Raw genomic sequence first — 57,379 nt, forward strand, 5'->3', positions numbered from 1 at the left:
CCCGCCGGGCCCCGGGGCGCCCCCCGGTCCGGCCCCGGGGCCGGGGGCCCCAACCCCCCAACCCGCGGGGGGGGCGGCCCCGTTTGGGCCCGGCCCCCCCCGGCGGCACGTTTCTGCTGACGCTGTGGAGCGGTCAGCTCTCCTCGTGGGAGGCCACCGCGCGGCGCGCGTCCGCGTCCAGCACGCCCCAGCTGATCAGCTGCTCGGTGAGGACCGAGGGCGACTGGTCGTAGATGACGGCGAGTGTGCGCAGGTCGTCCTGGCGGATCGAGAGCACCTTGCCGTTGTAGTCACCGCGCTGGGACTGGATCGTCGCCGCGTACCGCTGCAGCGGGCCCGCCTTCTCGGCCGGCACGGTGGCGAGCCGCTCCAGGTCCAGGACCAGCTTCGGCGGCGGCTCGGCGGCGCCGCCCGGGGTGGTGCCCGGGAGCAGCTCCTGCACGGGAACGCCGTAGAAATCCGCCAGCTCGGCAAGGCGCTGTACGGTCACGGCGCGGTCGCCGCGCTCGTAGGAACCGACCACCACGGCCTTCCAGCGGCCCTGGGACTTCTCCTCGACACCGTGGAGGGAAAGGCCCTGCTGGGTGCGGATGGCCCGGAGCTTGGCCCCGAGCTGTTTGGCGTATTCGCTGGACATATAGCTCCCCGGACACTGTGTCGACGCGGACTGGCGTGATTCCCGCCGCGCGGTTGGTAACTCACTGTGAGGTTACGCAGCGTGACTCTCCTGCGTCAAGCCGAATGGTCCACACCGACTCTTCCGTGGTATCGGCACCTGATTGGGCCGAGCGGGTGATCCTGGGGGTGATCGAGGAGGGTCTCCGGGGTGTCGCCGGGGCCTGATACTGTGGATGGCGCAATCCCGACGTCCTTTAAGGTCCGTCCCGTGAGGCGGAGAAGGAGGTCCGTTTCGTATGGACACGCACGCCCACGCGCAAGCGTCCGATGCGAGGCCCGTTCTCGAGGGCCCCGACATCGCGCGGGTACTGACCCGCATCGCCCACGAGATCGTCGAGCGCGCCAAGGGCGCCGACGACGTGGTGCTCCTCGGCATTCCGACCCGAGGCGTCTTCCTCGCCCAGCGGCTCGCCGCCAAGCTCGAGCAGATCACCGAGCGCAAGATCCCGTGCGGCTCGCTGGACATCACCATGTACCGCGACGACCTGCGCATGCACCCGCCGCGCGCGCTGGCCCGCACCGAGATCCCCGGTGACGGCATCGACGGCAAGCTGGTCGTCCTGGTCGACGACGTGCTCTTCTCCGGTCGCACCATCCGCGCCGCCCTCGACGCCCTGAACGACATCGGGCGCCCCCGCGCGGTCCAGCTCGCGGTCCTCGTCGACCGCGGCCACCGCGAACTGCCCATCCGCGCCGACTACGTCGGCAAGAACCTCCCCACGTCGCTGCGGGAGACGGTCAAGGTCCAGCTCGCCGAGGAGGACGGTCGCGACACCGTGCTGCTCGGTGCGAAGGCCGACCAGTAGCAGACCGGGCGTACGGCCCGCTTCGGCGTGCCCACGTAGGCACCCGCGCCCGACCGTGCACCGGCTTGCCCGAATCCTCCCGAATGAACTGCCTTACGGAGCCTGACAGATGCAGCGTCATCTCATCTCGGCCGCCGACCTCACCCGCGACGACGCCGTCCTGATCCTCGACACCGCCGAGGAGATGGCCCGGGTGGCCGACCGTCCGATCAAGAAGCTGCCGACCCTGCGCGGCCGCACGATCGTCAACCTCTTCTTCGAGGACTCCACCCGCACCCGGATCTCCTTCGAGGCCGCCGAGAAGCGGCTCTCCGCGGACGTCATCAACTTCTCCGCCAAGGGCTCCAGCGTGTCCAAGGGCGAGTCCCTGAAGGACACCGCCCAGACCCTGGAGGCCATGGGCGTCGACGCCGTCGTCATCCGGCACAGCGCCTCCGGCGCGCCGTACCGCCTCGCGAACTCCGGCTGGATCGACGCGGTCGTGATCAACGCCGGCGACGGCACCCACCAGCACCCCACCCAGGCCCTGCTCGACGCCTTCACCATGCGCCGCCGCCTGGTCGGCAAGGACGCCGGGCTCGGCCAGGACCTCGCCGGCAAGCGCGTCACCATCGTCGGCGACGTGCTGCACAGCCGTGTCGCCCGCTCCAACGTCGACCTGCTGCACACCCTCGGCGCCGAGGTCACCCTCGTCGCCCCGCCCACCCTGCTGCCGGTCGGCATCGAGACCTGGCCGTGCCAGGTGTCGTACGACCTCGACAGCACCCTGCCGAAGTCCGACGCGGTGATGATGCTGCGCGTGCAGCGCGAGCGGATGAACGCCGCGTTCTTCCCCACCGAGCGCGAGTACGCGCGCCGCTACGGCCTCGACGGCGACCGCATGGCGAAGATGCCCGAGCACGCCATCGTGATGCACCCCGGCCCCATGGTCCGCGGCATGGAGATCACCGCCGAGGTCGCCGACTCCGACCGCTGCACCGTCGTCGAGCAGGTCGCCAACGGCGTCTCCATCCGGATGGCCGTCCTCTACCTGCTGCTGGGCGGCAACGAACCCGCCGTCACCCACGCCCGTACCGCCGAGGAGAAGTAAGACAGATGAGCAAGATCCTGATCCGTGGTGCGAAGGTCCTCGGCGGCGAGGAGCGGGACGTCCTGATCGACGGCGAGACCATCGCCGAGGTGGGCACCGGGCTGTCCGCGGAGGGCGCCGAGGTCGTCGAGGCGGGCGGCAAGGTGCTGCTGCCGGGCCTGGTCGACCTGCACACCCACCTGCGCGAGCCCGGCCGCGAGGACTCCGAGACCGTCCTCACCGGCACCCGCGCCGCCGCCTCCGGCGGTTACACCAACGTGTTCGCCATGGCCAACACCTTCCCCGTCGCCGACACCGCCGGCGTCGTCGAGCAGGTGTGGCGGCTCGGCAAGGAGTCCGGCTACTGCGACGTACAGCCCATCGGCGCCGTCACCGTCGGCCTCGAGGGCAGCAAGCTCGCCGAGCTGGGCGCCATGCACGAGTCCGCGGCCGGGGTGACCGTCTTCTCCGACGACGGCAAGTGCGTGCACGACGCGCAGATCATGCGCCGCGCGCTGGAGTACGTGAAGGCCTTCGACGGCGTCATCGCCCAGCACGCGCAGGAGCCGCGGCTGACCGAGGGCGCCCAGATGAACGAGGGCGTCGTCTCCGCCGAGCTGGGCCTCGGCGGCTGGCCGGCCGTGGCCGAGGAGTCGATCATCGCCCGCGATGTGCTGCTCGCCGAGCACGTCGGCTCCCGCGTGCACATCTGCCACCTGTCGACCGCCGGATCCGTCGAGATCGTCCGCTGGGCCAAGTCCCGCGGCATCCAGGTGACCGCCGAGGTCACCCCGCACCACCTGCTCCTCACCGACGAGCTGGTGCGCACCTACAACCCCGTCTACAAGGTCAACCCGCCGCTGCGCACCGAGCGCGACGTGATGGCCCTGCGCGAGGCCCTGGCCGACGGCACGATCGACATCGTCGCCACCGACCACGCCCCCCACCCGCACGAGGACAAGGACTGCGAGTGGGCCGCCGCCGCCATGGGCATGGTCGGCCTGGAGACCGCGCTGTCAGTGGTCCAGGCGACCATGGTGGACACGGGCCTGCTGGACTGGGCCGGCGTCGCCGACCGCATGTCCTTCAAGCCCGCGCGGATCGGACAGGCCACCGGCCACGGCCGCCCCGTCTCGGCTGGTGAGCCCGCCAACCTCACCCTGGTCGACACGGAATACCGTGGCCTCGTGGACCCCGCGGGCTTCGCCTCGCGCAGCCGCAACACCCCCTACGAGGGGCGTGAGCTGCCGGGCCGTGTCACGCACACGTGGCTCCGGGGCAAGGCCACGCTCGTCGACGGGAAGCTCACGTGACACCTGTACTCCTGCTGGCCGCCGAGAAGGAATCGGCGGAAGTGACCGACTGGGCCGCCCGCCTCGGCTGGGTCGTCGGTCTCGCCCTGTTCGTCGCGCTCGTCTACTGGCTGATGCGCGAGGGCTGGAAGTGGCGCGGCACCCTCCAGGGCGACCTGCCCGAGCTGCCCAGCGCGCCGGACGAGCCCGGCGAGGCGAAACTGACGATGAGTGGCCGCTACCACGGCTCCACCACCGCCGGGCAGTGGCTGGACCGCATCGTGGCGCACGGCCTGGGCACCCGCAGCCGGGCCGAGCTGACGCTGACGGACGCGGGACTGGACGTCGTACGCCCCGGGGCGACCGACTTCTTCGTCCCCGCCGCCGCGCTGCGTGAGGCCCGGCTCGACAAGGGCATCGCCGGCAAGGTCCTCACCGAGGGCGGACTGCTCATCGTGACCTGGGCACACGGCGACAAGCTGATCGACTCCGGCTTCCGCTCCGACCGCGCGGCCGAGCACAACGAATGGGTCGACGTCCTCAACTCCATGATCGAAACGAACACCAGGGAAGGCGCCGAACGATGACGACCTCCACCAGGGGAGCCAGCAGGGTTCCCGCCGTACTCGTCCTGGAGGACGGCCGAATCTTCCGCGGCCGCGCCTACGGGGCCGTGGGGGAGACCTTCGGCGAGGCCGTCTTCTCCACCGGTATGACCGGCTACCAGGAGACCCTGACGGACCCGTCGTACCACCGGCAGGTCGTCGTCATGACGGCCCCGCACGTCGGCAACACCGGCGTGAACGACGAGGACCCCGAGTCGAAGCGCATCTGGGTCGCGGGCTACGTCGTGCGCGACCCCGCGCGCGTGCCGTCCAACTGGCGCTCCCGGCGCTCGCTGGACGAGGAGCTGGCCGCCCAGGGCGTCGTCGGCATCAGCGGCATCGACACCCGTGCGCTGACCCGCCATCTGCGCGAGCGCGGCGCCATGCGCGTCGGCATCTTCTCCGGCAACGCGCTGCCCGACGAGGGCACCATGCTCGCCCAGGTCCGCCAGGCCCCCGAGATGAAGGGCGCCGACCTCTCCGCCGAGGTCGCCACCAAGGAGCCGTACGTCGTCCCCGCGATCGGTGAGAAGAAGTTCACCGTCGCCGCCGTCGACCTCGGCATCAAGGGTATGACCCCGCACCGGATGGCCGAGCGCGGCATCGAGGTGCACGTGCTGCCCGCCACGGCGAGCGTCGAGGACGTGTACGCCGTGAACCCGGACGGCGTGTTCTTCTCCAACGGCCCGGGCGACCCGGCCACCGCCGACCACCCGGTCTCCGTCATGCAGGCCGTGCTGGAGCGGGGCACCCCGCTGTTCGGCATCTGCTTCGGCAACCAGATCCTCGGCCGCGCGCTCGGCTTCGGCACCTACAAGCTGAAGTACGGCCACCGCGGCATCAACCAGCCGGTGCAGGACCGTACGACCGGCAAGGTCGAGGTCACCGCGCACAACCACGGCTTCGCCGTCGACGCCCCGCTCGACAAGGTCTCCGAGACCCCCTACGGCCGCGCCGAGGTCTCCCACGTCTGCCTCAACGACAACGTGGTGGAGGGCCTCCAGCTTCTCGACAAGCCGGCCTTCAGCGTCCAGTACCACCCCGAAGCGGCAGCCGGCCCGCACGATGCCGCCTACCTGTTCGACCGCTTCGTGAAGCTCATGGAGGGCCAGCGTGCCTAAGCGCACCGATATCCAGTCCGTCCTGGTCATCGGCTCCGGCCCGATCGTCATCGGCCAGGCCGCCGAGTTCGACTACTCCGGCACCCAGGCATGCCGCGTCCTCAAGGCCGAGGGCCTGCGCGTCATCCTCGTCAACTCCAACCCGGCGACGATCATGACCGACCCGGAGATCGCCGACGCCACCTACGTCGAGCCGATCACCCCCGAGTTCGTCGAGAAGATCATCGCCAAGGAGCGGCCCGACGCGCTGCTGCCCACCCTGGGCGGCCAGACGGCCCTGAACACCGCGATCGCCCTGCACGAGAACGGGGTCCTCGAGAAGTACGGCGTCGAGCTGATCGGCGCCAACGTCGAGGCCATCCACAAGGGCGAGGACCGCGACCTGTTCAAGGAGGTCGTGGAGGAGGTCCGCAAGAAGATCGGCCACGGCGAGTCCGCCCGCTCGGTCATCTGCCACTCCATGGACGACGTCCTCGCGGGCGTCGAGCAGCTCGGCGGCTACCCGGTCGTCGTCCGCCCCTCCTTCACCATGGGCGGCGCCGGCTCCGGCTTCGCGCACGACGAGGAGGAGCTGCGCCGCATCGCCGGTCAGGGCCTCACGCTCTCCCCGACCACCGAGGTGCTCCTGGAGGAGTCCATCCTCGGCTGGAAGGAGTACGAGCTGGAGCTGATGCGCGACAAGAACGACAACGTCGTGGTCGTCTGTTCCATCGAGAACTTCGACCCCATGGGCGTGCACACCGGCGACTCGATCACCGTCGCGCCCGCGATGACGCTCACCGACCGCGAGTACCAGGTGCTGCGCGACGTCGGCATCGCGATCATCCGCGAGGTCGGTGTCGACACCGGCGGCTGCAACATCCAGTTCGCGGTCAACCCCGCCGACGGCCGGGTCATCGTCATCGAGATGAACCCGCGCGTGTCCCGCTCCTCCGCGCTCGCCTCCAAGGCGACCGGCTTCCCGATCGCCAAGATCGCCGCCAAGCTCGCCGTCGGCTACACGCTGGACGAGATCCCGAACGACATCACGCAGGAGACCCCGGCCTCCTTCGAGCCGACCCTCGACTACGTGGTCGTCAAGGCGCCCCGCTTCGCCTTCGAGAAGTTCCCGTCCGCCGACTCCACCCTCACGACCACCATGAAGTCGGTCGGCGAGGCCATGGCCATCGGCCGCAACTTCACCGAGGCCTTCCAGAAGGCGCTGCGCTCCCTGGAGAAGAAGGGCAGCCAGTTCACCTTCGTCGGCGACCCCGGCGACAAGGACGAGCTGCTCCGCGCGGCCGTCCGCCCGACCGACGGCCGGATCAACACGGTCATGCAGGCCATCCGCGCGGGCGCCACCCCGGAGGAGGTCTTCGAGTACACGAAGATCGACCCGTGGTTCGTCGACCAGCTCTTCCTCATCAAGGAGATCGCCGACGAGCTCGCCGAGGCGCCCGAGCTGACCCGTGAGCTGCTGGCCGAGGCCAAGCGGCACGGCTTCTCCGACCAGCAGGTCGCCGAGATCCGCGGCCTGCGCGAGGACGTCGTCCGCGAGGTCCGCCACGCGCTCGGTATCCGCCCCGTCTACAAGACGGTCGACACCTGCGCCGCCGAGTTCGCCGCCAAGACGCCGTACTTCTACTCCTCCTACGACGAGGAGACCGAGGTCGCGCCGCGCGAGAAGCCCGCGGTGATCATCCTGGGCTCCGGCCCGAACCGCATCGGCCAGGGCATCGAGTTCGACTACTCCTGTGTCCACGCCTCCTTCGCACTGAGCGAGGCGGGCTACGAGACGGTGATGGTCAACTGCAACCCGGAGACCGTCTCCACCGACTACGACACCTCCGACCGCCTGTACTTCGAGCCGCTGACGCTCGAGGACGTGCTGGAGATCGTCCACGCGGAGCAGGAGGCCGGCCCGATCGCCGGTGTCGTCGTCCAGCTCGGCGGGCAGACCCCGCTCGGCCTCGCCCAGGCGCTGAAGGACAACGGGGTGCCGATCGTCGGCACGTCCCCGGAGGCCATCCACGCCGCCGAGGACCGCGGCGCCTTCGGCCGCGTCCTGAAGGAGGCCGGCCTGCCGGCCCCCAAGCACGGCACCGCCACCACCTTCGCCGAGGCCAAGGCCATCGCAGACGAGATCGGCTACCCGGTCCTCGTCCGCCCGTCGTACGTCCTCGGCGGGCGCGGCATGGAGATCGTCTACGACGAGGCGCGCCTGGAGTCGTACATCGCCGAGTCGACCGAGATCAGCCCCACCCGGCCGGTCCTCGTCGACCGCTTCCTCGACGACGCGATCGAGATCGACGTCGACGCGCTCTACGACGGCGAGGAGCTGTACCTCGGCGGCGTCATGGAGCACATCGAGGAGGCCGGCATCCACTCCGGCGACTCGGCGTGCGCCCTGCCCCCCATCACCCTCGGCGGCTTCGACATCAAGCGCCTGCGCGCCTCCACCGAGGCCATCGCCAAGGGCGTCGGCGTGCGCGGCCTGATCAACATCCAGTTCGCGATGGCGGGCGACATCCTCTACGTCCTGGAGGCCAACCCGCGCGCCTCGCGCACGGTGCCCTTCACCTCCAAGGCGACCGCCGTTCCGCTGGCCAAGGCCGCCGCCCGGATCTCGCTGGGCGCGACCATCGCCGAGCTGCGCGCCGAGGGCCTGCTGCCCAAGCACGGCGACGGCGGCGAGCTGCCGCTCGACGCGCCGATCTCCGTCAAGGAGGCCGTCATGCCGTGGTCGCGCTTCCGCGACGTCCACGGTCGTGGCGTCGACACGGTCCTCGGCCCGGAGATGCGTTCCACCGGCGAGGTCATGGGAATCGACGCCGTCTTCGGCACGGCGTACGCCAAGTCGCAGGCCGGCGCCTACGGCCCGCTGCCCACCAAGGGCCGCGCGTTCATCTCGGTCGCCAACCGCGACAAGCGCTCGATGATCTTCCCGGCCCGCGAGCTGGTCGCCCACGGCTTCGAGCTGCTGGCCACCTCCGGCACCGCCGAGGTCCTCAAGCGCAACGGCATCAACGCCACCGTGGTGCGCAAGCAGTCCGAGGGCGTGGGCCCCAACGGCGAGAAGACCATCGTCCAGCTGATCCACGACGGCGAGGTCGACCTCATCGTCAACACCCCGTACGGCACCGGCGGCCGCCTCGACGGTTACGAGATCCGTACGGCGGCCGTGGCCCGGTCCGTGCCGTGCCTGACGACGGTCCAGGCGCTCGCCGCCGCCGTCCAGGGCATCGACGCCCTCAACCACGGCGACGTGGGCGTCCGATCGCTCCAGGAACACGCGGAATTCCTGACCGCGGCCCGCGACTAGCAGCCGACGAGGGGGACACCGGAAACGGTGTCCCCCTCGTCATGAGGACACCGATGTACAAGATCTTCTTCAACCTCGTCTTCAAGCGGATGGACCCGGAGCAGGCCCACCACCTGGCCTTCCGCTGGATCCGTCTGGCCGTGCGCGTCCCCGTGCTGCGCACCTTCGTCGCGGCCGCGCTCGCGCCCCGGTACAAGGAGCTGCGCACCGAGGCCTTCGGCCTGCGCATGCACGGCCCGTTCGGGCTCGCCGCGGGCTTCGACAAGAACGCCGTCGCCATCGACGGCATGGCGATGCTCGGCTTCGACCACGTCGAGATCGGCACCGTGACCGGCGAGCCGCAGCCCGGCAACCCCAGGAAGCGGCTGTTCCGGCTGGTGAAGGACCGGGCGCTGATCAACCGCATGGGGTTCAACAACGAGGGCTCGCTCGCGGTGGCCGCCCGCCTCGCCTCCCGTACGCCGGTCTTCAAGACCGTCGTGGGCGTGAACATCGGCAAGACCAAGGTCGTGCCGGAGGAGGAGGCCGTCCTCGACTACGTGAAGTCCGCCGAGCGGCTGGCGCCGTACGCCGACTACCTGGTCGTGAACGTGTCGTCGCCCAACACCCCCGGGCTGCGCAACCTCCAGGCCACCGAGGCGCTGCGCCCGCTGCTGACCGCCGTGCGCGAGGCCGCCGACCGGACCGTCACCACGCGGCGCGTCCCCCTGCTGGTGAAGATCGCGCCCGACCTCGCCGACGAGGACATCGACGCGGTCGCCGACCTCGCCGTGGAACTCGGCCTGGACGGCATCATCGCGACCAACACCACCATCGCCCGCGAGGGCCTGGGCCTGAAGTCCGAGCCCTCCCTGGTCAAGGAGACCGGCGGCCTGTCCGGGGCGCCGCTGAAGGCACGCTCCCTGGAGGTGCTGCGCCGCCTCTACGCGCGCGTGGGCGACCGGATCACCCTGGTGGGCGTCGGCGGTATCGAGAACGCCGAGGACGCCTGGCAGCGCATCCTGGCGGGCGCGACGCTCGTCCAGGGCTACAGCGCCTTCATCTACGAGGGGCCCTTCTGGGGCCGCGGCATCCACAAGGGCCTCGCCGCGCGGCTGCGCCAGAGCCCGTACGCCACCCTCGCCGACGCGGTCGGCGCCGACGTGAGGAAGCCCCGATGACCGGCACGAGCCCCCTGGAATCCTTCGGCGCCCGGTTGCGCCGCGCCATGGACGACCGGGGTCCGCTGTGCGTGGGCATCGACCCGCACGCCTCCCTGCTCGCCGAGTGGGGCCTGAACGACGACGTGGCGGGCCTGGAGCGGTTCAGCCGCACGGTCGTCGAGGCGATGGCCGACCGGGTCGCCGTGCTCAAGCCGCAGAGCGCGTTCTTCGAGCGCTTCGGCTCGCGCGGCGTCGCGGTTCTGGAGAAGGCCGTCGTGGAGGCCCGCGCGGCCGGCGCGCTGGTCGTCATGGACGCCAAGCGCGGCGACATCGGCTCCACCATGGCCGCCTACGCGGAGTCGTTCCTGCGGAAGGACGCCCCGTTGTTCTCCGACGCGCTGACCGTCTCGCCGTACCTCGGCTACGGCTCCCTGAAGCCCGCCGTCGAGCTGGCCCGGGAGAACGGCGCCGGGCTGTTCGTGCTGGCGCTGACGTCCAACCCGGAAGGCGGCGAGGTCCAGCACGCCGTCCGCGCGGACGGCCGGAACGTGGGCGCCACGATGCTGGCCCACCTCGCGGCCGAGAACGCCGGGGAGGAGCCCCTGGGGTCCTTCGGCGCGGTCGTCGGGGCGACGCTGGGCGACCTGTCCTCGTACGACCTGGCGATCAACGGTCCGCTCCTCGCGCCCGGCATCGGCGCCCAGGGGGCCACGCCGGCCGATCTGCCCCGGGTCTTCGGAGCCGCGGTGCGCAACGTCGTCCCGAACGTCAGCCGGGGTGTTCTGCGTCACGGTCCCGACGTGGGTGCCCTGCGGAGCGCCGCCGACCGCTTCGCGGAGGAGATCCGGGCCGCGGTGACGCCGGTCTGAGACCTCCGCCGGGTCCTTCGGGGACGGCTCGAGGCTGGATACATCCTCAAATCCAGGGCAGTATGTCTGAAATATCCGGTCCTGACAGAGGCTGACCAGGACTTTTCCTCTGTTCTCGCTGACTCTGGCGGACTTGACCGCTAGTCTCCGACGAGTGGGGCCACCTCCCACGCCCGCGAGGCAGTGGGGGAGAACGGGCAAGCGTGTTGCTCGTGGCTCCCCAGGTGTGGGGCGACTAGGTTCCTCACCGGTCCGTATCCGACAGTTCGACATCCGAGGTGACGTAGGCGTGGCTCTTCCGCCCCTTACCCCCGAACAGCGCGCAGCCGCGCTCGAAAAGGCCGCCGCGGCTCGCCGGGAGCGGGCCGAGGTCAAGAATCGACTCAAGCACTCCGGCGCCTCCCTTCACGAGGTCATCAAGCAGGGCCAGGAGAACGACGTCATCGGCAAGATGAAGGTCTCCGCCCTCCTCGAGTCCCTGCCGGGCGTGGGCAAGGTCCGCGCCAAGCAGATCATGGAGCGACTCGGCATCTCCGAGAGCCGCCGCGTGCGTGGTCTCGGTTCCAACCAGATCGCCTCCCTCGAGCGCGAATTCGGCAGCACCGGCTCCTGACCCCCGGTTCGCCCGGGCATGGTCCCGGGCACTCCGGGATTGCTGGAATAATCGCTGCATGAGTGAACGTCCGCGGCTGACCGTGCTCTCCGGACCCTCCGGGGTCGGCAAGAGCACGGTCGTCGCCCATATGCGCAAGGAACACCCCGAGGTCTGGCTCTCGGTGTCGGCGACGACCCGCAAGCCCCGCCCCGGCGAGAAGCACGGAGTCCACTACTTCTTCGTCACCGACGAGGAGATGGACAAGCTGATCGCCAACGGCGAGCTGCTGGAGTGGGCCGAGTTCGCCGGCAACCGCTACGGGACGCCGCGCGCGGCCGTGCTGGAGCGCCTGGAGGCGGGTGAGCCCGTCCTCCTGGAGATCGACCTCCAGGGTGCCCGGCAGGTCCGCGAGTCGATGCCCGAGGCCCAGCTGGTGTTCCTGGCTCCGCCCTCCTGGGAGGAGCTGGTGCGCAGGCTGACCGGCCGGGGCACCGAACCGCCCGAGGTGATCGAGCGCCGGCTGGACGCGGCCAAGGTCGAACTCGCGGCCGAGCCGGAGTTCGACGAGACGCTGGTCAACACCTCCGTCCAGGACGTCGCCCGTGAGCTGCTAGCCTTGATGAACGTCGTGTGACCGTCCGTGGTCCCGCAGGCCTGGCTCACAGACCTGGACCACAGCCGTGGATCACACGGACTGCATCTTTCCCATCCATCGGAAGGTAGAGCGTGTCCTCTTCCATCTCCGCGCCCGAGGGCATCATCAACCCGCCGATCGACGAGCTCCTCGAGGCCACCGACTCGAAGTACAGCCTCGTGATCTACGCGGCCAAGCGGGCCCGCCAGATCAACGCGTACTACTCGCAGCTCGGCGAGGGTCTCCTCGAGTACGTCGGTCCGCTCGTGGACACCCACGTCCACGAGAAGCCGCTCTCGATCGCCCTGCGCGAGATCAACGCGGGACTGCTGACCTCCGAGGCCGTCGAGGGCCCCGGTCAGTAAGTCATACGATCAGCCCACAGCTGACTTTTCCACAGGCCCGGTAGCACGTCTGCCGGGCCTGTGGTGTCTCATGGGGGTGGTTGCACGTTTCCGAGGTCCGGGGAGAGTCGACGGTGGACAAGCCGAAGGTCGTACTGGGGGTCAGCGGCGGCATCGCCGCGTACAAGGCCTGTGAGCTGCTGAGAAGGCTCACCGAGTCCGGGCACGACGTCCGGGTCGTCCCCACCGCCTCCGCCCTGCACTTCGTCGGCGCCGCCACCTGGTCCGCGCTCTCCGGCAACCCCGTCTCCACGGAGGTCTGGGACGACGTCCACGAGGTGCCGCACGTCCGCATCGGCCAGCAGGCCGACCTGGTCGTCGTCGCCCCCGCCACCGCCGACATGCTCGCCAAGGCCGCCCACGGCCTCGCCGACGACCTGCTGACCAACACCCTCCTCACCGCCCGCTGCCCGGTCGTCTTCGCGCCCGCGATGCACACGGAGATGTGGGAGCACCCGGCCACCCAGGAGAACGTGGCGACGCTGCGCCGCCGCGGCGCGGTCGTCATCGAGCCCGCCGTCGGCCGCCTCACCGGCGTCGACACCGGCAAGGGACGGCTGCCCGAGCCGGCCGAGATCTTCGAGGTCTGCCGCCGGGTGCTGGCCCGGGGCGTGCGCGAGCCCGACCTCACCGGCCGTCATGTCGTGGTCAGCGCCGGCGGCACCCGCGAGCCGCTGGACCCGGTGCGCTTCCTCGGCAACCGCTCCTCCGGCAAGCAGGGGTACGCCCTCGCCCGCACGGCCGCCGCGCGCGGCGCCCGGGTCACGCTGATCGCCGCCAACACCGCGCTCCCGGACCCGGCCGGGGTGGACGTGGTCCAGGTCGGCACCGCCGTCCAGCTGCGCGAGGCGGTGCTGAAGGCGGCCGCGGACGCCGACGCGGTCGTCATGGCCGCCGCGGTGGCCGATTTCCGCCCCGCGGCCTACGCGGCCGGGAAGATCAAGAAGAAGGACGGCCAGGAGCCCGACCCGATCGTCCTCGTCCGCAACCCCGACATCCTCGCCGAGATCTCCACCGAACGGGCTCGCCCCGGTCAGGTGATCGTGGGCTTCGCCGCGGAGACCGACGACGTCCTGGCCAACGGCCGCAGAAAGCTCGAGCGCAAGGGCTGCGACCTGCTCGTGGTGAACGAGGTGGGGGAGCGCAAGACCTTCGGCGCCGAGGAGAGCGAGGCCGTGGTGCTGGCCGCCGACGGCGCCGAGACCCCCGTCCCGCACGGCCCCAAGGAGCAGCTGGCCGAAACCGTGTGGGACCTGGTCACCGAGCGCCTGACCTGACCGTCCGGCCGGCGGTCACTCTTTCGTCCGTACGGCGCGCCGGTCCGGCCCCGTGCTCCGGCATTCGGGGTGTGGCGCCCCTGGCCAATGCCACGGAGGATTGGGCAGAATGCCCGTGCCGCAGGTCACAGCGCTCCCGAGAGGCGAGACGGGTGGTCCCGCGGACGAGTGCGACCGATAAACTGTTCCAGGACGACGCCGGGCGCAGCCCCGTCCCGTCCACCAATGATCAGCCAGCAGCCGCTGCAACCACAGGGAGCGTTGTGTCCCGTCGCCTGTTCACTTCGGAGTCCGTGACCGAGGGTCACCCCGACAAGATCGCTGACCAGATCAGCGACACCATTCTCGACGCGCTGCTGCGCGAGGACCCGACCTCCCGGGTCGCCGTCGAGACCCTGATCACGACCGGTCTGGTCCACGTGGCCGGTGAGGTCACGACCAAGGCTTACGCCCCGATCCCGCAGCTCGTCCGGGACAAGATCCTGGAGATCGGCTACGACTCCTCGAAGAAGGGCTTCGACGGCGCCTCCTGCGGTGTGTCGGTGTCCATCGGCTCCCAGTCCCCGGACATCGCGCAGGGCGTCGACACGGCGTACGAGACCCGCGTCGAGGGCGACGAGGACGAGCTGGACCGGCAGGGCGCCGGCGACCAGGGCCTGATGTTCGGCTACGCCACGGACGAGACGCCGACGCTGATGCCGCTGCCGATCTTCCTGGCGCACCGCCTGTCGAAGCGCCTGACGGACGTGCGCAAGAACGGCACGATCCCCTACCTGCGCCCGGACGGGAAGACCCAGGTCACCATCGAGTACGACGGCGACAAGGCGGTCCGCCTGGACACCGTCGTCGTGTCCTCGCAGCACGCTTCGGACATCGACCTGGACTCGCTGCTCGCGCCCGACATCCGTGAGTTCGTCGTCGAGCCGGAGCTGAAGGCCCTGCTGGACGAGGGCATCAAGCTGGACACCGAGGGCTACCGGCTGCTGGTGAACCCGACCGGCCGCTTCGAGATCGGCGGCCCCATGGGTGACGCGGGCCTCACCGGCCGCAAGATCATCATCGACACGTACGGCGGCATGGCCCGCCACGGTGGCGGTGCCTTCTCGGGCAAGGACCCGTCCAAGGTGGACCGCTCGGCGGCGTACGCGATGCGCTGGGTCGCGAAGAACGTGGTCGCCGCGGGCCTCGCCGCCCGCTGCGAGGTGCAGGTGGCGTACGCCATCGGCAAGGCGGAGCCGGTCGGTCTCTTCATCGAGACCTTCGGCACCCACAAGATCGAGCCCGAGAAGATCGAGAAGGCCATCGACGAGGTCTTCGACCTGCGTCCGGCCGCGATCATCCGCGACCTCGACCTGCTGCGCCCGATCTACGCCCAGACCGCGGCGTACGGTCACTTCGGCCGTGAGCTGCCCGACTTCACCTGGGAGCGCACGGACCGCGTGGACGCGCTGCGTGAGGCGGCGGGGCTCTAAGACCCACGGTGCTCACGAGGCCCGGTGTCCCTTCGGGGCGCCGGGCCTCGGCGTGTGCGGTTCGCGTGAACGCAAGAGGCGATCTCGGGCCGTGCGCCGGTGTCAGTGGCGTTTGGTAAGAATGCAAGCGTGAGCAGCGAGAACGGGCGGGGCGGCGAGGGCGCGGAAGGTGCGCCGCCGGAGCAGCTCGCGCTCATCCGGGAGAGCGTGCGCAAGGCGAGGGAGCCGCGGGCCAAGCCGCGGACCTGGCGGGGTGCCGCGCTCGCCAGGGAACTGCCGGTCGCGCGGGTGCTCGTGGACAAGGGCGTGCTGCACCTCGACCGGTACTTCGACTACGCCGTGCCGGAGGAGCTGGACGCCGACGCACAGCCCGGCGTGCGGGTGCGGGTGCGGTTCGGGGCCGGGCGGCACCGGGTGCGCGAGGGCCGCCGTGAGGGCGGGGGCCTGATCGACGGCTTCCTGATCGAGCGGCGCGCCGAGTCCGACTACTCCGGACCGCTGGCCGCGCTCGCCCAGGTCGTGTCACCGGAACCCGTGCTCAGCGAGGAGCTGCTGGGGCTGGCCCGAGCCGTAGCCGACCGGTACGCGGGCAGCCTCGCCGATGTGCTGCAACTCGCCGTGCCGCCGCGCAACGCGCGCGCCGAGCAGCGGCCGTCGCCCGCACCGCTGCCACCGCCGCCGGCGCCCGAGGCGGGGCCCTGGGAGCGCTACGCGCGCGGTTCGGCGTTCCTGGCGGCGCTGGCCTCCGGGGGCGCCCCACGGGCCGTGTGGAACGCGCTGCCCGGCCCGCACTGGAGCGAGGAGCTGGCCCGGGCCGTCGCCGCGACTCTCGCCTCGGGGCGCGGCGCGCTGGTGGTCGTACCGGACGGTCGGGCCGCCGCACGCGTCGACGCCGCGCTGACGGACCTGCTGGGGGAGGGGCGGCACGCGCTGCTGACGGCCGATGCCGGGCCCGAGAAGCGGTACCGCGAATGGCTGGCTGTGCGCAGAGGGTCCGTGCGAGCCGTCGTGGGGACGCGCGCCGCCATGTTCGCTCCGGTGCGCGATCTCGGGCTCGTCGCCCTCTGGGACGACGGCGACGACAGCCACAGCGAGCAGCACGCGCCGCAGCCCCACGCGCGGGAGGTGCTGCTGCTGCGCGCCGCGCAGGACAAGTGCGCCTTCCTGCTCGGCGGCTGGAGCTGCACCGTGGAGGCCGCTCAACTGGTGGAGAGCGGCTGGGCCCGGCCCCTGGTCGCCGGGCGGGAGCAGGTGCGGGCCGCCGCTCCGCTCGTGCGGACCGTCGGAGACCAGGACCTGGCGCGCGACGAGGCCGCGCGCGCGGCCCGGCTGCCCACCCTGGCCTGGCAGGCCGCCCGGGAGGGGCTGAAGCACGGACCGGTCCTCGTGCAGGTGCCCCGACGGGGGTACGTCCCGCGGATGGCCTGCGCCCGCTGCCGCGAACCCGCCCGCTGCCGGCACTGCGCCGGACCGCTGGAGGCCTTGGAGGCGCAGGACGCCCAGGGAACCGGGGCTCTGCGCTGCGGCTGGTGCGGACGGGGCGAGGAGTCCTGGCACTGCCCGGAGTGCGGCTCGTTCCGGCTGCGCGCGCAGGTCGTCGGGGCCCGGCGCACCGCGGAGGAGCTGGGGCGGGCGTTCCCGGCGGTCCCGGTGCGCACTTCGGGGCGCGAGCACGTGCTGGACACGGTGCCGGGGACGCCCGCCCTGGTGGTGAGCACACCGGGCGCCGAACCCGTCGCGGAGGGCGGGTACGCCGCCGCGCTGCTGCTCGACGGCTGGGCCATGCTCGGCCGGCCGGATCTGCGCGCGGGCGAGGACGCGCTGCGGCGGTGGATCGCGGTCGGCGCGCTGGTACGGCCACAGCGGGCCGGCGGGACGGTGGTGATCGTGGCCGAGCCGACACTGCGGCCCGTGCAGGCGCTGGTGCGGTGGGACCCCGTCGGCCACGCGGTGCGGGAACTCGCCGAGCGGGCCGAGCTGGGCTTCCCGCCGGTGTCGCGGATGGCGGCGGTCTCCGGGACGGCGGAGGCGGTCGCGGAGTTCCTGGCCATGGTGGAACTGCCGCCCGAGGCGGAGGTGCTGGGGCCCGTGCCGGTGCCCGTCGCCGCGCCCGGCCGGCCCCGACGACCTGGCGCACCCCCGCCGGGCGAGCACTGGGAGCGCGCGCTGATCCGGGTCCCGCCGGGGCGCGGCGCCGCCCTGGCGAGCGCCCTGAAGGCCACCCAGGCGGCGCGGATGGCGCGGGGGAGCGGGGCGGCGGTGCGGGTGCGGATCGATCCGCCGGACATCGGTTGAGCGGTGCGGGCGGGGTGCGGTGCACACAGGGCGCGGTGCGGGCTGGGCGCGGTGCGGGCAGAGTGCGACGACACCTGGACAGGACGACACCCGAACACGACGACATCTGAACGGGACGACACCCGAACACGACGACACCCGAACACACGGAACTGCCCTCCCGGCCCCGTGCCGGGAGGGCAGGCAGGAGGGCCCGTCAGCCGTTGCGCGGCGCGGGGAACGCCGTCGGCCTCGCCTCGTCGCGCAGGGCCGGGCTGCCCGCCGTCGGCTGGGTCGGCATGGAGCGGGCGGCCGGGACCGTGGGGACCGTCGGCAGCCCGGCGCCCACGTTGACCGTGCGGGTGCCCGACGGCTCGGTGGCGCGCTCGGTCTCGGCGGCGGCCTGGGCGGCGGCGCGGCGCGAGCCGTACCGGCGGTGGACGGCCTGCTTGGTGACCCCGAGGGCGGAGCCCACCGCGTCCCACGAGAAGCCGAGCGAGCGGTCGAAGTCGACCGCGGCCGTCACCAGGGTCTCGACACTGTCCCGCAGTTCCTGGGCGAGACGGACCGTCGGGGCGGGGGCGCGTCCGTAGACGACGAAGCCCGTGGAGGGGCCGGAGCGGCGCGGGCGGTAGACGTTGCCCAGCTGGGCGGTGAGCGTGCGCAGCGCGTCCACCTGCCGGCGGACCCGCTCGATGTCCCGCACCAGCAAGTGCAGGCTGGCCCGAGCCTGGGCGTCGTGGGTTGCGTGGTCGGCCATGAACAAGCCTCTCGAACCGGCGTTGAAGAGAAAGGATCGGGCCGCGATCGCGGCCCGTAGTGGTCAACTCTTTCTTGACCAACGCCGATTCGGGCCGCTGGTCACGCACGGGGGGCGTATGGGCATATGCGTGCGCCCCCGAGGGGGATGCGCGCGGTGCCCGCCTGGGGGTTTCCCACCGTCAACGGCTCTGCGCCCATGGTCACTAGACTGGTGCGCTGCCCGCACCAACCCCGTCCGAGAGGCCCGTGCCCACCCATGAAGCTCGTCTTCGCCGGTACCCCCGAGGTCGCCGTTCCCGCCCTGGACGCCCTGCTGGCCTCCGGCCGGCACGAGGTGGCCGCCGTCGTCACCCGGCCCGACGCGCCGGCCGGGCGGGGCCGCAGGCTGGTCGCCTCGCCGGTGGCCGAGCGGGCGGAGGAGGCCGGCATCGAGGTGCTGAAGCCCGCGAAGCCGCGGGACCCGGAGTTCCTGGACCGGCTGCGCGAGATCGCCCCGGACTGCTGCCCCGTCGTCGCGTACGGCGCGCTGCTGCCGCGGGTCGCCCTCGACATCCCCCGGCACGGCTGGGTCAACCTGCACTTCTCGCTGCTGCCCGCCTGGCGCGGCGCGGCGCCCGTGCAGCACTCGATCATGGCGGGCGACGAGATCACCGGGGCCTCCACCTTCCTCATCGAGGAGGGCCTGGACTCCGGCCCGGTCTACGGCACGGTCACCGAGGAGATCCGCCCCACCGACACCAGCGGCGACCTGCTGACCCGGCTCGCCTTCGCCGGAGCGGGGCTGCTGGCCGCGACCATGGACGGCATCGAGGACGGCACCCTCAAGGCCGTACCGCAGCCCGCCGAGGGCGTCAGCCTCGCGCCGAAGATCACCGTCGAGGACGCGCACGTCGACTGGGCGGCGCCCGCGCTGCGGGTCGACCGCGTGGTGCGCGGCTGCACTCCGGCGCCCGGCGCGTGGACCACCTTCCGCGGGGAGCGGCTGAAGCTCATCCAGGTCGCCCTGGTGCCCGAGCGGACCGACCTGGCGCCCGGCAGGCTGTCCGCCGGCAAGAACAACGTCTACGTCGGCACCGGTTCGCACGCTGTCGAGCTGCTGTGGGTGCAGGCGCAGGGCAAGAAGCCGATGCGGGCGGCGGACTGGGCGCGCGGGGTGCGGATCGCCGACGACGAGTCCGTCGGGTCCTGACGACTTGACGCGAACCGGGTGCGGGGCCCGACGAGGTCCGGGGTGAGGCCCGGCGCGAGGGGTTCGCGCCCGTCGTACGCTGGTCGCACACCGTAGACAGAAAACCGGAGCACCTTTTCGTGAGCGACACCTCCCGGCGGCCCCGCAAGCCCGGCAAGCCCTACCGCCGGCCCCAGAAGGACCCCGTCCGCGTCCTCGCCTTCGAGGCGCTGCGCGCCGTGGACGAGCGGGACGCCTACGCCAACCTCGTGCTGCCGCCGCTGCTGCGCAAGGCGCGCGAGAAGGAGGGGCCCGAGAAGTTCGACGGGCGGGACGCCGCGCTGGCCACCGAGCTGGTCTACGGGACCCTGCGCCGGCAGGGCACCTACGACGCGGTCATCGCGGCCTGCGTCGACCGGCCGCTGCGCGAGGTCGACCCGCCGGTGCTGGACGTGCTGAGCCTGGGCGCGCACCAGTTGCTCGGCACCCGCATCCCCACGCACGCCGCCGTGTCCGCCACCGTGGAACTGGCCCGCGTGGTACTCGGCGACGGGCGCGCCAAGTTCGTCAACGCCGTGCTGCGCAAGGTCGCCCAGCACGACCTGGACGGCTGGCTGGAGCGGGTCGCGCCGCCCTACGACGAGGACCCCGAGGACCACCTCTCCGTCGTCCACTCCCACCCGCGCTGGGTCGTCTCCGCGCTGTGGGACTCGCTCGGCGGTGGCCGGGACGGCATCGAGCGGCTGCTGGCGGCGGACAACGAGCGTCCCGAGGTGACCCTGGTCGCCCGCCCCGGCCGGGCCACGGCCGAGGAGTTGCTGGCCGAGGAAGCCGCGGTGCCGGGTCGCTGGTCGCCGTACGCGGTCCGGCTCACCGAGGGCGGCGAGCCCGGCGCGATCGCGGCCGTCCGGGAGGGCCGGGCCGGGGTGCAGGACGAGGGAAGCCAGCTCGTCGCGCTGGCACTGGCCAACGCCCCGCTGGACGGGCCGGACGAGAAGTGGCTGGACGGCTGTGCCGGACCCGGCGGCAAGGCGGCGCTGCTCGCCGCGCTCGCGGCGGAGCGGGGCGCCACACTGCTCGCCTCGGAGAAGCAGACCCACCGGGCGGGACTGGTCGCCAAGGCCCTGCACGGCAACCCCGGCCCCTACCAGGTCATCGCCGCCGACGGCACCCGCCCGCCGTGGCGGCCCGGCAGCTTCGACCGGGTCCTCATGGACGTGCCCTGCACCGGGCTCGGCGCCCTGCGCCGCCGCCCCGAGGCCCGCTGGCGCCGCCGCCCCGAGGACCTGGACGGCTTCGCACCGCTCCAGCGCGCCCTGCTGCGCACCGCCCTGGAGTCCGTGCGCGTCGGCGGCGTCGTCGGCTACGCCACCTGCTCCCCGCTGCTGCCCGAGACCCGGGCCGTCGTCGCCGACCTGCTCAAGCAGTTCCCGGACGCGGAGATGATCGACGCCCGTCCGCTGATGCCGGGCGTCCCGCACCTCGGCGACGGCCCCGACATCCAGCTCTGGCCCCACCTCCACGGCACGGACGCCATGTACCTGGCATTGATCCGCCGCACCGCTTGAGCGCGCCCCAAGGGGCGCGGGGAACTGCGCGACCAGCCCCCCACCGGCCCGCAGCCGAGAATCAACCGGGACCGATGCCGCTAACCCCCGGAGGGCATGGCAGGCTTGGGTCATGGCCGTGCAGATCAACCCCAGCATCCTGTCCGCCGACTTCGCCCGTCTCGCCGACGAGGCGAAGGCGGTCGAAGGGGCCGACTGGCTCCATGTCGACGTCATGGACAACCATTTCGTCCCGAACCTCACGCTCGGAGTGCCGGTCGTCGAGTCCCTGGCCCGTGCGACGGACACGCCGCTGGACTGCCATCTGATGATCGAGGCCCCCGACCGCTGGGCGCCTCAGTACGTGGAGGCGGGGGCTTCCTCCGTCACCTTCCATGTCGAGGCTGCCGCCGCCCCGGTGCGACTGGCGCGGGAGATCCGGGCCAAGGGCGCCCGCGCCTCCATGGCGCTGAAGCCCGCCACGCCGATCGAGCCGTACGAGGACCTGCTCCCCGAGCTGGACATGCTGCTCATCATGACGGTGGAGCCGGGCTTCGGCGGCCAGGCGTTCCTCGACATCATGCTGCCGAAGATCCGCCGCACCCGTGAGCTGATCAGCAAGCACGGTCTCGAGCTGTGGCTCCAGGTCGACGGCGGAGTCTCGGCTTCCACCATCGAGCGGTGCGCCGACGCCGGCGCCGACGTCTTCGTGGCCGGATCGGCGGTCTACGGGGCATCCGACCCGGCCGAGGCGGTACGTGCACTACGCACCCAGGCGGAGGCGGCCACCGCCAAGGCGTCGTGGGCGTGCGACCACTGAGCGTCAGGAACGTGAACGGCGCCCATCAGGGCTGATCAAGCGCGCCGGATCTGCAAGGATGAACGGCGAATCCAGAGTGTGAACAGCAGTGAGGAGATCGCCGTGTCGGGTATGTCGGCGGGCCGGTCAGCCATGCGGATGGGACCCGCTGAGCTGGTGCAGGCGGCGGCCATGGCCCGCCGCTTCTACCTCGAGGGCAAGTCCAAGATCCAGATCGCGGAGGAGTTCGGCGTCAGCCGCTTCAAGGTGGCCCGGGTCCTGGAGACCGCCCTCGAACGGGACCTCGTACGCATCGAGATCCGCGTCCCGGCCGAGCTGGACGCCGAGCGCTCCGACGCGCTGCGCGCCCGCTACGGCCTCAGGCACGCCGTCGTGGTGGAGTCCCCGCCCGAGTCCGAGGAGACCCCCGACCCCGAGAACCTGGGGGAGGTGGCCGCGGACCTGCTCGGCGAGCTGGTCAACGAGGGCGATGTGCTGGGCCTGGCCTGGGGCCGGTCCACCATCCACATGGCGGCGGCGCTCGACCGGCTGCCGCCGTGCACCGTGGTGCAGCTGACGGGGGTGTACGACGCCGGGACCGCCGAGCGCGGCTCGGTGGAGGCGGTGCGGCGCGCCGCCCAGGTCTCGGGCGGTGACGCCCACCCCATCTACGCGCCGATGCTGCTGCCGGACGCGGCCACCGCGGCGGCGCTGCGCAACCAGACCGGGATCGCCCGGGCCTTCGAGTACTTCGACAAGGTCACGGTCGCCTGTGTCTCCATCGGCTCCTGGGAGCCGGGCATCTCGACGGTGCACGACATGCTCAGCGACGAGGAGCGGGCACACTACGCCTCCCTCGGCGTCGCCGCCGAGATGTCCGCGCACCTCTTCGACGCGGAGGGCCGCCGGATCGGCCGGGACCTCGGCGAGCGGTGCATCACCGTCAAGGCCGACCAGCTGCGCCGTATCCCCGAGGTCGTGGCCATCGCGGGCGGGCAGCGCAAGGGGCCCGCGATCGACGCGGTGCTGCGCTCCGGGCTGGTCACCAGCCTGGTCACGGACACCTCGGCCGCGGACTACCTGATGACGGCCGGTCCGACGCCGAAGCCGGCGCTGAACCGAGCGGACCCGGACGGACACTGACCGGTCCGGATCGGCTTCCGACGGACACCGGTGGGCACCGGTGGGTTCTGGCGGTCAGCCGGTGGGTACCGGCGGGCACCGGTGGGTCCCGACGGATCGGCGGGCACTGCCGGCCCGGCCGGACACCGGCGGGTCCCGGCGCATCCCGACGGAGCCCGGCGGCCCCAACGGACACCGGCGGGTCGGGCGGGCACCGTCCGGGCACTCGCGGGTCCGGATGGACCCCGCCGGACACCGGCGGGTCGGACGGACACCGTCCGGACACTCGCGGGTCCGGCCGGATACCGGCGGACACCGACGGGCCCCGACGGCGGGCGTCCCGGGGGCGGTCGTGCCAGCATCGGCGGCATGCTGCTGCGGTTCGTCCCCCGGGTGCTGCTGTGTCTGCTCTGTCTGCTCGCGCTGCCGGTCGGGTGCTCCGGCACCGACGAGCCCTCCGCTCCGCCGTGGGCCGACGGCATGGCCACCGTGCGGGAGGCGGACCTGCCCGCCGAAGCCGGGACACCCTCGCCCTCATCGACCGGGGCGGGCCCTTCCCGTACGACCGGGACGGCGCGGTCTTCGGCAACTTCGAGCGGCTGCTGCCCGCGCGCGAGCGGGGCTACTACCGCGAGTACACCGTCAGGACGCCGGGCTCCCCCGACCGCGGGGCCCGGCGCATCGTCACCGGGCGGGGCGGCGAGACCTACTACACCGACGATCACTACGACTCGTTCAGGGCGGTACTGAGATGACGGAAGTCGTGGTCACGCTGGACCTCGACGGGGTCACCGACAAGGCGGGCCTGATGGACCGCTGCGCGCGGACCCTCGCTCTGCCCGACTGGTTCGGGCGTAACTGGGACGCGCTGGCGGACAGCCTCACCGACCACGGCCTGTGGCCCGGGGACTCGGTCGAAAGGGGGCTGCTGGTCGTCGTGCGGAACTGGCAGGCGTACGCCGAGGCCCGCCCCGACGAGTGGCGGACCGCACGCGAGGTGTTCTCCCAGGCGACGGACGAGGCGCCCGCGCTCACCGTGGCGCTCGCCCTTGGAGGAACCTCCTAACGCCTCCCTGACCAGCTCGGATGAACAGCCCGTACATCCGCGAGGGCGTGCCATGGGAGAATGAAGTACGTGCTCTTTCCCCCTGGCTGACCTGTCCGGGGGCCACCTCTGATCGACTGGGATGTGCAGCACGTGCGTTTCCTCAACGACATCCAGCCCTCGTACGACCTGACGTACGACGACGTGTTCATGGTGCCGAGCCGCAGCGCGGTCGGCTCCCGCCAGGGCGTGGACCTCAGCTCCCCGGACGGCACGGGCACCACGATCCCGCTCGTCGTCGCCAACATGACCGCCATCGCCGGCCGCCGTATGGCCGAGACCGTGGCCCGGCGCGGCGGCCTCGTGGTCATCCCGCAGGACATCCCGATCGAGGTCGTCACCGACGTCGTCTCCTGGGTCAAGAGCCGCCACCTCGTGCTGGACACCCCCATCGTGCTGGCCCCGCACCAGACCGTGGCCGACGCGCTGTCGCTGCTGCCCAAGCGGGCGCACAACGCCGGTGTGGTCGTCGACGAGAACGAGCGCCCGGTCGGTGTCGTCACCGACGCGGACCTGACCGGCGTCGACCGCTTCACCCAGCTCGAAGTGGTCATGTCCAAGGACCTGCTCCTGCTGGACGCCGACATCGACCCGCGCGAGGCCTTCAACACCCTCGACCACCACAACCGGCGCTACGCCCCGGCGGTCGACAAGGACGGCAAGCTCGCGGGCATCCTCACCCGCAAGGGCGCCCTGCGCGCCACCCTGTACACCCCGGCCGTGGACGCGCACGGCAAGCTGCGCATCGCCGCAGCCGTCGGCATCAACGGCGATGTGGCGGGCAAGGCCAAGCAGCTCCTCGACGCGGGCGTCGACACCCTCGTCATCGACACCGCGCACGGCCACCAGGAGTCGATGATCAGCGCGATCAGGACCGTGCGCGCGCTCGACCCGCAGGTGCCGATCGTCGCGGGCAACATCGTCTCCGCCGAGGGCGTCAAGGACCTGATCGACGCGGGCGCCGACATCATCAAGGTCGGTGTGGGCCCCGGCGCCATGTGCACCACCCGCATGATGACCGGCGTGGGCCGGCCGCAGTTCTCCGCGGTGCTGGAGTGCGCCGCCGAGGCGAAGAAGTACGGCAAGCACGTGTGGGCCGACGGCGGTGTCCGCCACCCGCGCGACGTGGCCATGGCCCTCGCCGCCGGCGCGTCCAACGTGATGATCGGCTCCTGGTTCGCGGGCACCTACGAGTCCCCGGGCGACCTCCAGCACGACGCCAACGGGCGTGCCTACAAGGAGTCGTTCGGCATGGCGTCCGCGCGTGCCGTGCGCAACCGCACCTCGGAGGAGTCGGCGTACGACCGCGCCCGCAAGGCGCTGTTCGAGGAGGGCATCTCCACCTCCCGGATGTTCCTCGACCCGGCCCGCCCGGGTGTCGAGGACCTGATCGACTCGATCATCGCGGGCGTCCGCTCGTCCTGCACCTACGCCGGTGCCGCCTCCCTGGAGGAGTTCGCCGAGAAGGCGATCGTGGGCATCCAGAGCGCGGCCGGCTACGCCGAGGGCAAGCCGCTGCACGCCAGCTGGAGCTGACCCTCCGCGCCTCGTCCGAAGGCCCCCGTCCGTCCCCTCTCCGGGACGGACGGGGGCGTTCGCCGTTTCTCCCCGAAACCCACCCTGAACCACCGTCGCGCAACACTCGACAGCCCTCGTGCAACGAACCCCCGCTCTGCCCCCTTCAACGCAATGATCTTGCGGGTATGCGCAAGGTTGCTGCATTACAGCCGCAACGTCCCGCCCATAGAGTGTCGCGCTGTACGTGGCGTGGCGGGGACCCCGCTCGGTGGTTCCCGGCTGTCGCCGGGGTGCCGCCGGTCCCCGTCTGTCCCCAACGGCAGCAAGAAGGAGCCAGCGCGTGCTCGACCAAGGCGCACCCCCGCAGAACCGCACCCAGCCAGCCCCGGGCGTCGCCGCGCGCCTGATGCGCCGCAAGCCCGTGGAACGCCTGGTCGCCGAGGGCGGCCAGGGCGAGGGCGGCTCGCTCAGGCGCTCCCTGGGCCTGTGGCAGCTCACCATGATCAGCATCGGCGCCACCCTCGGCACCGGCATCTTCGTCGTCCTCGGCGACGCCGTCCCGGAGGCCGGTCCGGCGGTCACCCTGGCGTTCGTGATAGCCGGTCTGACGGCCCTCTTCTCGGCCCTGTCGTACGCCGAGCTGGCCGGCAGCATCCCGGTCGCCGGCTCCTCCTACTCGTATGCGTACGCAACGATGGGCGAGCTGGTCGCCTGGGTCTGCGGCTGGTGTCTGGTGCTGGAGTACGGCGTGTCGGTGGCCGCGGTCGCCGTCGGCTGGGGCGAGTACCTCAACGAACTCCTCGACGGCACCATCGGCGTCACCATCCCGAGCGCCCTGTCCTCCGCGCCCGGCGAGGGCGGGATCATCAACCTGCCCGCGCTGATCGTCGTCCTGCTCGCGATGATCTTCCTGCTGGGCGGCGTCCGCGAGTCCGCCCGCGCCAACACGATCATGGTCGCCGTGAAGATCGGCGCGCTGGTGCTGTTCTGCGCCGTCGGCTTCATGGGCTTCAAGTCCGGCAACTACGCCGACTTCATGCCGCTGGGCATGGCGGGTGTGAGCGCCGCCGGTGCCACGCTGTTCTTCTCCTACATCGGCTTCGACGCCGCCTCCACCGCCGGTGAGGAGGCCAAGGACCCGAAGAAGGACCTGCCGCGCGCGATCATGCTCTCGCTGATCATCGTCACGGCGCTGTACGTGCTGGTCGCGGCCGTCGCCGTCGGCGCCTGGAACTGGACCAAGTTCGAGGGCTCCGACGCCTCCCTCGCCGCAATCATGAACGACGTCAGCGGCCAGACGTTCTGGGGCACCCTGCTCGCCCTCGGCGCGGTCATCTCCATCGCCAGCGTGGTCCTCACCGTGCTCTACGGCCAGACCCGCATCCTCTTCGCGATGTCCCGCGACGGCCTGGTCCCCAAGGCGCTCGGCAAGGTCGACGCCAAGACCGGCGCCCCGCGTCTGAACACCGTGATCGTCTCCCTCTTCTGCGGCGTCCTGGCTGCCCTGATCCCGCTCGGCAAGCTCGTCGACGCCACCAGCATCGGCACGCTCTTCGCCTTCGCGCTGGTCAACATCGCGGTGATCGTGCTGCGCTACAAGCGGCCGGAGCTGGAGCGCACCTTCAAGGTGCCGTTCGGTCCGGTGCTGCCGGTGCTGGGCTTCGTCTTCTGCGCGTACAACATGTTCAGCCTCGAGACCGTCACCTGGGTGGTCTTCGGGTTCTGGATGCTCGCGGGTCTCGTGTTCTACTTCCTGTACGGCTACCGCCGCTCCCGGCTCGCCGTCCCGGCGGCCACCACAGAGGCAACACCAGAAGCGAAGTGAACGACCCCCAGTGCTGAACGATCTCGACGAACGCATCGTGCACGCCCTCGCCGAGGACGCCCGCCGCTCCTACGCGGACATCGGCCAGCTCGTCGGCCTGTCCGCGCCGGCCGTGAAACGCCGGGTGGACCGGCTGCGCGCCAACGGGGCCATCACCGGATTCACCGTCCGCGTGGACCCCTCGGCACTCGGCTGGGAGACCGAGGGGTTCGTCGAGATCTACTGCCGCCGCAACACCTCGCCGGAGACCATCCAGCGGGGCCTGGAGCGCTACCAGGAGGTCGTGGCCGCGTCCACCGTCACCGGTGAGGCGGACGCGATCGCCCAGGTCTTCGCCTCCGACATGCGGCACTTCGAACGGGTCCTGGAGCGGATCGCGGGCGAGCCGTTCGTCGAGCGCACCAAGTCGGTCCTGGTGCTCTCACCGCTGCTGCGGCGCTTCTCCTCCGGCTCCCCGACCTGACCCGGGCCCGCCCGCCTCGGCCCGGCGGCGGATCCGCGCCAGCATCCGGCGTACGACCAGCCGGTGCGCGCGCGACCCGATCACGAGCAGCCGGTAGAGCCGGCCGGCCGGACCCGGGAAGGCGGCCCGGGTCTCGGCTCGCACCCGGGTCCTCCCCGGGCCCTCCCGCTCCAGCCGCAGCACCAGGGCGTACGCCGAGAAACGGTGGCTGCCGGCGAGCGCCAGCGTTCGGCCCTCGTCCGCCGTGATCACGCGGAAGCCCGGCACCGTCGCCCCCACGGCCGGCGGCCGGGCTCCGGACGCGGTCCGGTCGGCAGAGCCGAGCACCCGCGCCACCCCCTGCGACCGCCCGCCCGCGAAACTCCGGCCCACGACCTCGCCGACGGCCCGCCACACGGCGACCGGTTCCGCCGCGACGACCACCGTGTGCACGTCGACGAACGGCAGCGCGGACATCTCGGCACTCTTCATGACGGCACCCTTCGGCGGACGGCGGTTCGGCTCCCGCCCGCAGTCTCACCCGCACCCCGCCGCACCGACGTCCTGCCCCGGACGGAGACCACCCGCCGCGCGGGGGAGCCGCACGCGCGGGGCCTCGTCCTCAGGGAGGGCGCCGGAGGGGGCGGGGCGCCGGATGGTCTTGGCGACACGTCGCGGCCGGTGACGGCTCGCGCGGCGTGCCCCGTCCTCCGGTGAGGGCCTGCGCGGCGTGCCCCGTCCTCCGGTGAGGGCCTGCGCGGCGTGCCCCGTCCTCCGGCGGCGGGGCTGCGTCGGGTGGTATCGGCCGCGCCCGGGCAGCTGCCCGGTCCGGTTTCCCTCCAGGGCGGATCCCCGGCGCGGCGGCCACCAGCGGCTGGTGCCGCGCGCGGCAGGCTCACCTTGTCGCCCTCAGGGCAGGGGCCGATGGCTCGTGGGTGCGGAGAGGGCGCGGCAGGCCCGGCTGGCGGGTGCCGCAGGTCCGTCGGCGGGTGCCGCGGCCGGCAGTCGTAGTGCCTCGCCCGGCAGGCCCCCGCCCAGCCGCCTCCGCCCTTGGAAGACCGCCGTCAGCCCCTGACGGGCGGCCCTCGCCACCGCCCCGAAAATCCCCCGCGCCGCATGCCCCGTGCCGCCTACCATCGATGTCATGACCTGGCGACATTGATCCCCCAGCCACGCCTCCCGAGGGCCGCCTCGGGCGCCGTACGTCCGGTGTCCGAATCGCCCCTACGGGAAGGCCTCATGACTCTCTCACCCGCGCGTGTGCCCGCTGCCGGCGTCCGCCGTCTCACGAGCACGCTGTACGGCTACGCGTTCCTCCACGACCTGATCCTGCTGTACCCGGTGTACGCGCTGCTGTTCGGCGACACCGGACTGTCGGTCTGGCAGATCTCCTCGCTCTTCGCCCTGTGGTCGGTCACCAGCCTGGTGCTTGAGGTCCCCTCGGGCGCCTGGGCCGACGCGGTCTCGCGCCGGCTGCTGCTGTGGCTCGGTCCGCTGCTCACCGCGGCGGGTTTCGCCCTGTGGGTGCTCGTGCCGTCGTACCCGGCGTTCGCGCTGGGCTTCGTGCTGTGGGGCGCGGGCGAGGCGCTCGGCTCCGGTGCGCTGGAGGCGCTGGTCCACGACGAGCTGGACCGGCTCGGCGCGGCGGACCGCTACGCCCGCGTCATGGGCCGCGCCCGGGCCGCCGGCCTGCTGGGCGTGATGGCCGCGATGGGCCTCGCCGGGCCCGTCCTCACGCTGGGCGGCTACCCGGCCGTCGGCGCGCTGAGCGTGCTCGCCCTGCTGCTCGCCGCCGCGACGGCGACCCGTTTCCCGGAGCACCGCGCCGCGGCGACCGGCGGCGACGCCTGGGCCGCGACCCTGCGGGCCGGACTCGCCCGCGTCCGCGTGGACCGCTCGCTGCGCGGCGCGCTGCTGCTGGTCCCCGCCGTAGGCGCGGTGTGGGGCACGCTCGACGAGTACACACCGCTGCTGGCCCGCGAGACCGGCGTACCGGACGCGAAGGTTCCGTACCTGCTCCTGCTGATCTGGGCGGGTGCCACGGCCGGTGGCCTGCTGGCCGGTCCCGCCGAACGCCTCGGCCGGCGCGGCCTCGCCGGACTGCTCGCGGGCGCCGGGCTCGCCCTGGCGGCGGGCGCGGCGACGGGCACCCCGGCCGGCCTGCTGCTCGTCGCCCTCGCCTTCGGCGGCTTCCAGCTGGCGACCGTGCTGGCCGACGCCCGCCTCCAGCAGCGCGTCGACGCCTCCGCCCGGGCCACCCTCACCTCGGTCGCCGGCCTCGGCACCAGCGTGGCCACCATCGCGGTCTACGGCTCCTACGCCGCCCTCGGCACGGCCACCGGCCACGCCACCGCGTTCACCTGGTTCGCCGTGCCGTACCTGGTGACCGCCGCGCTGCTGTGGACCAAGCCCCGTCGCCGACTCCCGTCCGATGGCCCTTTCCGCAGGTGAGAGTAGGTGGGGCGGACGGCCGCCGCCCCACCCGCGGCCGTCCGCCCCCGGGCGGCGGGAACACGCGACCCGAGGCGCGCAACGAATCGTCGCGAGTGCCGGGACGGACGCAACAAACCGCGCACGAGCGCGCAACGGCTCCTCCTTGTCCCCCCGAGCCGCCCGACCGTACGGTCTACGTGGCCCCCACACCCATCCGTCCCGGTGAGGAACACGCATGCGTATCGCCCTGCTCCAGAGCTCCGGCCGCCCCGGTTCCACCGTCGAGAACCTGAAGGTCCTCGACGAGGCCGCGGGCCGGGCCGCCGCCGCGGGAGCGGGCCTGCTGGTCACGCCGGAGATGTTCCTCACCGGCTACGCCATCGGCGACGACATCGCCCGCCTCGCCGAGCCCGCCGACGGCGACGCGGCCGACGCGGTCGCCGAGATCGCCACGCGCCACGGCCTGGCGGTCGCGTACGGCTACCCCGAGCGCGCCGACGCGACCGTCTTCAACTCCGCGCAGCTGATCTCCGCCGACGGCACCCGCCTGGCCAACTACCGCAAGACCCACCTCTTCGGCTGCTTCGAGCGCGACCACTTCACGCCGGGCGAGCAGCCGGTGGTCCAGGCGGAGATCGACGGCGTCCGCGTCGGGATCGTGATCTGCTACGACGTGGAGTTCCCGGAGAACGTCCGCGCCCACGCCCTGGCGGGCACCGACCTGCTGCTGGTCCCGACGGCCCAGATGCACCCGTTCCAGTTCGTGCCCGAGCACCTGATCCCGGTGCGGGCCTTCGAGAACCAGATGTACGTCGCGTACGTCAACCGGGTCGGCACCGAGGGCGAGTTCGAGTTCGTCGGGCTCTCCACCCTGGCCGGCCCCGACGGCATCGCCCGCACCCGCGCCGGCCGCGCCGAGGAACTGGTCCTCGCCGACGTCGACCCCGTCTTCCTCGCCGCCTCCCGCGAGGCGAACCCGTATCTGGCGGACCGCCGCCCGGGCCTCTACGGCTCCCTCGTCTGAGCCGCCCCCACGCCTCCCCCCTGTTCCACCACGCAAGGAGTCCGTACCCCATGACGTCCACGGTGCCCAACGCCGTCGAGCACACCGACGAGCAGCAGCCGCCGATCACCATGTTCGGCCCGGACTTCCCGTACGCCTACGACGACTTCCTCGCCCACCCGGCGGGGCTCGGCCAGATACCCGCGACCGAGCACGGCACCGAGGTCGCCGTCATCGGCGGCGGTCTGTCCGGCATCGTGGCCGCGTACGAGCTGATGAAGATGGGCCTCAAGCCCGTCGTCTACGAGGCCGACCAGATCGGCGGACGGCTGCGCACGGTGGGCTTCGAGGGCTGCGACGAGTCCCTGACCGCGGAGATGGGCGCGATGCGCTTCCCGCCGTCCTCCACCGCCCTCCAGCACTACATCGACCTGGTCGGCCTGGAGACCAGGCCCTTCCCGAACCCGCTCGCCGAGGCCACCCCGTCGACCGTCGTCGATCTCAAGGGCGAGACGCACTACGCCGAGACCATCGACGACCTGCCGCAGGTCTACCGGGACGTCGCCGAGGCGTGGAACAAGTGCCTGGAGGAGGGCGCCGACTTCTCCGACATGAACCGCGCCATGCGCGAGCGGGACGTCAAGCGCATCCGCGAGATCTGGTCGAAGCTCGTCGAGAAGCTCGACAACCAGACCTTCTACGGCTTCCTGTGCGAGTCGGAGGCCTTCAAGTCCTTCCGGCACCGCGAGATCTTCGGCCAGGTCGGCTTCGGCACCGGCGGCTGGGACACCGACTTCCCGAACTCCATCCTGGAGATCCTCCGCGTCGTCTACACCGAGGCCGACGACCACCACCGCGGCATCGTCGGCGGCTCCCAGCAGCTGCCGCTGCGCCTGTGGGAGCGCGAGCCGGAGAAGATCGTGCACTGGCCGCACGGCACCTCGCTCGCCAAGCTGCACGACGGCGCGCCCCGCCCGGCCGTGACCCGGCTGCACCGCACCGCGGGCAACCGGATCACCGTGACCGACGCGAACGGCGACATCCGCACCTACCGGGCGGCGATCTTCACCGCCCAGTCCTGGATGCTGCTCTCCAAGATCCAGTGCGACGACTCGCTCTTCCCGATCGACCACTGGACCGCGATCGAGCGCACCCACTACATGGAGTCCTCCAAGCTCTTCGTCCCCGTCGACCGGCCGTTCTGGCTCGACAAGGACGAGGAGACCGGCCGGGACGTCATGTCGATGACGCTCACCGACCGCATGACCCGCGGCACCTACCTGCTGGACAACGGCCCGGACCAGCCCGCCGTGATCTGCCTGTCGTACACCTGGTGCGACGACAGCCTGAAGTGGCTGCCGCTGTCCGCGAACGAGCGGATGGAGGTCATGCTGAAGTCGCTGTCGGAGATCTATCCGAAGGTCGACATCCGCAAGCACATCATCGGCAACCCGGTGACGGTCTCCTGGGAGAACGAGCCCTACTTCATGGGCGCGTTCAAGGCCAACCTGCCCGGCCACTACCGCTACCAGCGGCGCCTGTTCACGCACTTCATGCAGGACCGGCTGCCCGAGGACAAGCGGGGCATCTTCCTCGCGGGCGACGACATCTCCTGGACGGCCGGCTGGGCCGAGGGCGCCGTCCAGACCGCGCTGAACGCGGTCTGGGGCGTCATGCACCACTTCGGCGGCGAGACCGACCCGTCGAACCCGGGCCCGGGCGACGTCTACGACGAGATCGCGCCGGTCGAGCTGCCGGAGGACTGATCCGGGGGCAGCGAGGTCAGACGCCGGCCGCGCGGGTCTTGTCGTAGACCTGCTCGGCCACGTCGACCAGCTCCTTCGCGTCGCGCGGCGAGCCCAGGAAGTCGATCAGGATCTCCTCCAGGCCGATCTCCGCGAACGGGACCAGGTCCGCGACGATCTGGTCGACGCTGCCCTGGAAGGGCCTGCGGTCGGCGCCGTCGTACGTCCGCGGCGTGTACTGCGCGTTGACCCGCAGCACGGTCCGGAGGGGAGCCGTACGGCCCCGCTCGGCCGCGAGGTCCTGCAGGCGCCGCCACTCCTCGGCCAGGGCGCCGGGGTCCATGGCCACCGGCAGCCAGCCGTCGGCGTGGTCGACGAGCCGGCGCCGGGCCCGCGGGCCCGAGGCGGCCAGCAGGACGGGGATCGGCCGGGCGGGCTTGGGGCCGACCGCGGCCGAGGCGATCCTCGTGGTCGGACCCTCGTGCACCACGGGGTCCGGGCCCCACACCGCCCGGCACACCTCGATCAGCTCGTCCAGCACCCGGCCGCGCTCCTCGAACGGGCGGATGCCGGCGGCGGCGTACTCGTCCAGGGACCAGCCGGTGCCGAACCCGGCGACCACCCGGCCGCCGCTCGCCGCGTCCAGCGTGGCGAGCGACTTGGCGAGCTGGAACGGCACGTGCAGCGGCGCCACCAGCACGCTGGTGCCCAGCCGCGCCCGCTCGGTGGCCGCCGCGGCGAGGGTCAGCGTGACCAGCGGGTCGGCGACATGCCGGTAGAAGTCGGGCCAGGGCAGGCCCTCCACCCCGTACAGCCCCTGGGTGGCGGGTTCGGGGAATAACGCGCGCTCGAAGACCCAGAGGCTCTCGTAGCCGATGCGCTCGGCGGCGCGGGCCACTTCGGGGACGTCGCGGCCGAGGTCGTAGTGGCGTGCCTGGGGCAGTCCGAGACCGAGTCTGATCGCCATGGGGGGTGTGCTCCTTCGCGTCAGCGACTGCTGAATTGATCATTCAACTTACAACGATTCATTGGGGAATCGTCTGGTGAGAGCGGTGCGGTTGGCCGGATCAGGCCGGTAGCGGAGTGAGCATCATCCGACCTGCGAACCCCACCGCGGCGTCCAGCCGTTCGACGAACTCCTCGGTGAGATCGGGCAGCCGGCGCATCGCCCACAGCGCCCGCGCCGCCGCCCAGGTCGCGTCCCGTGCCCGCTCCAGGCTCCACGCGCCGAGCAGATGGGTGAGCGGGTCGGCGATCTGGAGCAGATCGGGGCCCGGCATCAGATCCTCGCGGATGCGCTCCTCCAGCGTCACGAGGAGGTCGCCCACGCGGTCGAACTCATCCTCCAGATCGGCCGGTTCGCATCCCAACGTACGACAGGCGTCCACGACGGCGAGCGCCAGATCGTGCCCGATGTGCGCGTTGATGCCCGCCAGCGCGAACTGCAGCGGACGTACGCCGGGGTGGCGGCGGAACTGGAACAGCGGTCGCCAGCAGGCGGGCGGACGGCGCTCCTCGGCGACCGCGTCGACCGCCGCGAGATAGCGCTCCGCGAACCGTACGTCCAGCGTGACGGCCGCCCGCGGGTCCCGGAACCGCCCGGCGTCGATGCGCTGGTCGACCGCCTCCGTGACGGCGAGGTAGACGCGGTTGAATACCGCGAGTCCGTCCCGCGGGGGCAGGGCTGCGTCGAGGGCGCGCATGCGTGCGACGACCGCGTCGACGGGAGTGGTGAGGTGTTCCAACTGCGCCATGGGGGCAGCGTCCCAGCCCTAGGCTTGCCGGGGTGGCGGCGAGCCCGGCGCTTCGCCGGAACGGGGGAACGGGCGCGTCGCACGGGAGAGTGAGCCGTGGGGGAGACGGCGACACGAGGGGGGATCAGCACGTGCCAGGCTTACGTGCCCGGCGGCTGGCCGAGCGCAGGGCCGCGCGCCGGCGTGCCGTCCGGCGCAACGCTATGGCGGCGGTGGCGTCGGTGGTGGTCGCGGTCGGCGCGGTGACCGGCATGGTGTCCGCGCTCGACGACCGGCCGGCCGTGGACGAGGCGAGGACCGCCGAGACGAACCGGCCGCCCCGGCCCGACCGGCTGCCGGCCGAGCCGTCACCGACCGGGGCGCGGACGCCACCGCCCTCGCCACCGCCGCCGACGACCGCGCCGGCCGCCTCCGCCTCGCCCGTCCCGACGCCCGCGTGGCCGGAGTCCGTCACACCGTCGCCGCGCCGCACCGAGCCCGCCCGGCGGAACGCGCCCGTCTCCGCCCGCCTGTACCGCCACCCCGACTCCCGGGTCCTGGACTGGGTGCGCGCCAACCCCGACGACCCGCGCCGCCCGGTCATCGAGGAGCGGATCGCCGACCGGCCCGCCGCGGTCTGGTTCGCCGACTTCAGCCCGGCGACGATCACCGCCCGGGTCGCCGCGGTCACCTCCGGCGCCGCCGCCCAGGGCCGGGTGCCGGTGCTGGTGCCGTACGCGATCCCGGACCGGGACTGCGGGGGCCACTCGCGGGGCGGCGCGCCCGGCCTCGACGCCTACGACGCGTGGATCGACCGGTTCGCGGCCGGGCTGGGCTCCGGTGAGGTGATCGTGGTCCTGGAGCCCGACGCGGTCGCGCAGGCCGGTTGTCTGCCCGCCGGGGAGCGCGCCGAGCGGTTCGCCTCGCTGGCCCGCGCGGGCCGGGTGCTGAAGGCCGCCAATCCGAAGGCCCGCGTCTACCACGACGCGGGCCACTCCGGCTGGCACCCGGCCGGGCAGCAGGCGGAGCTGCTGCGGCAGGCGGGCGCCGCCTCGGCCGCCTCGTCCGACGGCGTGTTCAGCAACGTGTCCAACTTCCACCGGACGGCCGACGAGATCGCCTACGTCCGGCGGGTCCTGGACGCCCTCGGCGGACCGCCCGGCCTCGGCGCGGTGATCGACACCAGCCGCAACGGCAACGGCGCCCCCGCCGACGGCGGCTGGTGCGACCCGGCGGGCCGCAGACTAGGCCGGGCCCCGACCCTGGCCACCGGCGAGGAGCGCATCGACGCCTACCTGTGGGTGAAGCTGCCGGGGGAGTCGGACGGCTGCAAGGGGGCGCCGGGCACCTTCACCCCGTCGTACGCCTACGACTTGGCGCGCTGATCCGCCTCGCCGGCCTCCGTGTCGTAGGAGCTGGTGCCCTCGTCCAGCAGCGGCTGCTGGCTCTTGAGGTGGGCGGGGGCGAAGGCGCGCAGGGCGTGGTAGCCGGTGATGACGACGAGCGTGCCGAGGGCGATGCCGCTGAGGGAGAAGTTGTCGGTGATCTCCATGGAGACGTTGCCGACGCCGATGATGATGCCCGCCGCGGCCGGCACCAGGTTCAGCGGGTTGCGCAGGTCCACCTTGGCGTTGATCCAGATCTGGGCGCCGAGCAGGCCGATCATGCCGTAGAGGATGACGGTGATGCCGCCGAGCACGCCGCCGGGGATGGCGGCCACGACCGCGCCGAACTTGGGGCACAGGCCGAAGAGGAGCGCGAAGGCGGCGGCGGTCCAGTAGGCGGCCGTGGAGTAGACGCGGGTCGCGGCCATCACGCCGATGTTCTCGGAGTACGTGGTGGTGGGCGGGCCGCCGACCGCGGTGGACAGCATGGAGCCGACGCCGTCGGCGGAGATGGCGGTGCCGAGCTTGTCGTCCAGCGGGTCGCCGGTCATCTCGCCGACCGCTTTGACGTGTCCGGCGTTCTCGGCGACCAGGGCGATGACGACGGGCAGCGCAACGAGGATCGCCGACCACTCGAAGGACGGGCCGTGGAAGGAGGGCAGTCCGATCCAGTCGGCCTGGCCGACCGCGGAGAAGTCGAGGCGCCAGTGGTCGGTGACCTTGCCGCTGCCGTCCACCGAGTGGATCTTGCCGAAGACGAGGTCGAAGACCCAGGAGATGCCGTAGCCGAAGACCAGGCCGAGGAAGATCGCGATCCGGGACCAGAAACCGCGCAGACAGACCACGGCCAGGCCGGTGAACAGCATCACCAGCAGGGCCGTCCACTGGTCCTGCGGCCAGTAGGTGGAGGCGGTCACCGGGGCCAGGTTGAAGCCGATCAGCATCACGACCGCGCCGGTGACGATGGGCGGCATGGCGGCGTGGATGATCCGCGCGCCGAACCGCTGCACGGCGAGTCCCACCAGAAACAGCGCGACACCGACGACGAGGACCGCGCCGGTGACGGTGGCGCTCGTGCCGCCCTGGGCGCGGATGACCGCGGCGACGCCCACGAAGGACAGCGAGCAGCCGAGGTAGCTGGGCACCCGGCCGCGGGTGGCGAGCAGGAACACGATCGTCGCGACGCCCGACATCATGATCGCCAGATTCGGGTCGAGACCCATCAGAACGGGCGCCACGAACGACGCGCCGAACATCGCGACCACGTGCTGGGCGCCGAGCCCCGCCGTGCGCGGCCAGGAGAGCCGTTCGTCGGGACGGACGACGGCTCCGGGGGCCGGGGTGCGTCCGTCGCCGTGCAGTTTCCAGCGGACGCCGAGATCCATGAGGTTTCGCTTTCGTCGTGCGGGCGGGGGGCCGCCGACCATTGTCCCTGGTGCGGAGGGGTGCTGAGCGTCCGCTTAGGATGCGTTGGTTGAACGTTCCATCTCAGGTACGCCCTCAGGTCCACCCTCAGTTCCACCCTCAGTTCCACCCAGGAGTGCCCACCCGTGACCGCCGAAGCCTCGCTCGCCCCCGCCCTCTCGTACGGCCGGCTGCTCCCCGTCACCGTCCACTTCGACGACCTCGACGCGCTCGGGCTGCTGCACAACGCCCGCTACCCGCTCATGGTCGAGCGGGCCTGGGCCCAGCTGTGGCAGGAGCACGGCTTCCGCTTCGAGGGCGACTGGGCCGCGGCCGGCGACGCCTGCAACGCCGTCAAGGAGCTGCGGATCAGCTACGAGGCGCCGGTGACCCGGCCCGGCGCGTACGCCGTCCACCTGTGGCTGGAGCGGCTCGGCACGACCGGACTGACGTACGGCTTCCGTTTCTGCTCCGCCGACGGCACCACGACGTACGCGCACGGCACCCGGGTGCTGGTCCGGCTCGACGCGGACACGCTGCGGCCCGCGCCGTGGAGCGAGGAGTTCAGGGCCGTGGGCCGGGAACTGCTGCGTCCGGGCGCGTGACCTTCGGTCGGTCGCGGTCACCGGCCCGCAGCACGCCCGCGAACGCGCCGAGCCCGCAGGACAACACCGTGACCAGGCCGAACGACACCACCAGGCTGGTCGCCTGGGCGAGCCCGCCGATCGCGCTCGGGGCGACCAGCCCCGAGGTGTACGTGATCGTCGCGACGCCCGCGATGGCCTGGCTGGGGTTGGGGCCGCTGCGGCCCGCCGCCGCGAAGCACAGCGGGACGACCACGGCGATGCCGAGGCCCATCAGCGCGAACCCGGTCATCGCCACCGCCGGATGCCCGGCCAGGACGATCATCGCCCCGCCGAGGGCCGCCAGCACCCCGCCCCAGCGGACCGTGCGCACGGCGCCGAACCGGTCCACCACCTTGTCGCCCGCGATCCGGGCGACCGCCATGGTGAACGTGAACCCGGTGGTGCAGGCCGCCGCCAGACCGGCCGAGGTGCCCAGCTCGTCCTCCAGGTAGACCGCCGACCAGTCCAGGCTCGCGCCCTCCGCGAACACCGCGCAGAACCCGACCGCGCCGATCAGCACCGCCGAGCGCGGCGGCAGCGCGAACCGGGGCGGCGGCTCCTCGTCCTCCGCGGGCTGGAGGTCGAGCACCCAGGAGCAGACCACCGCGCCGGTCACGGTCAGCACACCGGCCGCCAGCGCGTGGTGCAGCCGGGCGTCGGCGCCCAGGTGCGCGGCGAGCGTGCCGGCCGCCGAGCCGATCAGCGCGCCCGCGCTCCACATGCCGTGCAGGCCGGACATGATCGACCGGCCGAGACGGTTCTCCACCTCCACGCCCAGCGCGTTCATCGCCACGTCCGACATGCCCGCCGTGGCGCCGAAGACGAACAGGGCCAGACAGAGGGTGGCCAGGTTCGGCGCCAGCGCCGGCAGGACCAGGGACAGCGTCCACAGCGCCAGCAGCCCGCGCAGGGCCCTGCGGGCGCCCAGGCGGTGGCTGAACCAGCCCGCGAGCGGCATCGCGACGGACGCGCCGAGCGCGGGGAAGGCGAGGGCGAGGCCGAGCTGGCCCGCGCTCACCCCGGCGTGGTCCTGGATCCACGGCACCCGGGTCGCGAACGAGCCGGTGACCGCGCCGTGCACGGTGAAGACCGCGGCCACGGCGTACCGGGCGCGTCGGACGACGCGTGGCTCGTAGATCACTTCGCTCATGGGATCGGACCCCTCCCCGGACGCGGCTGCGTTGTCGCGGCGTAAACTATCAGGAACCCTGCCTGATAGATAGGGAGTATGCGCGGCGCCGACCGGGGCGCGCGCCCGCCCGTCTGGGAGGATCCCGGCATGCCCGCATCCCCGAGCACCGCCCGAGCCATCAACGACCGGCTCGCCCTGCGCCTGATGCAGCAGCAGGGGCCGCTGACGGCAGGGCAGTTGAAGCAGCTGACCGGCCTGTCCCGGCCCACCGTGGCCGACCTCGTCGACCGCCTCACCGCCGCGGGGCTCATCGCCGTGGTCGGCGAGGCGGGGGAGCAGCGGCGCGGGCCCAACGCCAAGCTGTACGGCATCGTCGCCGACCGCGCCCACCTCGCCGCGCTCGACGTGCGCACCGAGGGGGTCTCCGTGATCGTCTCCGACCTGCTCGGGCGGGTGCTCGCCGAGGCGTCCGTGCCGATCGGCGACGACGCCGGCACCGGGCCCGCCGTGGAGCAGGCGGTCGCCCTCGTGGAACGCGCGGCCAAGGAGGCCGGAACCAGGGGGGCGCCCCCGCGCGAGTCCGGTCGGGCGTGGGGGAGGCTGCACACCGTGGGGATCGGCGCGCCCGGCCTGATCGACCCGGCCAGCGGCGAGCTGCGTGACTCGACGGGCCTGCCCGCCTGGCACCGGCGGCTGGTCGCCACGCTGACCGAACGGCTCCCCGAGGCCCGGGTCATCGTCGAGAACGAGACCAACCTCGCGGCCCTCGCCGAACAGCGCGAGGGCGCCGCCCGCGACCGCGACACCTTCGTCCTGCTCTGGCTCGGCCACGGTACCGGCGCTGCCGTCATCCTCGACGGCCGGCTGCGCCGCGGGGCCTCCGGCGGGACCGGGGAGATCGGCTTCCTGCCCGTGCCCGGCACGAACGGCCTGCCCTCGGCCACCGACTGCGCGGGCGGCTTCCACTCCTTGGCGGGCGCCGCGGCCATCGAGCGCCTGGCCGCGGACCACGGCGTGACCGCCCCCCGGACGGGCCCGGGACCGTGGGCGGCACAGCTGGTGGGCGCGGCGGTGCGGGGTGCCGCGGGCGGTCCCGGGGGCGGAGGCGCGGAAGCGCCGCCCGGCGGCGGTGCCGGCCCGCTGCCCGCCGGCGATCCGGCCGACGGGGGAGCCGGCGACGACCGGTTCCTGGACGCGCTCGCCGACCGGCTGGCCATCGGGGTCGCCTCCGTCGCGGCCGTTCTCGACCCCGGGTGCGTGGTGCTCGGGGGCGAGATCGGCCAGGCCGGGGGAGCGGCACTCGCCGCGCGGGTGGAGGAACGGGTCCGGCGTATGTCACCGCTGGTCACCGAGGTACGGCCGAGCAGCCTGGGCGGCGGCGCCGTACTGCGGGGCGCGCTGCTGACGGCACGGGACCGCGCCCAGGACGAGCTGTTCGCACCGCCGGAGAGATGACCCGGAACCCGCGGCGGGGAGACTGGGCGTCGGGAGCCCGGCATGATCGGCGCGACACCCCCTAGCGCCCGTGGTGGCCGCCGCCGAACCGTGCCGCCAGGAACTCCTCGAAGGTGCCCTTGCCCACGGCGCGTTCCGGAGTGAGATGGCCGCCCGCGCGGAAGGCGCGGTAGGCGCCGCCCCCCAGCGGCACCCGCACCACCGGCCGCCTGCGGCCCGTCGCCGCCAGGTAGGCCCGGGCCAGCGACTCCAGGGAGCGCACCTCGGGGCCGCCCATGTCCTCGGCCCGCCCCACCGGCTCGCCGAGCGCGAGTTCCACCAGCCGGCCGGCGACCTCCGCCACCTCGATCGGCTGGTCCGCCACCCCCGCGGGCACCGGCATCACCGGCGGCTTGGCGAGGGCCTGGAAGAGCTGGACCAGCAGGTCGTGGAACTGGGTCGTCCGCAGCACGGTCCAGCCGAGGCCCGACTCCTCGATCAGCCGCTCCACGGCGAGCTTGGTGCGGTAGTAGCCGAACGGCACCCGGTCGACGCCGACGATCGAGATGTAGACCAGATGGCGCACCCCGGTCCGCCGCGCCGCCTCGATCAGATGGCGGGCCGCCTGCTCGTCCCCGCCGCGCGGGCTGCTCGCGCAGTGCACGACCGCGTCCACGCCCGCGACGGCCGTGTCCAGCCCGCTGCCGCCCGCCCGCAGATCGACGGCGTACGGCTGTGCGTGCCGGCTGAGCACCCGCACCTCGTGCCCGTCCGCCCGCAGCCGCTCGGTGACGAGCCGGCCGAGGGTTCCGGTGCCGCCGGTCACCAGGATCGTGGTCATGTCGTTCGGTCCCTTCGGACGAGGGGCGCTCCCGGACGGAACGCCCTGCGTCAGCGGAGACCGGGCAGGGGGTGCGGAATGTGACACGCCATGTGACACACCCCGCGACCGATGTCCTCGGTCACGCCCCCGTCAGCTGACGCCGTACGAAACCCAGCTTGTCCGGGTTCAGCACGACCCGCACCTGCGTGATCGCCTCGCCCCGCAGCTCGAAGGCGACGACCGCGGCGAGCGTGTCACCGGACCACGCGGCCAGCCCGGCCTCGCCGTTGACCTCGATCGTCGTGTACTCCAGGCCCGCCGCGAACCGCTCGGCGCCGCCCACCACGAGCCGGCCCACCTTGTCCCGGCCGAGCACCGGCCGGCGGGCCGAGCTGACCTTGCCGCCGCCGTCGCTGGTCCAGGTCACCTCGGCCGCGAGCAGTTTCTCCAGGCCCGCGAGATCGCCGTCGCGCGCCGCGGCGAGGAAGGAGGCGACCAGCTCCCGCTGCCGCTCGGGCGCCGGCCGGAACCGCGACCGAGGCTCACCCACCCGCTGTACGGCGCGCCGGTAGAGCTGACGGCAGTTGGCCTCGCCCAGCTCCAGCACCTCGGCGATCTCCCGGTGGCCGTATCCGAACGCCTCCCGCAGCACGTACACGGCCCGCTCGGTCGGTGTGAGCCGTTCCAGCAGCACCAGCACCGCCAGCGACACGGCGTCCCGCTGCTCGGCCGACTCCAGTGGTCCGAGGGTGCCGTCGGAGGTGATCACGGGCTCCGGCAGCCAGGCCCCGACGTACCGCTCCCGCCGGGCGCGCGCCGAGGTCAGCCGGTTGAGGCAGAGGTTGGTGACGACCTTGGCGAGCCAGGCGCCCGGGTGGCCGATCTCCGCGCGGTCGGCGCCGCTGTAGCGCAGATAGGCGTCCTGGACGGCGTCCTCCGCCTCCTCGGCGGAGCCCAGCAGACGGTAGGCGAGGCCGAACAGCCGGGGACGGTGGCGTTCGAACTCGTCGGCGGTCTCGTCGGTGGTCGCGGTCGTCATGCCGGTCACCCTGCCAGAGCCATGCTCCGGCAGGGTGCGGGGCCCGGTGCGCGGGGGAGGGGAGATGGTGAGACCCGGCGGCGGGCAAGGGCCGTCGTCACCGCCGCCGGGCCGGTCCGTCCGGGGTCAGCAGGCGCCGAGGTCCTGCCAGACCCCCCATTCGCCGGTGGTGCCGGGCTCCTCGCCCTTCGTCCACCACTTCGCCTTCCACGAGTGCCCCTTGTGGGACACGGTCGAACCACCGCCGTACTCGGACGTCGCGTTCCACGCGGGCGCGGTGCACGCGCCGGGCGTCGGGGTCGGCGTCGGCGTGGGGTTCGTCGGCGTGGGGTTCGTCGGGTCCGGCGAGGGCGAGGTGCCCGAGCCGGGCTCCACCAGCGTGGTGCCGCGCGCCAGGTCCCCGGCGAGGGCGTAGGTCGTGCCCGCGATGTTCACCGTCCAGTTCCACGGGGTGGACACTGGCAGGTAGTAGTTGAAGGACAGCTCCACGGACGCGCCGGGCGCCAGCGACTGCCAGGCCGGCAGCTTCAGCGAGACACGGTGGAAGTCGCCCTTGAGTCCGCCGACGTTGTTGCCCGTGTGGTCGCTGCTGATCACCTTCGTGCCGAAGCCCGACTGGTCGGAGGCGTTGCCCGGGGCGGCGGTGGAGTAGTCGAACTGGAACTCCGTACCGCCCGGCAGGGTCGTCTTCGTGTTGTTGGTGATCTTCACCTTCGGGGTGATCGGGTAGTTGGAGTCGCCGAGCTTGAACTCCCCGAACTCCACGCCGATGTTCACCGCCTTGGTGGGCAGCGGCTTGTTCGAGACCTTGGCGCCGTACGGGGAGGCCGACTTGAACTTCTCGTACATCAGCGAGGTCAGCGTGTCGCCCGCCTCGTACTGGCCCTTGGCCGCGTTCCAGTCGTAGTCGCCCGCCAGCTCCCACACCATCGTGCCGCCGATGCCCCGGTCGACGACGTAGTCGGCCTTGGCGGCCACCGACTGCTCGTCCTCGGTGGACAGGAACACCTTCTTCTCGGCGTTCCACAGCCACGGGGCGACCAGCGTGGAGTCGTACTTGCGGGCGTAGGTGCCGGTGAGCTTGGTGCCGGAGGGGAAGCCGTACTTGGTCACGTAGTCCCCGACGATGCCCTTCTCCAGGTTCTTGGCGTGCCACATCGGGTTGGACCCGGCCGGGGACTCCTTGCCGTTGTCGTCCTTGTCGTGCCACAGGTTGTCGATGCCGACGGCACCGTCACCGCACTTGGTCAGACCGGAGCCGGCCGGGCAGGTGGTCGCCGCCGCTCTGCCCCACAGCCCGTCCGTGCCGCCCTGCACGTTCTTGTGGCCGCGCGTGTAGTACGGCAGGCCGATGTTGATGCGGCCGGCCGGCATGGAGCCGCGGAAGTAGTGGTACGCCCAGTCGGTGTTGAGGTAGCCGATGCCGCCGTACTGCTGGCTGCCGTAGACGTTCGCCGCGGCCAGCTCGGCGTCCTTGCCGTCGTCGAAGAGGGAGGCGTTCGGGCCGACGTACTCGTTCCAGGCGCCGTGCAGGTCGTACGACATGATGTTGACGTAGTCCAGGTACTTCTGGACCTGGAAGGTCTCCATGCCGCGCAGCAGGTAGCCGGAGGAGGGGGCCGCGACCGAGAGCAGGTAGTGCCTGCCGTCCGCCGCGCCCGCGCGGTCCAGCTTCTCGCGCAGGGTCTTCATCAGGGCCGCGTAGCCCTTGACCAGGCCCGCCCGGCGGGGGTTGGCGAAGGACCAGTCGAGCGGGTTGCCCGCGTCCTTCATGGTGGTCGGGTACTCGTAGTCGATGTCGACGCCGTTGAAGCCGTACTTCCGGATGAACGCGACCGCGGAGTCCGCGAAGGTGTCGATGCCGGCCTGGTTGACCGAGCCGTCGGCGTTGGTGGCCATCGCGTAGAAGCCGCCGGAGTTCACCCGCTTGCCGCTGTCGTCGAAGTAGCCGCCGGTCTCCGCCCAGCCGCCCACCGAGATCAGCGTCTTCACGTCCGGGTGCTGCTTCTTGAACTTGTTCAGCAGGTTGAAGTGGCCCTTGTACGGGAACTGCGGGTCCATCTCCGCCCCACTGACGCCCGGCCAGGTCATGCCGGTGGCGGGGTTGGCCGGCCCGTCCGTGCCGACGGAAATCTTGTTGTTCGCGTCGATGTGGGCGAAGGCGTAGTTGAGGTGCGTGACCTTGTCCCAGGGGATGTCCGGGGCGAGATACGCGGGCGTGCCGTCCTTGCCGGTACGCCAGCCGGTGAAGTAGCCGATCACCCGGCGCTGGTGGTCGGCGCCCATCTTCTCCCGGCCCTCGGAGTCGTAGACCGAGCAGTACGGGACGTCGACGCCGGGCGTCTTGTAGAGGCCGTCGGGGCGACAGGACTCCTGGTCGGCGGCGTGCGAGACGGTCGCCGGGAGGCCGGCGAGCAGCAGGCCCGCGACGGCTCCGGCGGCCGCGAGCAGGGCGGGTCTGGCCCGGTGAGGTGAGGGGGACAGCACAGTCGGTTCCTCTCCACGGAAGTTGCGCAGACCCTAAAGAGGACTAGACCAGTGCGTCAATAGGTATGGACCAATCTCAAGCGCGGGTGGGCGGAGGGGAGTTGGCGTGCCCGGGAGGCGGGGGTTCCGAGGGATCCGCGCGCACGCCTTGTGAGCCACTCCACACCACACGCCCGTATGGACGACGATCGGCCGTGGCACACTGGCCCTGTACCAGTAGCAGCGCACTCCGGGGTCGGTGAAAGTCCGAACCGGCGGTTACAGTCCGCGACCCGGTCGCCTCCAGCGGCCGGTTGACCAGGTGAAATTCCTGGACCGACGGTTAAAGTCCGGATGGGAGGCAGTGCGCGGCGGGCGGGCATGTGTGCGTGCCGCCGTATGGACGCGTCCTTCGCGGGACGGGTCCCTCGGCGTCGCTCCCGGTGTCCTCGCTCGTACTTTCTGTCGTCATCGACAGCCCCGGAGTCCGTGCCCGAAGAGGCAGGAGGACCCGGGAAGTGTTCACCGGAATCGTCGAAGAGCTGGGCGAGGTCACCGCCGTCGAGAACCTCGACGACGCCTGTCGCTTCCGCCTGCGCGGCCCCGTCGTCACCGAAGGCGCGAAGCACGGCGACTCCATCGCCGTCAACGGCGTCTGCCTCACGGTCGTCGACCACGAGGGCGACGAGTTCACCGCCGACGTCATGGCCGAGACACTCAAGCGCTCCAGCCTGGGCGCCCTCACCACCGGCTCCCGCGTCAACCTCGAACGGCCCACCGCCGTCGGCGCCCGCCTCGGCGGCCACATCGTGCAGGGCCACGTCGACGGCACCGGCACGATCCTCGAACGCACCCCCTCCGAGCACTGGGAGATCGTGAAGATCTCCCTCCCCGCCGACCTCGCCCGCTACGTCGTCGAGAAGGGCTCCATCACCGTCGACGGCATCAGCCTCACCGTCGTCGAGGCAGGCTCCGACCACTTCACCGTCAGCCTCATCCCGACCACCCTCGCCCTGACCACGCTCGGCATCAAGCAGCCCGGCGACCCGGTCAACCTCGAGGTCGACGTGATCGCCAAGTACGTCGAGCGGCTGCTCACGACCGGTCAGGGGGAGACCCGGTGAACTGGCTCGACTCCGAGGCCTTCACCCTCTTCGGCCAGCACATCATCTGGCTGGACATGGTCGGCAACATCCTCGGCCTCATCACGCTCGCGCTCGGCTTCCGGCGCTCCCTGTGGACCTGGCCGGTGCAGTTCCTCTCCGGCCTCGTCCTCTTCGGCGCCTTCTACGGCCACCTGACCGGCAGCGCCGGCAAGCAGGTCGTCGTCATGCTCGTCGCCCTGTACGGCTGGTGGCAGTGGAACCGCGGCGGCGAGCGGGCCGAGGACGGCCGTATCGCCGTCCGCTTCGCCACCTGGCCCGAGCGCTTCGCGATGATCGCCGCGGCCGCCGCCGGCACCGTCGCGGTCGCCCTGCTCTTCACGGCGTACCCGCGCCTGTCCTGGGACCCCTGGCCCGACGCCTACATCTTCGTCGGCACCATCGTCGCCATGTACGCCCAGGCGCGCGGCATGGTCGAGTTCTGGTTCGCCTGGCTGCTCGTCGACCTGGTCGGCGTGCCCCTCAACTTCGCCAACGGCTACGCCTTCTCCGGTTTCGTCTACGTCATCTACGGCGCGCTCGTCCTGTGGGGCCTGCGCGACTGGTGGCTGCGTTCCCGCCGGGCGGGCCGCCCCGTCCTGGAAGGAGCCCCGGCATGACCACCGCCCCCCTGCTCTACGGCACCGACGGCATCGAGGACCTCGCCCTCGACCCGGTCGAACAGGCCATCGCCGACATCGCCGCCGGCCGCCCGGTCGTGGTGGTCGACGACGAGGACCGCGAGAACGAGGGCGACCTCGTCATCGCCGCCGAGAAAGCCACCCCCGAGATCGTCGCGTTCATGATGAGCGAGTGCCGCGGCCTGATCTGCGCCCCCATGGAGGGCGACGAACTCGACCGGCTCCGGCTGCCGCAGATGGTCGCGGACAACACCGAGTCGATGCAGACCGCGTTCACCATCTCCGTCGACGCCTCCGGCGCGCACGGCGTCACCACCGGCATCTCCGCGCCCGACCGCGCCACCACCCTCCAGCTGCTGGCGAGCGGCACCGCCGAGCCGTCCGACTTCGTCCGCCCCGGCCACATCTTCCCGCTGCGCGCCCAGCCCGGCGGCGTCCTCACCCGCAACGGCCACACCGAGGCCGCCGTCGACCTGGCCCGGCTCGCGGGCCTGCGCCCCGCCGGCGCCATCGTGGAGATCGCCGGCGAGGACGGCCAGATGCTGCGGCTGCCCGAGCTGATCCCGTTCGCCCGCAAGCACGGCCTGACGATCATCTCCATCGAGGACCTGATCGCCTACCGCCGCTCCCCCAAGCTCTCGACTCCGCTCGAGCAGGGGGCACCCCCATCATCCGAGCCCACCGTCCGCCGTGAGGCCGAGGTCCACCTGCCGACCCGGCACGGCACCTTCACGGCGTACGGCTACCGCTCCACCGTCGACGGCGTCGAGCACGTCGCCCTCGTCCACGGCGAGATCGGCGACGGCCGCGACGTCCTGGTCCGGATGCACTCCGAATGCCTCACCGGCGACGTCTTCCACTCGCTGCGCTGCGACTGCGGCCCCCAGCTGGAGGCCTCCCTGGAGCGCATCCAGGCCGCCGGCCGGGGCGTCGTGGTCTACCTGCGCGGACACGAGGGCCGCGGCATCGGCCTGCTGTCCAAGCTGCGCGCGTACGAGCTCCAGGAGCGCGGGCGTGACACCCTCGACGCCAACCTGGAGCTGGGCCTGCCCGCCGACGCCCGCGACTACGGCGCCGGTGCCCGGATCCTGACGGACCTCGGCGTGCACAGCGTGCGCCTGATGACCAACAACCCGGAGAAGTCCGACGCCCTCGTCCGCCACGGCATCGAGGTCGTCGAACGCGAGCCGATGCCCGTGACCGCGGGCGAGCACAACCTGCGCTACCTGCGCACCAAGCGGGACCGGATGGGCCACGACCTGCCCTGGCTGGACACCCCCGCGGTGCCCGCCACCTGTGGCGACCAGTGAGACCCGACCAGTAAGACCAGCACAGCGACGACCGAGGAACACCGAGGAGAGGCGAGCAAGTGAGCGGCAAGGGCGCACCGGAGCTGTCCGTACGCAATGTGGGTGACCTGCGGGTCGCCGTGATCGCGGCGCAGTGGCACGAGAAGGTGATGGACGGCCTGGTGGACGGCGCCCTGCGCGCCCTGCACGACCTGGGCATCGACGAGCCGACCCTGCTGAGGGTCCCCGGCAGCTGGGAGCTGCCCGTGGTCGCCAAGGTGCTCGCCGGACGCGGCTACGACGCGATCGTCGCCCTCGGCGTCGTCATCCGCGGCGGCACCCCCCACTTCGACTACGTGTGCCAGGGCGTCACCCAGGGCCTCACCCAGGTCTCCGTCGACACCGGCGTCCCCGTCGGCTTCGGCGTACTCACCTGCGACACCGAGGAGCAGGCCCTGGACCGGGCCGGCCTCGAGGGCTCCAGCGAGGACAAGGGGCACGAGGCGGTCACCGCGGCGGTCGCCACCGCCGCCACCCTGCGTTCAGTATCCGAACCCTGGCGCTGAGGGACCCGGGTAAGCGCGTAGGGTAAGGACCACCATGTCCAAGAAGACGTTCGAGGAGCTCTTCACCGAGCTCCAGCACAAGGCCGCCCACGGCGATCCCGCCACCTCCCGCACCGCGGAACTGGTGGAGAAGGGCGTCCACGCCATCGGCAAGAAGGTCGTCGAAGAGGCCGCAGAGGTCTGGATGGCCGCCGAGTACGAGGGCAAGGAGGCGGCCGCCGAGGAGATCTCGCAGCTGCTGTACCACGTCCAGGTGATGATGGTCGCCCGCGGTATCTCCCTGGACGACGTCTACGCCCACCTGTAAAGCCCACCCCACCCACCCCGCACCAGCACTTACGCAAAGGAAGCCGACCTCATGCTGCGCATCGCCGTTCCCAACAAGGGTTCACTCTCCGGCCCTGCGGCGGAGATGCTGCATGAGGCTGGCTACCAGCAGCGCCGCGAATCCAAGGAACTGCGGATCGTCGACCCGGGCAACGAGGTGGAGTTCTTCTACCTCCGCCCCCGCGACATCGCGATCTACGTCTCCTCCGGCAAGCTCGACATCGGCATCACCGGCCGCGACCTGCTGATCGACTCCGGCGCCAACGCCGAGGAGATCCTGCCGCTGGGCTTCGCCCGCTCCACCTTCCGCTACGCCACCAAGCCGGGCACGGCCAAGGGCGTGGAGGACCTGAGCGGCATGACGGTCGCCACCTCCTACGAGGGCATCGTCGCCAAGCACCTCGCCGACAACGGCATCGACGCCTCCGTCGTCCACCTCGACGGCGCCGTCGAGACCGCCATCGAACTCGGCGTCGCCGAGGTCATCGCGGACGTCGTCGAGACCGGCACCTCGCTGCGCAACGCTGGCCTGGAGGTCATCGGCGAGCCGATCATGCAGTCCGAGGCCGTCGTCATCCGCCGCACCGGCGCCGACGCCGAGGAGGAGAAGGTCCAGCAGTTCCTGCGCCGCCTCCAGGGCGTCCTGGTCGCCCGGACGTACGTGATGATGGACTACGACTGCCGGGTCGAGCAGCTGGAGAAGGCCGTCGCCCTCACCCCGGGCCTGGAGTCGCCGACCATCTCCCCGCTCCACAACGAGGGCTGGGTCGCCGTCCGCGCCATGGTCCCCGCGAAGGACGCCCAGCGGATCATGGACGACCTGTACGCCATCGGAGCGCGGGCCATCCTGACGACGGCCATCCACGCCTGCCGGCTCTGAGAAGGCGGCGCACGATGTCGGAACCCGCACCCCTGCCCGAGCTGCCCGTCACCCTCCGGCCCACCCGGACCCGGGCCGTCCTGCTCACCGCCGCCGCCGCGATCTTCGTCACCGTGTCGCTGGTCGCGCTGCTGCTGGAGCGCCTCAGCCCGGCCGAGAAGCTGAGCTTCGTCTTCACGGCCGCCCTGCTTGCCTGGGTGCTGCTGCGGCTGGCGCGCCCCAAGGTCGTCGCCGAGGAGTCCGGGGTGACGGTCGTCAACTTCGGCAGCGTCCGCCGGCTGGAGTGGGCGGAGATCGTCCAGGTCAACCTGCGGGTCGGCGACCCGTGGGCGTTCCTCGACCTGAGCGACGGCACCAGCCTGCCCGTCATCGGCATCCAGCCGGGCATCGGCAAGGAGCAGGCCATCGCCCACGCCCGCACCCTGAGGGCCCTGGTCGAGGCCCGCACCGGGGAACACGAGAGCTGATCCGGGGACACGTCCGGGCCGACCCGGGGCTCGCGCCGGGCGGACTCGGGGGCCACGTCCGGGCGGACTCCGGGGCACATCCGGGGTGCTCACCCTGCCGTACAACCCCCTGTCTTGATTAATCTGTGAGGCGGAGGCGCGTTCCCTGCGCCTCCGCCCCTGTCGTGCCGTCCTGGCGGACAGGGGTTCCTGCTACCCGAGGAGTGACCCTCTCCGGCGATGGACGGATCGTCCTGTAGTACCTGCGCCGCCCCCTGCCGACATAGCGCGGACCGCCTCCACGAGGCCCGCGCCCGTGCGGAGGCGGCGGCATCATGACCATCCCCCTGCTGCTCCTGGCAGCCGCGTTCCTGCTGATCCTCGCCAACGGCTTCTTCGTGGCCGCCGAGTTCGGCCTGGTGACGGTCGAGCGCCCGGAGGCCGAGAAGGCCGCCGCCGAGGGCGACCGACGGGCTCTCAGGGTGGTCGCCTCCCTGAAGGAGCTGTCCTTCCAGCTCTCCGGCACCCAGCTCGGCATCACGATCACTTCCCTGGTCGTCGGCATGCTCGCCGAACCGGCCCTCGCCCGGCTGCTCGACGGCCCGCTCACGGCCGTCGGCATCCCCGACGGCGCGGTGTCCGGCGTGTCCGTGGTCATCGGCATGCTGCTGGCCTCGGCCGTGCAGATGGTGGTCGGCGAACTGGTCCCCAAGAACTGGGCGGTGTCCCGCCCGATGCAGGTCGCGCGCTTCGTCGCGGGCCCGCAGCACGCCTTCGCCCGCCTGTTCCGCCCGGTGATCGCCGGACTGAACGGCGTCGCCAACCGCCTCGTCCGCGCCCTGGGCTTCGAGCCCGCCGAGGAGCTGGCCTCCGCCCGTACGCCGGGCGAGCTGGTCTCCCTGGCCCGCCACTCGGCCCGGGCCGGCGCCCTGGAACAGGACACCGCGGACCTCTTCGTCCGGACCCTGTCGCTGGGCGAGCTGACCGCGCAGCATGTGATGACCCCGCGCGTGAAGGTCAGCGCGCTGCAGTCGTCGGCGACCGCCGAGGACGTGGTCAACCTGACCCGCGCCACCGGGCTGTCCCGCTTCCCGGTCTACCGGGAGCGGATCGACGAGGTCGTCGGCATGGTCCACCTCAAGGACGCCCTGGCGATACCGGCCCAGGAACGGCTGCGCACCCCCGTGGCCCGCATCGCCCGGCCCGCCCTGCTCGTCCCCGAGACCCTGCCCGTAAGGCCGCTGCTGGCCCGGCTGCGCAGCGAGCAGCCCATCGCGGTCGTCGTCGACGAGTACGGCGGCACCGCCGGGGTCGTGACCCTGGAGGACATCGTCGAGGAGATCGTCGGCGAGGTCCGCGACGAGCACGACGACGTGCTCGACGACGCACCCGACCTCGCCCCCGCCCCGTCCGAGGACGGCCGGCCCGCCTGGGACGTCGACGGCAGCTGCCGGGTCGACACCCTGCTGCGGATCGGCCTCGAGGTCCCCGAGGGGCCGTACGAGACGGTCGCCGGGCTCGTCGCCGACCTGCTCGGCCGGATCCCGGCCGTCGGCGACCGCGCGGAACTGCCCGGCTGGCGCCTGGCCGTGCGCCAGGTCGGCCACTACCGCGCCGAGCGGGTCCGCCTGGTGCGTACGGCACCCGCCCTGGAGGCCGCCCGATGAGCGTGCTCCAACTGCTCTTCGCCGCGCTGCTCGTGCTCGCCAACGGCTTCTTCGTGGGCGCCGAGTTCGCGCTGGTCTCCGTGCGCCGCAGCCAGATCGAACCGCTCGGCACGGCCCGCGCCCGCCAGGTGCTCTACGGCCTGGAGCGGCTGCCGCAGATGATGGCCGCCGCCCAGTTCGGCATCACCGTCTGCTCGCTGACGCTGGGCGCGGTCGCCGAACCGACCGTCGCGCGGCTGCTGGAGCCGGTCTTCGCGTGGATCCACCTGCCGCACGCGATGATCCACCCGCTGGGCTATGTCATCGCGCTGGCCACCGTCGTCTTCTTCCACCTCGTCATCGGCGAGATGGTCCCGAAGAACCTGGCGATGGCCGCCCCCGAGAAGGCCGCGCTGTGGCTGAGCCCCGGACTGGTCGCCTTCGCCCGGCTGTGCCGGCCGATCACCGTGGCCCTCGGCGCCTGCGCCCAGGGCGTGCTGCGGCTGTTCCGGGTCGAGCCCAAGGACGAGGTCGAGGCCGTCTTCACCAGCGAACAGCTCAACCGGCTGGTGGAGGACTCCGGCCAGGCCGGACTGCTCGACCCGGAGGAGGCCGAACGCCTGGAGGACGCCCTGGAGCTGGGCTCGCGCCCGGTGACGGACGTCCTGCTGACGCGGGAGTCGCTGGTGACGGTGGATCCGTCGGTCACCCCCGGCCAGATCGTCGAACTGACCGCGCGCACCGGCTACTCCCGGTTCCCCGTGGCCGCGGACGCCGGTGCCTTCATGGGCTATCTGCATGTGAAGGACGTCCTCGACCTGGAGGACTCCGACCGCGCGGTGCCGCAGCAGCTGTGGCGCCCGATGACGACCCTGCGCCCCGAACTGCCCCTCGACGACGCCCTGACCGTCATGCGCCGCGCCGCCACCCACCTCGCCCAGGTGGCCGACGCCTCCGGCCGGGTGCTGGGCCTCGTGGCCCTGGAGGACGTCCTGGAACTGCTGGTCGGCGAGGTGCGCGACCCGGCGCACCGCGAGCCCGTGCCGACGGTGACCGAACCGCGGTCGGGCGAGGAGGTGCTGACCGCCTGACGGGCGGGCGGGGCCGCGGGGGACTCCGGCCGGGCCGCGGGAGCCCGGGGCGGGGCCGCGGGGTGCGTCACAGCGCCGACGGATCCTGCGGCCCCCGCCCCGACAGCACCTCGCCGTACGCCTGCATCAGGTCCGGCAGGCGCAGCGTGGCCAGGTCCTCCCGGGTCAGCGTCCCCGGATAGGTGGACAGCCGCAGATCGCGGTACGCGCAGCTCTTCTCGTACAGCGTCCGCAGGAACCGCCCGTTGCCCAGCTCGTCGATCCAGCCCTGGTCGACCACGTGCCCGGCGATCGACCGCAGCTCCTCCAGCGACTCCTCGTCCCACACGTCGCCGTTCTCCGCGGCCAGCACCTCGCCGATCGCGGTCAGCTCCAGCGGGCGGTACGAGGGGAAGTCGACCCGGGTGGTGAAACGGGAGGACAGACCGGGGTTGGCGGCCAGCAGGCGGTCCATGCCCTCGGGGTAGCCGGCCAGGATCACCACCAGGTGGTCGCGGTTGTCCTCGGCCCGCTTCAGCAGCACCTGCAACGCCTCGTCGCCGTACGCGTCGCCCTTGCCGTAGCCGGAGTTGGAGAGCGAGTACGCCTCGTCGACGAAGAGCACCCCGCCGAGCGCGGAGTCGATCAGTTCGTTGGCCTTGACGGCCGTCTGGCCCAGATACTCGCCGACCAGGTCGGCGCGCTGCGCCTCCACCAGGTGGTCGCCGCCGAGCAGGCCGAGCGCGTAGAAGACCCGGCCGAGGATGCGGGCGACGGTGGTCTTGCCGGTGCCGGAGGGGCCGGAGAAGACGAAGTGCCGCTTGGGCGGCTGGACGGGCAGCCCCTGACCGGCCCGCAGCCGCGCCATGTTGAGCTGTGCCGACAGGGCCTTGACCTGCCGTTTCACCGGCTCCAAGCCCACCATGCGCTCCAGTTCGGCGAGCGCCTCCTCGAGTAAGTCGGGGTCGGTGGGCCCGGTCGGCAGCGGCTGCACGGGCAGCACCGTCTTCTCCCGCACCGCAGGATCGCTCACCGAGGGCAGCGGGCCGGCGGGCGGCGGCTGCGGGTCGGACAGCTTCAGGTTCCGGTCCTCGGTGCCGTAGAGCGGATCGAGCCCGTCGACGCCGTCGAGGCCGTCCGGACCGGCGCCGGAGAGGGCGAGCGCGGTGAGACCGTCCGTCTCGTCGTACCCGTCGCCCTCGGCGATGGCGGCGAGCCGCGCGGAGGTGTCCATGAAGGCGGGGTCGACGCGGTGCACGGCCCGGTACAGCGGGAGCGCCGCCGCCGAGCGGCCGGTGCCCTCGTGCGCCCGCGCCAGCCAGTACCGCAGCTCCTTGCGCTGCGGCTGCTCGCTGCGGCAGCGCATCAGGGCAGCGGACAACAGGGGTTCGGCCTGGCCGTACATCTCCAGCCGGACCCGGGCCATGCCGCCGAACAGGCCCGCCTCGATGCCGAGCAGCGGATCGTCGAGCAGCGGATCGGTGTGCCGTACCAACTGCTCCCAGTCCTTGACCAGGTAGGCCCGGCAGGCGTGCAGGAAGCGGACCTGCTGGTCGGTGTCGACGGGCGGCAGTCCGGCGAGGGCCCGGTCCAGCTCGGGGACGTGGCGGCCGTCCAGCCAGTGCGAGGCGTGCGCGAGCAGCAGATCGCGCGGGGTCTCCAGCACCGGCTGCACCCACCAGCCCAGCCAGTACCAGGAGTTGAGGGTGCGCCGGTGGCGGGCGCGCTGCTCGCCGAAGCGGTCCCGGTGGCGGAACATCCGCAGCAGGGCGGTGGTGGTGTCGACGCGCAGCGCGTGCAGCCCCAGCCAGCCGTCGGCCATCCCGGGGTCGAGGCGCACCGCGGTCCGGAACTCCTCCTCCGCCTGCGGATAGGCACCCATGGTGTAGGCGTCCACGCCCCGCAGCCAGGCGAGGTCGGCCGGGGCCTCGGGGCCCTGCCCGGCGAAGTCCATCACGTCCCCCCACAAACCGTGCCCCCGCTGGTTCACCGCCGGGCCGTCACCCGGCGGCCGCTCGGTCGAACCGCTGTGCAGCGGACCGGAGTTGCGACAGTGGGCATCGTACCCGCGGGCCGGGGGCCCGCCGAAGGGCGCCGCAGGGCACGTTCGGCGAGGTGGGAGCAGAAGGGGCGCACACCGTGTGGTGACCCAGGGTGAGCGAACCGGAGCGCGCGCGTGCCGGAAAAGGTGACGAGAGCAGAACGAAGCCCCCGGTCACGGGGGAACAACCGGGGGCTTCGCGTCTTTCGGCGGCGCCGTTTGGCCGCACATTGAGAACGTAAGTCCTGTACGGCCCCTCGGTCAAGCCGAGTTGGAGCACTCGGCCAAGTTCGCACGCAAGGGTCTTCACAGGTTCACCACATCGAAGACGGCCCATCACGCAGCGTCACGCACGGGTCCCCGCCGGAGCGTCTCACGCGCCCCGGCAGCACCTCGTATCCCCCTGGCACCTGGCGCACCAGAAGGTCGGCGTACGGCCGCGAGGGGTCGTCGGCGAAATGCCGCCGCTCCGCCGGAACCCAGCCGTCCCAGAACTCCCGCTGTTCCTCTCCGTCCCGGGAGCGGCCCCGCGCCCAGGACTCCTCGCGGGGCAACTCCATCCACAGCAGGTGCGCGAGCGACGGGCGCAGCGCGCGGCGGCCGGCGCCCACGCCCTCGACGAGGACCACCGGGGCGGGCGGCAGCGGACGCGGCGGGCCGAACCGGCGGGCGCGCCAGTCGTAAGGGGCGTAGCGGGCGGTGGCCCCGCGGCGCAGCGGCTCGATCACCTGGGCGAGCAGCCGGTCCGTCCAGTCGAACAGCTCCTCGTGGCTCGCGATGTCGTCCAGGTGGAGCACCGGCGCCCCGCCGAGCGCGCCGGCCAGCTCCCCGGCGAAGGTCGACTTCCCGGACCCGGCGTGCCCGTCGACACCGACGAGGCGGACGGGGCCGCAGGACGGGGGGAGGCGGCGCAGCGTGCGGGCGAGGTCGTTCAGGGGGTGGGACACGTGCCCATCATGCCGCGCGACGGGACCGGGCCGTCGGGGGCGTCATCCGGGGTGCCGACCCAGGGCCGTCAGTGGTGTCGACCAATATTTGTGGGCGTGGCATGGCCCGAAGTGCTGGCAGGGCGGTCCACGCGCGTCCATAGTTGGCGGACACAACCCCACACAGCCGTGCCGGCACGACCGTGAACAGCTGTGCGGGAGGCGACCGCGCACGACCGTGCCGCCGCGCCCGCACACCGCCGTGCAAGGACCTGCCCGTCTCGCACCCCTGGGAGTCATGCGCCCATGAGCAGAGCCGAACAGCCGTCCCGCAGAACCGTCCTGGCCGCCGCCGTCGTCGCCGCGGTCACCGGCAGCGCGGGGACGGCCCTGGCCGACAGTACCGCGACCGCCGGCGGGGCCGGTGCCGGGGCCCCGGCCCGCCCCATCGACAACCGCGCCTGGACCACGTACACCGACTGGCGCTCCGGCACCGCCAAGGGCACCCGCGCCGTCGCCGGCGCCCGGCCCGGCCTGGCGATGGCCGCCCCGCTCGGCACCCTCGACTACCGGGACCCGCACACCGGGAAGACCTCCCGCTGGGAGTACGCGACATGGACCTCGCCCGTCCACCGGCTCTCCGTGCCCGCCACCGAGGCCGTCCCGTCCTGGAACGCGCACACCCCGGACGGCACCTGGATCCAGATCGACCTCAAGGGCACCTACTCCGACGGCACCGACACCCCCTGGTACGTCATGGGCCGCTGGGCCTCCGGCGACCAGGACATCCGGCGCACCTCGGTCGACGACCAGGGCGACGGCAAGAGCAGCGTGTGGACGGACACCTTCGCCATCGACAGCCCGTCGTCCGGACTGCGCCTGGTGTCGTACCGGCTCCGCCTCACCCTGCACCGGCGCCCGGGCACCCGGCTCACCCCGACCGTGTGGCGGGTGGGCGCGATGGGCTCCGCCGTCCCCGACCGGTTCACCGTCCCCGCCTCCACCCCGGGCCTCGCCCAGGAGCTGCCCGTCCCGCGCTACTCCCAGGAGATCCACGTCGGCCAGTACCCCGAGTACGACAACGGCGGCGAGGCCTGGTGCAGCCCCACCTCCTCGCAGATGATCATCGAGTACTGGGGCGGCCGGCTGACCCCCGAGCAGCTCTCCTGGGTCAACCCGGACTACGCCGACCCGCAGGTGTGCCACGCGGCCCGGTACACCTACGACTACCAGTACGCGGGCTGCGGCAACTGGCCGTTCAACGCCGCCTACGCGGCCACCTTCAAGGATCTCCAGGGCGTGGTGACCCGGCTCGCGTCGCTGACCGAGCTGGAGACGCTGATCGCGGCGGGCAT

General features: G+C 72.3%; 50 protein-coding genes, 1 pseudogene and 1 riboswitch (1 of these 52 running past the window's edge). Of the genes and pseudogenes, 39 read left to right on the forward strand and 12 right to left on the reverse strand.

Annotation, left to right across the window (positions count from 1 at the left end; translation table 11 throughout):
* Positions 1-133: 133 nt before the first annotated feature.
* Entirely contained in the window at positions 134-637 is a 504-nt protein-coding gene (bldD, locus tag ACIG0D_RS32995) for a transcriptional regulator BldD (protein WP_004990661.1), read from the reverse strand.
* A 277-nt stretch (positions 638-914) separates the two neighbouring features.
* Between bldD and pyrR the strand changes: the two genes are divergently transcribed.
* The 14 genes from pyrR to ACIG0D_RS33065 all read left to right on the forward strand — a co-directional run bounded on the left by pyrR (position 915) and on the right by ACIG0D_RS33065 (position 17,560).
* Complete coding sequence (gene pyrR, locus ACIG0D_RS33000; RefSeq protein ID WP_365765580.1) at positions 915-1,484, forward strand: bifunctional pyr operon transcriptional regulator/uracil phosphoribosyltransferase PyrR; 570 nt, start codon at positions 915-917, stop codon at positions 1,482-1,484.
* A 109-nt stretch (positions 1,485-1,593) separates the two neighbouring features.
* Positions 1,594-2,574, forward strand: a complete 981-nt coding sequence (locus tag ACIG0D_RS33005) for an aspartate carbamoyltransferase catalytic subunit (protein WP_399808466.1) — start codon at positions 1,594-1,596, stop codon at positions 2,572-2,574.
* 5 nt (positions 2,575-2,579) lie between these two features.
* On the forward strand, positions 2,580-3,866 hold the full coding sequence (locus tag ACIG0D_RS33010; protein ID WP_399808469.1) for a dihydroorotase: 1,287 nt from the start codon (positions 2,580-2,582) through the stop codon (positions 3,864-3,866).
* A complete protein-coding gene (locus ACIG0D_RS33015) occupies positions 3,863-4,432 on the forward strand; it encodes a hypothetical protein (RefSeq protein ID WP_399808472.1) in 570 nt (189 codons plus the stop codon). The genes ACIG0D_RS33010 and ACIG0D_RS33015 overlap by 4 nt, the downstream gene beginning before the upstream one ends.
* Positions 4,429-5,571 carry a glutamine-hydrolyzing carbamoyl-phosphate synthase small subunit gene (gene carA / locus ACIG0D_RS33020; protein ID WP_399808475.1) on the forward strand — a complete coding sequence of 381 codons (1,143 nt, stop codon included), beginning with the start codon at positions 4,429-4,431 and terminating at the stop codon, positions 5,569-5,571. The genes ACIG0D_RS33015 and carA overlap by 4 nt, the downstream gene beginning before the upstream one ends.
* Positions 5,564-8,872 carry a carbamoyl-phosphate synthase large subunit gene (carB, locus tag ACIG0D_RS33025; RefSeq protein ID WP_399808479.1) on the forward strand — a complete coding sequence of 1,103 codons (3,309 nt, stop codon included), beginning with the start codon at positions 5,564-5,566 and terminating at the stop codon, positions 8,870-8,872. Before carA ends, carB begins: the two co-directional genes overlap by 8 nt.
* 53 nt (positions 8,873-8,925) lie before the next feature.
* Positions 8,926-10,032 (forward strand): quinone-dependent dihydroorotate dehydrogenase, encoded by a 1,107-nt coding sequence (locus ACIG0D_RS33030; RefSeq protein ID WP_399808665.1) that lies wholly within the window; start codon positions 8,926-8,928, stop codon positions 10,030-10,032.
* Entirely contained in the window at positions 10,029-10,883 is an 855-nt protein-coding gene (gene pyrF / locus ACIG0D_RS33035) for an orotidine-5'-phosphate decarboxylase (protein ID WP_399808482.1), read from the forward strand. The genes ACIG0D_RS33030 and pyrF overlap by 4 nt, the downstream gene beginning before the upstream one ends.
* A 289-nt stretch (positions 10,884-11,172) precedes the next feature.
* Positions 11,173-11,496 carry an integration host factor gene (locus ACIG0D_RS33040; RefSeq protein WP_003977346.1) on the forward strand — a complete coding sequence of 108 codons (324 nt, stop codon included), beginning with the start codon at positions 11,173-11,175 and terminating at the stop codon, positions 11,494-11,496.
* A gap of 58 nt (positions 11,497-11,554) precedes the next feature.
* Entirely contained in the window at positions 11,555-12,112 is a 558-nt protein-coding gene (gmk, locus tag ACIG0D_RS33045; RefSeq protein ID WP_399808485.1) for a guanylate kinase, read from the forward strand.
* 92 nt (positions 12,113-12,204) lie between these two features.
* The gene (gene rpoZ / locus ACIG0D_RS33050; RefSeq protein WP_004933985.1) at positions 12,205-12,477 is read left to right on the forward strand and encodes a DNA-directed RNA polymerase subunit omega; all 273 of its coding nucleotides are present in this window, start codon (positions 12,205-12,207) and stop codon (positions 12,475-12,477) included.
* A gap of 113 nt (positions 12,478-12,590) precedes the next feature.
* The gene (coaBC, locus tag ACIG0D_RS33055) at positions 12,591-13,793 is read left to right on the forward strand and encodes a bifunctional phosphopantothenoylcysteine decarboxylase/phosphopantothenate--cysteine ligase CoaBC (protein WP_399808488.1); all 1,203 of its coding nucleotides are present in this window, start codon (positions 12,591-12,593) and stop codon (positions 13,791-13,793) included.
* Positions 13,794-14,056: 263 nt separating this feature from the next.
* Positions 14,057-15,265 carry a methionine adenosyltransferase gene (gene metK / locus ACIG0D_RS33060; RefSeq protein WP_165996654.1) on the forward strand — a complete coding sequence of 403 codons (1,209 nt, stop codon included), beginning with the start codon at positions 14,057-14,059 and terminating at the stop codon, positions 15,263-15,265.
* 129 nt (positions 15,266-15,394) lie between these two features.
* Positions 15,395-17,560, forward strand: a complete 2,166-nt coding sequence (locus ACIG0D_RS33065; protein ID WP_399808491.1) for a primosomal protein N' — start codon at positions 15,395-15,397, stop codon at positions 17,558-17,560.
* 196 nt (positions 17,561-17,756) lie between these two features.
* Here ACIG0D_RS33065 and ACIG0D_RS33070 read toward each other — a convergent pair whose 3' ends face one another.
* Positions 17,757-18,299, reverse strand: a complete 543-nt coding sequence (locus ACIG0D_RS33070) for a hypothetical protein (RefSeq protein ID WP_399808494.1) — start codon at positions 18,297-18,299, stop codon at positions 17,757-17,759.
* A 258-nt stretch (positions 18,300-18,557) separates the two neighbouring features.
* Between ACIG0D_RS33070 and fmt the strand changes: the two genes are divergently transcribed.
* The 9 genes and pseudogenes from fmt to ACIG0D_RS33115 all read left to right on the forward strand — a co-directional run bounded on the left by fmt (position 18,558) and on the right by ACIG0D_RS33115 (position 27,848).
* A complete protein-coding gene (fmt, locus tag ACIG0D_RS33075; protein ID WP_399808496.1) occupies positions 18,558-19,490 on the forward strand; it encodes a methionyl-tRNA formyltransferase in 933 nt (310 codons plus the stop codon).
* Between the two features lie 119 nt (positions 19,491-19,609).
* Complete coding sequence (locus ACIG0D_RS33080; protein WP_399808498.1) at positions 19,610-21,037, forward strand: RsmB/NOP family class I SAM-dependent RNA methyltransferase; 1,428 nt, start codon at positions 19,610-19,612, stop codon at positions 21,035-21,037.
* A 112-nt stretch (positions 21,038-21,149) separates the two neighbouring features.
* The gene (gene rpe / locus ACIG0D_RS33085) at positions 21,150-21,836 is read left to right on the forward strand and encodes a ribulose-phosphate 3-epimerase (protein ID WP_365765554.1); all 687 of its coding nucleotides are present in this window, start codon (positions 21,150-21,152) and stop codon (positions 21,834-21,836) included.
* A gap of 78 nt (positions 21,837-21,914) precedes the next feature.
* Complete coding sequence (locus tag ACIG0D_RS33090; protein ID WP_399808502.1) at positions 21,915-22,958, forward strand: sugar-binding transcriptional regulator; 1,044 nt, start codon at positions 21,915-21,917, stop codon at positions 22,956-22,958.
* 348 nt (positions 22,959-23,306) lie between these two features.
* A pseudogene (locus ACIG0D_RS33095) lies at positions 23,307-23,692 on the forward strand (ribonuclease domain-containing protein).
* Positions 23,689-24,003, forward strand: a complete 315-nt coding sequence (locus ACIG0D_RS33100; RefSeq protein WP_399808505.1) for a barstar family protein — start codon at positions 23,689-23,691, stop codon at positions 24,001-24,003. The pseudogene ACIG0D_RS33095 and the gene ACIG0D_RS33100 overlap by 4 nt, the downstream one beginning before the upstream one ends.
* 132 nt (positions 24,004-24,135) lie before the next feature.
* Entirely contained in the window at positions 24,136-25,578 is a 1,443-nt protein-coding gene (locus ACIG0D_RS33105; protein WP_399808667.1) for a GuaB1 family IMP dehydrogenase-related protein, read from the forward strand.
* Between the two features lie 322 nt (positions 25,579-25,900).
* The gene (locus ACIG0D_RS33110) at positions 25,901-27,385 is read left to right on the forward strand and encodes an amino acid permease (protein ID WP_399808508.1); all 1,485 of its coding nucleotides are present in this window, start codon (positions 25,901-25,903) and stop codon (positions 27,383-27,385) included.
* 10 nt (positions 27,386-27,395) lie between these two features.
* Positions 27,396-27,848, forward strand: coding sequence for an Lrp/AsnC family transcriptional regulator (locus ACIG0D_RS33115; RefSeq protein ID WP_399808511.1), 453 nt, complete (start codon positions 27,396-27,398; stop codon positions 27,846-27,848).
* Here the strand turns inward: ACIG0D_RS33115 and ACIG0D_RS33120 are convergent.
* Positions 27,807-28,319, reverse strand: coding sequence for a hypothetical protein (locus ACIG0D_RS33120; RefSeq protein WP_399808514.1), 513 nt, complete (start codon positions 28,317-28,319; stop codon positions 27,807-27,809). The genes ACIG0D_RS33115 and ACIG0D_RS33120 overlap by 42 nt on opposite strands.
* A 747-nt stretch (positions 28,320-29,066) precedes the next feature.
* On the opposite strand from ACIG0D_RS33120, the gene ACIG0D_RS33125 reads away from it, so the two are divergent.
* From ACIG0D_RS33125 to ACIG0D_RS33135, 3 genes are all read left to right on the forward strand, one after another.
* A complete protein-coding gene (locus ACIG0D_RS33125) occupies positions 29,067-30,278 on the forward strand; it encodes an MFS transporter (RefSeq protein WP_399808516.1) in 1,212 nt (403 codons plus the stop codon).
* Between the two features lie 217 nt (positions 30,279-30,495).
* The gene (locus ACIG0D_RS33130; RefSeq protein ID WP_399808519.1) at positions 30,496-31,284 is read left to right on the forward strand and encodes a carbon-nitrogen hydrolase family protein; all 789 of its coding nucleotides are present in this window, start codon (positions 30,496-30,498) and stop codon (positions 31,282-31,284) included.
* Between the two features lie 50 nt (positions 31,285-31,334).
* Positions 31,335-33,029 (forward strand): NAD(P)/FAD-dependent oxidoreductase, encoded by a 1,695-nt coding sequence (locus ACIG0D_RS33135; protein ID WP_365765742.1) that lies wholly within the window; start codon positions 31,335-31,337, stop codon positions 33,027-33,029.
* Positions 33,030-33,045: 16 nt separating this feature from the next.
* On the opposite strand, the gene ACIG0D_RS33140 is transcribed toward ACIG0D_RS33135, so the two are convergent.
* Together ACIG0D_RS33140 and ACIG0D_RS33145 are read right to left on the reverse strand one after the other, a co-directional pair.
* Positions 33,046-33,975 carry an LLM class F420-dependent oxidoreductase gene (locus ACIG0D_RS33140; protein WP_399808522.1) on the reverse strand — a complete coding sequence of 310 codons (930 nt, stop codon included), beginning with the start codon at positions 33,973-33,975 and terminating at the stop codon, positions 33,046-33,048.
* Positions 33,976-34,075: 100 nt separating this feature from the next.
* Positions 34,076-34,762 carry a DUF5995 family protein gene (locus tag ACIG0D_RS33145; RefSeq protein ID WP_365765740.1) on the reverse strand — a complete coding sequence of 229 codons (687 nt, stop codon included), beginning with the start codon at positions 34,760-34,762 and terminating at the stop codon, positions 34,076-34,078.
* A 203-nt stretch (positions 34,763-34,965) separates the two neighbouring features.
* Here ACIG0D_RS33145 and ACIG0D_RS33150 point away from each other — a divergent pair, with 203 nt between their 5' ends.
* Positions 34,966-36,126 carry a glycoside hydrolase family 6 protein gene (locus ACIG0D_RS33150; protein WP_399808670.1) on the forward strand — a complete coding sequence of 387 codons (1,161 nt, stop codon included), beginning with the start codon at positions 34,966-34,968 and terminating at the stop codon, positions 36,124-36,126.
* On the opposite strand, the gene ACIG0D_RS33155 is transcribed toward ACIG0D_RS33150, so the two are convergent.
* Positions 36,108-37,511, reverse strand: coding sequence for a uracil-xanthine permease family protein (locus tag ACIG0D_RS33155; protein WP_399808526.1), 1,404 nt, complete (start codon positions 37,509-37,511; stop codon positions 36,108-36,110). The two genes, ACIG0D_RS33150 and ACIG0D_RS33155, sit on opposite strands and share 19 nt — an antisense overlap.
* A 165-nt stretch (positions 37,512-37,676) precedes the next feature.
* Between ACIG0D_RS33155 and ACIG0D_RS33160 the strand changes: the two genes are divergently transcribed.
* On the forward strand, positions 37,677-38,135 hold the full coding sequence (locus ACIG0D_RS33160; protein ID WP_399808529.1) for an acyl-CoA thioesterase: 459 nt from the start codon (positions 37,677-37,679) through the stop codon (positions 38,133-38,135).
* On the opposite strand, the gene ACIG0D_RS33165 is transcribed toward ACIG0D_RS33160, so the two are convergent.
* The gene (locus ACIG0D_RS33165; RefSeq protein WP_399808532.1) at positions 38,095-39,306 is read right to left on the reverse strand and encodes an MFS transporter; all 1,212 of its coding nucleotides are present in this window, start codon (positions 39,304-39,306) and stop codon (positions 38,095-38,097) included. The two genes, ACIG0D_RS33160 and ACIG0D_RS33165, sit on opposite strands and share 41 nt — an antisense overlap.
* A gap of 129 nt (positions 39,307-39,435) precedes the next feature.
* Between ACIG0D_RS33165 and ACIG0D_RS33170 the strand changes: the two genes are divergently transcribed.
* A complete protein-coding gene (locus ACIG0D_RS33170) occupies positions 39,436-40,743 on the forward strand; it encodes an ROK family transcriptional regulator (protein WP_399808535.1) in 1,308 nt (435 codons plus the stop codon).
* Between the two features lie 61 nt (positions 40,744-40,804).
* Here the strand turns inward: ACIG0D_RS33170 and ACIG0D_RS33175 are convergent, their stop codons facing one another.
* The 3 genes from ACIG0D_RS33175 to ACIG0D_RS33185 form a co-directional block, all read right to left on the reverse strand.
* On the reverse strand, positions 40,805-41,563 hold the full coding sequence (locus tag ACIG0D_RS33175) for an SDR family oxidoreductase (RefSeq protein ID WP_399808538.1): 759 nt from the start codon (positions 41,561-41,563) through the stop codon (positions 40,805-40,807).
* A gap of 121 nt (positions 41,564-41,684) precedes the next feature.
* Positions 41,685-42,584: an RNA polymerase sigma-70 factor gene (locus ACIG0D_RS33180; protein ID WP_399808541.1), complete on the reverse strand. Its 900-nt coding sequence runs from the start codon at positions 42,582-42,584 to the stop codon at positions 41,685-41,687.
* A 126-nt stretch (positions 42,585-42,710) separates the two neighbouring features.
* Positions 42,711-45,071 carry a chitinase C-terminal domain-containing protein gene (locus tag ACIG0D_RS33185; protein WP_399808543.1) on the reverse strand — a complete coding sequence of 787 codons (2,361 nt, stop codon included), beginning with the start codon at positions 45,069-45,071 and terminating at the stop codon, positions 42,711-42,713.
* A gap of 220 nt (positions 45,072-45,291) precedes the next feature.
* Positions 45,292-45,422, forward strand: a riboswitch (FMN riboswitch).
* A gap of 146 nt (positions 45,423-45,568) precedes the next feature.
* On the opposite strand from ACIG0D_RS33185, the gene ACIG0D_RS33190 reads away from it, so the two are divergent.
* The 9 genes from ACIG0D_RS33190 to ACIG0D_RS33230 all read left to right on the forward strand — a co-directional run bounded on the left by ACIG0D_RS33190 (position 45,569) and on the right by ACIG0D_RS33230 (position 53,078).
* On the forward strand, positions 45,569-46,174 hold the full coding sequence (locus tag ACIG0D_RS33190) for a riboflavin synthase (protein ID WP_399808546.1): 606 nt from the start codon (positions 45,569-45,571) through the stop codon (positions 46,172-46,174).
* Positions 46,171-46,812: a nicotinamide riboside transporter PnuC gene (locus tag ACIG0D_RS33195; protein WP_399808549.1), complete on the forward strand. Its 642-nt coding sequence runs from the start codon at positions 46,171-46,173 to the stop codon at positions 46,810-46,812. Before ACIG0D_RS33190 ends, ACIG0D_RS33195 begins: the two co-directional genes overlap by 4 nt.
* Entirely contained in the window at positions 46,809-48,143 is a 1,335-nt protein-coding gene (locus ACIG0D_RS33200; protein WP_399808552.1) for a bifunctional 3,4-dihydroxy-2-butanone-4-phosphate synthase/GTP cyclohydrolase II, read from the forward strand. The genes ACIG0D_RS33195 and ACIG0D_RS33200 overlap by 4 nt, the downstream gene beginning before the upstream one ends.
* A 59-nt stretch (positions 48,144-48,202) precedes the next feature.
* The gene (gene ribH, locus ACIG0D_RS33205) at positions 48,203-48,688 is read left to right on the forward strand and encodes a 6,7-dimethyl-8-ribityllumazine synthase (RefSeq protein ID WP_165996607.1); all 486 of its coding nucleotides are present in this window, start codon (positions 48,203-48,205) and stop codon (positions 48,686-48,688) included.
* A gap of 34 nt (positions 48,689-48,722) precedes the next feature.
* Entirely contained in the window at positions 48,723-48,995 is a 273-nt protein-coding gene (locus tag ACIG0D_RS33210) for a phosphoribosyl-ATP diphosphatase (protein WP_048458133.1), read from the forward strand.
* A 51-nt stretch (positions 48,996-49,046) separates the two neighbouring features.
* The gene (gene hisG / locus ACIG0D_RS33215) at positions 49,047-49,895 is read left to right on the forward strand and encodes an ATP phosphoribosyltransferase (RefSeq protein ID WP_365765718.1); all 849 of its coding nucleotides are present in this window, start codon (positions 49,047-49,049) and stop codon (positions 49,893-49,895) included.
* 14 nt (positions 49,896-49,909) lie between these two features.
* Complete coding sequence (locus ACIG0D_RS33220; RefSeq protein WP_399808555.1) at positions 49,910-50,362, forward strand: PH domain-containing protein; 453 nt, start codon at positions 49,910-49,912, stop codon at positions 50,360-50,362.
* Between the two features lie 314 nt (positions 50,363-50,676).
* Complete coding sequence (locus tag ACIG0D_RS33225; RefSeq protein ID WP_399808558.1) at positions 50,677-52,008, forward strand: hemolysin family protein; 1,332 nt, start codon at positions 50,677-50,679, stop codon at positions 52,006-52,008.
* Positions 52,005-53,078 carry a hemolysin family protein gene (locus tag ACIG0D_RS33230; RefSeq protein WP_399808561.1) on the forward strand — a complete coding sequence of 358 codons (1,074 nt, stop codon included), beginning with the start codon at positions 52,005-52,007 and terminating at the stop codon, positions 53,076-53,078. Before ACIG0D_RS33225 ends, ACIG0D_RS33230 begins: the two co-directional genes overlap by 4 nt.
* A 67-nt stretch (positions 53,079-53,145) precedes the next feature.
* On the opposite strand, the gene ACIG0D_RS33235 is transcribed toward ACIG0D_RS33230, so the two are convergent.
* Entirely contained in the window at positions 53,146-55,011 is a 1,866-nt protein-coding gene (locus ACIG0D_RS33235; RefSeq protein ID WP_399808564.1) for an AAA family ATPase, read from the reverse strand.
* A gap of 401 nt (positions 55,012-55,412) precedes the next feature.
* Complete coding sequence (locus ACIG0D_RS33240; protein WP_399808567.1) at positions 55,413-56,045, reverse strand: uridine kinase; 633 nt, start codon at positions 56,043-56,045, stop codon at positions 55,413-55,415.
* Positions 56,046-56,330: 285 nt separating this feature from the next.
* Here ACIG0D_RS33240 and ACIG0D_RS33245 point away from each other — a divergent pair, with 285 nt between their 5' ends.
* Positions 56,331-57,379, forward strand: partial view of a peptidase C39 family protein gene (locus tag ACIG0D_RS33245; RefSeq protein ID WP_399808570.1) — the 5' portion only. Its footprint extends 316 nt past the window's final position; 1,049 of the gene's 1,365 nt are visible here — the first part of the coding sequence; the start codon lies at positions 56,331-56,333; its stop codon lies beyond the right edge, outside the window.

This window comes from Streptomyces sp. NPDC052773, assembly GCF_044547145.1.
Taxonomy (GTDB): domain Bacteria; phylum Actinomycetota; class Actinomycetes; order Streptomycetales; family Streptomycetaceae; genus Streptomyces.

Bases quoted from the DNA above. Each gene is read 5' to 3' on its own strand.
- bldD (WP_004990661.1), bottom strand. From the start codon at position 637: ATGTCCAGCGAATACGCCAAACAGCTCGGGGCCAAGCTCCGGGCCATC.
- pyrR (WP_365765580.1), top strand. From the start codon at position 915: ATGGACACGCACGCCCACGCGCAAGCGTCCGATGCGAGGCCCGTTCTC.
- ACIG0D_RS33005 (WP_399808466.1), top strand. From the start codon at position 1,594: ATGCAGCGTCATCTCATCTCGGCCGCCGACCTCACCCGCGACGACGCC.
- ACIG0D_RS33010 (WP_399808469.1), top strand. From the start codon at position 2,580: ATGAGCAAGATCCTGATCCGTGGTGCGAAGGTCCTCGGCGGCGAGGAG.
- carA (WP_399808475.1), top strand. From the start codon at position 4,429: ATGACGACCTCCACCAGGGGAGCCAGCAGGGTTCCCGCCGTACTCGTC.
- ACIG0D_RS33030 (WP_399808665.1), top strand. From the start codon at position 8,926: ATGTACAAGATCTTCTTCAACCTCGTCTTCAAGCGGATGGACCCGGAG.
- pyrF (WP_399808482.1), top strand. From the start codon at position 10,029: ATGACCGGCACGAGCCCCCTGGAATCCTTCGGCGCCCGGTTGCGCCGC.
- gmk (WP_399808485.1), top strand. From the start codon at position 11,555: ATGAGTGAACGTCCGCGGCTGACCGTGCTCTCCGGACCCTCCGGGGTC.
- ACIG0D_RS33070 (WP_399808494.1), bottom strand. From the start codon at position 18,299: ATGGCCGACCACGCAACCCACGACGCCCAGGCTCGGGCCAGCCTGCAC.
- fmt (WP_399808496.1), top strand. From the start codon at position 18,558: ATGAAGCTCGTCTTCGCCGGTACCCCCGAGGTCGCCGTTCCCGCCCTG.
- rpe (WP_365765554.1), top strand. From the start codon at position 21,150: ATGGCCGTGCAGATCAACCCCAGCATCCTGTCCGCCGACTTCGCCCGT.
- ACIG0D_RS33100 (WP_399808505.1), top strand. From the start codon at position 23,689: ATGACGGAAGTCGTGGTCACGCTGGACCTCGACGGGGTCACCGACAAG.
- ACIG0D_RS33120 (WP_399808514.1), bottom strand. From the start codon at position 28,319: ATGAAGAGTGCCGAGATGTCCGCGCTGCCGTTCGTCGACGTGCACACG.
- ACIG0D_RS33125 (WP_399808516.1), top strand. From the start codon at position 29,067: ATGACTCTCTCACCCGCGCGTGTGCCCGCTGCCGGCGTCCGCCGTCTC.
- ACIG0D_RS33130 (WP_399808519.1), top strand. From the start codon at position 30,496: ATGCGTATCGCCCTGCTCCAGAGCTCCGGCCGCCCCGGTTCCACCGTC.
- ACIG0D_RS33135 (WP_365765742.1), top strand. From the start codon at position 31,335: ATGACGTCCACGGTGCCCAACGCCGTCGAGCACACCGACGAGCAGCAG.
- ACIG0D_RS33140 (WP_399808522.1), bottom strand. From the start codon at position 33,975: ATGGCGATCAGACTCGGTCTCGGACTGCCCCAGGCACGCCACTACGAC.
- ACIG0D_RS33145 (WP_365765740.1), bottom strand. From the start codon at position 34,762: ATGGCGCAGTTGGAACACCTCACCACTCCCGTCGACGCGGTCGTCGCA.
- ACIG0D_RS33150 (WP_399808670.1), top strand. From the start codon at position 34,966: ATGGCGGCGGTGGCGTCGGTGGTGGTCGCGGTCGGCGCGGTGACCGGC.
- ACIG0D_RS33155 (WP_399808526.1), bottom strand. From the start codon at position 37,511: ATGGATCTCGGCGTCCGCTGGAAACTGCACGGCGACGGACGCACCCCG.
- ACIG0D_RS33165 (WP_399808532.1), bottom strand. From the start codon at position 39,306: ATGAGCGAAGTGATCTACGAGCCACGCGTCGTCCGACGCGCCCGGTAC.
- ACIG0D_RS33170 (WP_399808535.1), top strand. From the start codon at position 39,436: ATGCCCGCATCCCCGAGCACCGCCCGAGCCATCAACGACCGGCTCGCC.
- ACIG0D_RS33175 (WP_399808538.1), bottom strand. From the start codon at position 41,563: ATGACCACGATCCTGGTGACCGGCGGCACCGGAACCCTCGGCCGGCTC.
- ACIG0D_RS33180 (WP_399808541.1), bottom strand. From the start codon at position 42,584: ATGACGACCGCGACCACCGACGAGACCGCCGACGAGTTCGAACGCCAC.
- ACIG0D_RS33200 (WP_399808552.1), top strand. From the start codon at position 46,809: ATGACCACCGCCCCCCTGCTCTACGGCACCGACGGCATCGAGGACCTC.
- ACIG0D_RS33210 (WP_048458133.1), top strand. From the start codon at position 48,723: ATGTCCAAGAAGACGTTCGAGGAGCTCTTCACCGAGCTCCAGCACAAG.
- hisG (WP_365765718.1), top strand. From the start codon at position 49,047: ATGCTGCGCATCGCCGTTCCCAACAAGGGTTCACTCTCCGGCCCTGCG.
- ACIG0D_RS33220 (WP_399808555.1), top strand. From the start codon at position 49,910: ATGTCGGAACCCGCACCCCTGCCCGAGCTGCCCGTCACCCTCCGGCCC.
- ACIG0D_RS33225 (WP_399808558.1), top strand. From the start codon at position 50,677: ATGACCATCCCCCTGCTGCTCCTGGCAGCCGCGTTCCTGCTGATCCTC.
- ACIG0D_RS33230 (WP_399808561.1), top strand. From the start codon at position 52,005: ATGAGCGTGCTCCAACTGCTCTTCGCCGCGCTGCTCGTGCTCGCCAAC.
- ACIG0D_RS33235 (WP_399808564.1), bottom strand. From the start codon at position 55,011: ATGGACTTCGCCGGGCAGGGCCCCGAGGCCCCGGCCGACCTCGCCTGG.